This window comes from Arthrobacter sp. StoSoilA2 (assembly GCF_019977195.1).
Taxonomy (GTDB): domain Bacteria; phylum Actinomycetota; class Actinomycetes; order Actinomycetales; family Micrococcaceae; genus Arthrobacter.
Genome location: NZ_AP024643.1, coordinates 4,021,848 through 4,078,948, shown reverse-complemented (window position 1 = coordinate 4,078,948; position 57,101 = coordinate 4,021,848). Strand labels below are relative to the sequence as shown.

General features: G+C 62.5%; 48 protein-coding genes, 1 tRNA gene and 1 pseudogene (2 of these 50 cut by a window edge). 21 read left to right on the top strand and 29 right to left on the bottom strand.

The annotated features are described in order from the left end of the window. From LDN82_RS18505 to LDN82_RS18460, 10 genes are all read right to left on the bottom strand, one after another. Positions 1–949 carry the 5' portion of a carbohydrate-binding domain-containing protein gene (locus LDN82_RS18505; RefSeq protein ID WP_224165345.1) on the bottom strand. 659 nt of this gene lie to the left of the window's left edge, so only the first 949 of its 1,608 coding nucleotides appear in the window; its start codon is at positions 947–949; the stop codon falls past the left edge of the window. A 27-nt stretch (positions 950–976) separates the two neighbouring features. Continuing rightward, positions 977–1,771 (bottom strand): polyphosphate polymerase domain-containing protein, encoded by a 795-nt coding sequence (locus LDN82_RS18500; RefSeq protein WP_224165344.1) that lies wholly within the window; start codon positions 1,769–1,771, stop codon positions 977–979. Continuing rightward, a complete protein-coding gene (locus LDN82_RS18495; RefSeq protein ID WP_224165343.1) occupies positions 1,768–2,502 on the bottom strand; it encodes a DUF4956 domain-containing protein in 735 nt (244 codons plus the stop codon). Before LDN82_RS18495 ends, LDN82_RS18500 begins: the two co-directional genes overlap by 4 nt. After that, positions 2,499–3,656 (bottom strand): bifunctional glycosyltransferase family 2/GtrA family protein, encoded by a 1,158-nt coding sequence (locus tag LDN82_RS18490; RefSeq protein ID WP_224165342.1) that lies wholly within the window; start codon positions 3,654–3,656, stop codon positions 2,499–2,501. Before LDN82_RS18490 ends, LDN82_RS18495 begins: the two co-directional genes overlap by 4 nt. Next, positions 3,653–4,645, bottom strand: coding sequence for a phosphodiester glycosidase family protein (locus LDN82_RS18485; RefSeq protein WP_224165341.1), 993 nt, complete (start codon positions 4,643–4,645; stop codon positions 3,653–3,655). Before LDN82_RS18485 ends, LDN82_RS18490 begins: the two co-directional genes overlap by 4 nt. 67 nt (positions 4,646–4,712) lie before the next feature. Continuing rightward, on the bottom strand, positions 4,713–5,297 hold the full coding sequence (locus tag LDN82_RS18480; protein ID WP_224165340.1) for a DinB family protein: 585 nt from the start codon (positions 5,295–5,297) through the stop codon (positions 4,713–4,715). Positions 5,298–5,412: 115 nt separating this feature from the next. Further along, complete coding sequence (locus LDN82_RS18475; RefSeq protein ID WP_224088899.1) at positions 5,413–6,225, bottom strand: bifunctional allantoicase/(S)-ureidoglycine aminohydrolase; 813 nt, start codon at positions 6,223–6,225, stop codon at positions 5,413–5,415. A gap of 14 nt (positions 6,226–6,239) precedes the next feature. Beyond that, positions 6,240–7,502, bottom strand: a complete 1,263-nt coding sequence (locus LDN82_RS18470; RefSeq protein ID WP_224091159.1) for an aldolase — start codon at positions 7,500–7,502, stop codon at positions 6,240–6,242. Between the two features lies 1 nt (position 7,503). Continuing rightward, entirely contained in the window at positions 7,504–9,102 is a 1,599-nt protein-coding gene (gene aceB / locus LDN82_RS18465) for a malate synthase A (protein WP_224165339.1), read from the bottom strand. A gap of 16 nt (positions 9,103–9,118) precedes the next feature. Next, the gene (locus LDN82_RS18460; protein ID WP_224088897.1) at positions 9,119–10,519 is read right to left on the bottom strand and encodes an NAD-dependent malic enzyme; all 1,401 of its coding nucleotides are present in this window, start codon (positions 10,517–10,519) and stop codon (positions 9,119–9,121) included. A 221-nt stretch (positions 10,520–10,740) separates the two neighbouring features. Here LDN82_RS18460 and LDN82_RS18455 point away from each other — a divergent pair, with 221 nt between their 5' ends. Further along, positions 10,741–11,496, top strand: a complete 756-nt coding sequence (locus tag LDN82_RS18455; protein ID WP_224088895.1) for an IclR family transcriptional regulator — start codon at positions 10,741–10,743, stop codon at positions 11,494–11,496. Positions 11,497–11,557: 61 nt separating this feature from the next. On the opposite strand, the gene LDN82_RS18450 is transcribed toward LDN82_RS18455, so the two are convergent. The 3 genes from LDN82_RS18450 to pucL all read right to left on the bottom strand — a co-directional run bounded on the left by LDN82_RS18450 (position 11,558) and on the right by pucL (position 14,490). After that, on the bottom strand, positions 11,558–11,773 hold the full coding sequence (locus tag LDN82_RS18450; protein WP_224165338.1) for a hypothetical protein: 216 nt from the start codon (positions 11,771–11,773) through the stop codon (positions 11,558–11,560). A gap of 128 nt (positions 11,774–11,901) precedes the next feature. Then, positions 11,902–13,410 carry a nucleobase:cation symporter-2 family protein gene (locus LDN82_RS18445; RefSeq protein ID WP_224165337.1) on the bottom strand — a complete coding sequence of 503 codons (1,509 nt, stop codon included), beginning with the start codon at positions 13,408–13,410 and terminating at the stop codon, positions 11,902–11,904. A 165-nt stretch (positions 13,411–13,575) separates the two neighbouring features. Next, complete coding sequence (pucL, locus tag LDN82_RS18440) at positions 13,576–14,490, bottom strand: factor-independent urate hydroxylase (protein WP_224165336.1); 915 nt, start codon at positions 14,488–14,490, stop codon at positions 13,576–13,578. A 372-nt stretch (positions 14,491–14,862) separates the two neighbouring features. Here pucL and LDN82_RS18435 point away from each other — a divergent pair, with 372 nt between their 5' ends. Further along, positions 14,863–15,039, top strand: coding sequence for a hypothetical protein (locus LDN82_RS18435; RefSeq protein ID WP_224088889.1), 177 nt, complete (start codon positions 14,863–14,865; stop codon positions 15,037–15,039). Between the two features lie 171 nt (positions 15,040–15,210). Then, positions 15,211–16,146, top strand: coding sequence for a type IV toxin-antitoxin system AbiEi family antitoxin domain-containing protein (locus LDN82_RS18430; protein WP_224165335.1), 936 nt, complete (start codon positions 15,211–15,213; stop codon positions 16,144–16,146). A gap of 88 nt (positions 16,147–16,234) precedes the next feature. Here LDN82_RS18430 and LDN82_RS18425 read toward each other — a convergent pair whose 3' ends face one another. Continuing rightward, positions 16,235–17,578 carry an 8-oxoguanine deaminase gene (locus LDN82_RS18425; protein ID WP_224165334.1) on the bottom strand — a complete coding sequence of 448 codons (1,344 nt, stop codon included), beginning with the start codon at positions 17,576–17,578 and terminating at the stop codon, positions 16,235–16,237. Positions 17,579–17,978: 400 nt separating this feature from the next. Here LDN82_RS18425 and LDN82_RS18420 point away from each other — a divergent pair, with 400 nt between their 5' ends. The 5 genes from LDN82_RS18420 to LDN82_RS18400 all read left to right on the top strand — a co-directional run bounded on the left by LDN82_RS18420 (position 17,979) and on the right by LDN82_RS18400 (position 25,366). Further along, the gene (locus LDN82_RS18420) at positions 17,979–18,473 is read left to right on the top strand and encodes a nucleoside deaminase (RefSeq protein WP_224088887.1); all 495 of its coding nucleotides are present in this window, start codon (positions 17,979–17,981) and stop codon (positions 18,471–18,473) included. A gap of 15 nt (positions 18,474–18,488) precedes the next feature. Next, positions 18,489–20,057 carry an NCS2 family permease gene (locus tag LDN82_RS18415; protein ID WP_224165333.1) on the top strand — a complete coding sequence of 523 codons (1,569 nt, stop codon included), beginning with the start codon at positions 18,489–18,491 and terminating at the stop codon, positions 20,055–20,057. A 332-nt stretch (positions 20,058–20,389) separates the two neighbouring features. Further along, a complete protein-coding gene (locus LDN82_RS18410) occupies positions 20,390–21,628 on the top strand; it encodes an XdhC/CoxI family protein (RefSeq protein WP_224165332.1) in 1,239 nt (412 codons plus the stop codon). Next, complete coding sequence (locus LDN82_RS18405) at positions 21,619–22,554, top strand: FAD binding domain-containing protein (RefSeq protein ID WP_224165331.1); 936 nt, start codon at positions 21,619–21,621, stop codon at positions 22,552–22,554. The genes LDN82_RS18410 and LDN82_RS18405 overlap by 10 nt, the downstream gene beginning before the upstream one ends. Next, positions 22,544–25,366, top strand: coding sequence for a molybdopterin cofactor-binding domain-containing protein (locus LDN82_RS18400; protein WP_224165330.1), 2,823 nt, complete (start codon positions 22,544–22,546; stop codon positions 25,364–25,366). The genes LDN82_RS18405 and LDN82_RS18400 overlap by 11 nt, the downstream gene beginning before the upstream one ends. A 48-nt stretch (positions 25,367–25,414) precedes the next feature. Here LDN82_RS18400 and LDN82_RS18395 read toward each other — a convergent pair whose 3' ends face one another. Both LDN82_RS18395 and nboR read right to left on the bottom strand, forming a co-directional pair. Beyond that, positions 25,415–25,882, bottom strand: a complete 468-nt coding sequence (locus LDN82_RS18395) for a GNAT family N-acetyltransferase (protein ID WP_224165329.1) — start codon at positions 25,880–25,882, stop codon at positions 25,415–25,417. 52 nt (positions 25,883–25,934) lie between these two features. Continuing rightward, positions 25,935–26,546, bottom strand: coding sequence for a nicotine blue oxidoreductase (nboR, locus tag LDN82_RS18390; RefSeq protein ID WP_224088878.1), 612 nt, complete (start codon positions 26,544–26,546; stop codon positions 25,935–25,937). 185 nt (positions 26,547–26,731) lie between these two features. On the opposite strand from nboR, the gene LDN82_RS18385 reads away from it, so the two are divergent. Further along, the gene (locus LDN82_RS18385) at positions 26,732–26,923 is read left to right on the top strand and encodes a DUF1508 domain-containing protein (RefSeq protein ID WP_223934473.1); all 192 of its coding nucleotides are present in this window, start codon (positions 26,732–26,734) and stop codon (positions 26,921–26,923) included. Between the two features lie 94 nt (positions 26,924–27,017). On the opposite strand, the gene aceE is transcribed toward LDN82_RS18385, so the two are convergent. Beyond that, positions 27,018–29,804 (bottom strand): pyruvate dehydrogenase (acetyl-transferring), homodimeric type, encoded by a 2,787-nt coding sequence (aceE, locus tag LDN82_RS18380; RefSeq protein WP_224165328.1) that lies wholly within the window; start codon positions 29,802–29,804, stop codon positions 27,018–27,020. 291 nt (positions 29,805–30,095) lie between these two features. Between aceE and LDN82_RS18375 the strand changes: the two genes are divergently transcribed. The 4 genes from LDN82_RS18375 (at position 30,096) to LDN82_RS18360 (ending at position 34,997) form a co-directional block, all read left to right on the top strand. Further along, on the top strand, positions 30,096–31,661 hold the full coding sequence (locus tag LDN82_RS18375; protein WP_224165327.1) for an NCS1 family nucleobase:cation symporter-1: 1,566 nt from the start codon (positions 30,096–30,098) through the stop codon (positions 31,659–31,661). A gap of 13 nt (positions 31,662–31,674) precedes the next feature. Then, positions 31,675–32,436: an aspartate/glutamate racemase family protein gene (locus LDN82_RS18370; protein ID WP_224165326.1), complete on the top strand. Its 762-nt coding sequence runs from the start codon at positions 31,675–31,677 to the stop codon at positions 32,434–32,436. A gap of 49 nt (positions 32,437–32,485) precedes the next feature. Then, positions 32,486–33,253: an SDR family oxidoreductase gene (locus tag LDN82_RS18365; RefSeq protein WP_224165325.1), complete on the top strand. Its 768-nt coding sequence runs from the start codon at positions 32,486–32,488 to the stop codon at positions 33,251–33,253. Positions 33,254–33,509: 256 nt separating this feature from the next. Then, the gene (locus LDN82_RS18360; protein WP_224088871.1) at positions 33,510–34,997 is read left to right on the top strand and encodes a cation:dicarboxylase symporter family transporter; all 1,488 of its coding nucleotides are present in this window, start codon (positions 33,510–33,512) and stop codon (positions 34,995–34,997) included. A 70-nt stretch (positions 34,998–35,067) separates the two neighbouring features. Here LDN82_RS18360 and LDN82_RS18355 read toward each other — a convergent pair whose 3' ends face one another. Both LDN82_RS18355 and LDN82_RS18350 read right to left on the bottom strand, forming a co-directional pair. After that, positions 35,068–35,451, bottom strand: a complete 384-nt coding sequence (locus LDN82_RS18355) for a sterol carrier family protein (protein WP_224165324.1) — start codon at positions 35,449–35,451, stop codon at positions 35,068–35,070. Between the two features lie 27 nt (positions 35,452–35,478). Further along, positions 35,479–36,495 (bottom strand): asparaginase, encoded by a 1,017-nt coding sequence (locus LDN82_RS18350; RefSeq protein ID WP_224165323.1) that lies wholly within the window; start codon positions 36,493–36,495, stop codon positions 35,479–35,481. 136 nt (positions 36,496–36,631) lie between these two features. On the opposite strand from LDN82_RS18350, the gene purD reads away from it, so the two are divergent. Together purD and LDN82_RS18340 are read left to right on the top strand one after the other, a co-directional pair. Continuing rightward, entirely contained in the window at positions 36,632–37,942 is a 1,311-nt protein-coding gene (purD, locus tag LDN82_RS18345; RefSeq protein WP_224167573.1) for a phosphoribosylamine--glycine ligase, read from the top strand. A 2-nt stretch (positions 37,943–37,944) separates the two neighbouring features. Further along, on the top strand, positions 37,945–38,883 hold the full coding sequence (locus LDN82_RS18340; protein ID WP_224165322.1) for a phosphoribosylaminoimidazolesuccinocarboxamide synthase: 939 nt from the start codon (positions 37,945–37,947) through the stop codon (positions 38,881–38,883). 74 nt (positions 38,884–38,957) lie between these two features. Here the strand turns inward: LDN82_RS18340 and LDN82_RS18335 are convergent, their stop codons facing one another. Beyond that, a complete protein-coding gene (locus LDN82_RS18335) occupies positions 38,958–40,238 on the bottom strand; it encodes a helix-turn-helix transcriptional regulator (RefSeq protein WP_224165321.1) in 1,281 nt (426 codons plus the stop codon). Positions 40,239–40,362: 124 nt separating this feature from the next. Between LDN82_RS18335 and LDN82_RS18330 the strand changes: the two genes are divergently transcribed. Continuing rightward, positions 40,363–40,584 carry a hypothetical protein gene (locus LDN82_RS18330; protein ID WP_224165320.1) on the top strand — a complete coding sequence of 74 codons (222 nt, stop codon included), beginning with the start codon at positions 40,363–40,365 and terminating at the stop codon, positions 40,582–40,584. Positions 40,585–40,851: 267 nt separating this feature from the next. Here the strand turns inward: LDN82_RS18330 and LDN82_RS18325 are convergent. From LDN82_RS18325 to LDN82_RS18305, 5 genes are all read right to left on the bottom strand, one after another. Then, a tRNA-Pro gene (locus tag LDN82_RS18325) sits at positions 40,852–40,928 on the bottom strand. Between the two features lie 75 nt (positions 40,929–41,003). Continuing rightward, entirely contained in the window at positions 41,004–42,836 is a 1,833-nt protein-coding gene (locus LDN82_RS18320; protein WP_224165319.1) for an ABC transporter ATP-binding protein, read from the bottom strand. Beyond that, positions 42,833–44,632 carry an ABC transporter ATP-binding protein gene (locus LDN82_RS18315; protein ID WP_224165318.1) on the bottom strand — a complete coding sequence of 600 codons (1,800 nt, stop codon included), beginning with the start codon at positions 44,630–44,632 and terminating at the stop codon, positions 42,833–42,835. Before LDN82_RS18315 ends, LDN82_RS18320 begins: the two co-directional genes overlap by 4 nt. Positions 44,633–44,815: 183 nt before the next feature. Further along, complete coding sequence (locus tag LDN82_RS18310) at positions 44,816–45,763, bottom strand: metallophosphoesterase (RefSeq protein WP_224165317.1); 948 nt, start codon at positions 45,761–45,763, stop codon at positions 44,816–44,818. A gap of 2 nt (positions 45,764–45,765) precedes the next feature. Continuing rightward, positions 45,766–48,066, bottom strand: a complete 2,301-nt coding sequence (locus LDN82_RS18305; RefSeq protein WP_224165316.1) for a transglycosylase domain-containing protein — start codon at positions 48,064–48,066, stop codon at positions 45,766–45,768. Positions 48,067–48,103: 37 nt separating this feature from the next. On the opposite strand from LDN82_RS18305, the gene LDN82_RS18300 reads away from it, so the two are divergent. Genes LDN82_RS18300 through LDN82_RS18290 form a run of 3 tightly spaced genes read left to right on the top strand, consistent with a single transcriptional unit; the run spans position 48,104 to position 49,727 of the window. Then, positions 48,104–48,259 carry a DUF4177 domain-containing protein gene (locus tag LDN82_RS18300; RefSeq protein ID WP_011775990.1) on the top strand — a complete coding sequence of 52 codons (156 nt, stop codon included), beginning with the start codon at positions 48,104–48,106 and terminating at the stop codon, positions 48,257–48,259. Between the two features lie 2 nt (positions 48,260–48,261). Continuing rightward, positions 48,262–48,798, top strand: a complete 537-nt coding sequence (locus tag LDN82_RS18295; protein ID WP_224088861.1) for a RidA family protein — start codon at positions 48,262–48,264, stop codon at positions 48,796–48,798. Positions 48,799–48,815: 17 nt separating this feature from the next. Continuing rightward, positions 48,816–49,727 carry an NUDIX hydrolase gene (locus tag LDN82_RS18290; protein ID WP_224165315.1) on the top strand — a complete coding sequence of 304 codons (912 nt, stop codon included), beginning with the start codon at positions 48,816–48,818 and terminating at the stop codon, positions 49,725–49,727. A 181-nt stretch (positions 49,728–49,908) separates the two neighbouring features. Here LDN82_RS18290 and LDN82_RS18285 read toward each other — a convergent pair whose 3' ends face one another. Further along, positions 49,909–50,586, bottom strand: coding sequence for a Crp/Fnr family transcriptional regulator (locus tag LDN82_RS18285; protein ID WP_011775987.1), 678 nt, complete (start codon positions 50,584–50,586; stop codon positions 49,909–49,911). A gap of 235 nt (positions 50,587–50,821) precedes the next feature. Here LDN82_RS18285 and LDN82_RS18280 point away from each other — a divergent pair. Continuing rightward, a pseudogene (locus tag LDN82_RS18280) lies at positions 50,822–52,006 on the top strand (MarP family serine protease). 51 nt (positions 52,007–52,057) lie between these two features. After that, positions 52,058–52,522, top strand: coding sequence for a type II 3-dehydroquinate dehydratase (aroQ, locus tag LDN82_RS18275; protein ID WP_224088859.1), 465 nt, complete (start codon positions 52,058–52,060; stop codon positions 52,520–52,522). A gap of 51 nt (positions 52,523–52,573) precedes the next feature. Here aroQ and LDN82_RS18270 read toward each other — a convergent pair whose 3' ends face one another. From LDN82_RS18270 to LDN82_RS18260, 3 genes are all read right to left on the bottom strand, one after another. Next, positions 52,574–54,742 carry an alpha-galactosidase gene (locus LDN82_RS18270; protein WP_224165314.1) on the bottom strand — a complete coding sequence of 723 codons (2,169 nt, stop codon included), beginning with the start codon at positions 54,740–54,742 and terminating at the stop codon, positions 52,574–52,576. 102 nt (positions 54,743–54,844) lie between these two features. After that, positions 54,845–56,194 (bottom strand): sugar ABC transporter substrate-binding protein, encoded by a 1,350-nt coding sequence (locus tag LDN82_RS18265; RefSeq protein WP_224088857.1) that lies wholly within the window; start codon positions 56,192–56,194, stop codon positions 54,845–54,847. A gap of 72 nt (positions 56,195–56,266) precedes the next feature. Next, positions 56,267–57,101, bottom strand: the 3' portion of a protein-coding gene (locus tag LDN82_RS18260; RefSeq protein ID WP_224088856.1) for a carbohydrate ABC transporter permease. The gene runs 92 nt beyond the window's last position; 835 of the gene's 927 nt are visible here — the last part of the coding sequence; its start codon lies beyond the right edge, outside the window; the stop codon is at positions 56,267–56,269.

The window sequence follows — 57,101 nt, the reverse complement described above, 5'->3', positions numbered from 1 at the left end:
CGGTGACATCGCCACCGGAGACGGCGATGTGCTGGGCCTCAAGTCCTTCCTCCGACTCGGCCACAGTGACTGTTCCTCCCGTGATGGAGAGGGTGTTGAAGGCCTTGACGCCGTCGTCACCCGCGGTGACCGTCAAGGAGCCCCCGCTGACCAGCAGCCAGCCGCGGTTTGCGTCTGTTTCGTTGTCTGCTTTCACGCCATCTCCGCCGGCTGTCACTTGGTAGGCGCCGTCCAGCAGCACGGTGTAGTCCTTGCCGCGGATGCCATCGTCCTTGGCGTCCACCGTGACTTTGCCGGAGGCCATGACCAGGCCGTCCTTGGAGACGATGCCGTCGTTGTAGTTTCCGTTGACGGTCAACGAACCCGGCCCGGCGATGGTCAGGTCCGCCATTGAGAAAAGTGCCGCATTGGGTGCGTCCTCGCCCTGCTCGGCATAGCTCGTGGCGTCGGTCAACGTGTTCGAACTGCCGTCTTCCAAGTAGACGATCGCTTCGTCCGCGCTCTTGACGGAGAACGGCGAACCGGTCGAATTTCCCAGTTCCACACCATCCAGGATGATCCGGACGGTGTCGGAATCGCCTGCGGCCACCACGATCTGGCCGTCGCTCAGCGAGCCGCTCAGGCGGTAGGTTCCGGCCGCGCTGATGGTGACGGTATTGCCGTCCACCACCACGCCAGTGGAGGCCGACGACGTCACTTTGCTGCCGCCGTCGGCCAGGCTGACGGCCACTTCAGACGCAGGGTCCCAGGTGAGGTCATCGCTGTCGAAATGGGTATCTGCCTCGATCGTGGCAGCGGTGACGGTCTGGGCGGAGTCGGAGGTGGACCCGGCTGTGCTGGATGACGAGGTGCTGGAAGAAGTGGAACTGGTGGCGGCGCTTGAGCAGCCGGCCAGTGATACCGCCAAGGCGACGGCGGCAACGGAAAGGTAAGTGCGGAAGGAGCGCATGGTGGATTCCTTAGGGACGTCTGTGGGTTAGCTGATGGCGGCGGGACGCAGGGGCATCCGGCGTCGGAGGGTTTGATTCCAGCGGTTGGCGGGCAGCCCGGGGTGGAGCGCAGCCATGCCGGTGGCGAACTTGGAGATGCGGCAGGGGCGAACACCGTTCCTCCACAGGTGCTTGTCCAGCGGGCCGGGGGCAGATCCGGACTTCGTCTCAACCACGACGGCGTCGTCCAGGACCCAGGGCTGCCCGTCCGGGCGTTGCCAGGTGACCTCTGAATCGATCGTCGCGCGGCTCCCGGATTCCGGAAGGAAAAGCGTGGTGCGGCGGTAACGGGTGGAGAGAACAGGTTCCAGCGGACCGAAATTCACCCCACCAAGGGTGGCTGCAAGAGCCTCGTTCACGTAGGCCAGGCCTTCCCGCGTGAGCCGGTCGCGGTTGCACAGCTCATAGGGGATGCGCTCCTTGACGGTGGCCTCGCGGGCACCTTCGGTCTTGACCTCCAGGAAGCTCAGCGCGGTGTCCAGATAGGTCCGGGTGCGGATCTTGAAGCGGCGGCGACGACCATGCGCGGCAAGCATGTAGCTGTCCAGGTCCGGGGTATCGAAGTAGACGGAGTCGTAGGCGAACGTCCGATTTCCGTCCATTTCGAGGACCCGGGCCTCCGTGGTGAAGGTCGACAGGATCCGCCGGGCGGTTGCGGACGGCACCAGATACTTGCGGTCCACCCGCGTCAGCAGCGCCGCTTCGGTGGTGAGTTCTTCAAGCCCGACGGCGGGTAGCTGGTTCAGCTGGGGAATGACCGCTTCGGCGTCCACATGGCTCATGAGACACCTGCTGAGGTGGGCACGGGTTGCTGTGGCTGACTTGCCGACGGCTGGGTGGCGGGCAGTTCCTCGGGTGCCGGCGTGAGTGCGCCTGCAGGCTGGTCGAAGCCGAGCGGGCCCTGCGAAGCAGCGTGGTCGTGGGAAACAGCGTGGCCCTGCGAATCAGCGTGGGTCTGACTCACGCGGGAGGACCGTACGGCATACCGGACATCCACGATCGTTTTGTCGTTCACCAGGTCCAGCTCCTGGATGGTGGCCGAGTGGACCGTGCCATCGAGGACTTCCTCAAGCCGGGCATGGAGTTCGTGTTCGTTGTTGATGGCCCGGTCCAGGACCACGGTCTGGTGCCTGTAAGCGGGGAGGACCCTGGGATTGTCACCGACGAACATGACCAGGAGGACCATGCCCATGAGGGACAACGTCAGCCAAAGGGGTTCTACGCCGATGCCTGCGATCAGGCCCAGCGCCAGCGCTGAGAAGTAGTAGGCCACCTCGTGCTGCGCGAGTTCCGTGGATCGCAGGCGGATGATTGACAGAACACCGAACAGCCCCAAGCCGAGCCCGATCCCGGCTGCTGAGCCGGACAAGGCCGTCGCAACTGCCAGGACCCCAACGTTCATGCCCAGGTAGGAAACTACAAGGTCACGACGCCGGTGCCGGCGGAGGTAGAGGGCGAACGTGAGGACAGTGATGGCGGCGAGGTCCGCTGCTATAAGGATGATGGTGTTCATCGGATTCTCCGGAATCTGTTGGTTGGCTGGTCTCCACGATTCCCGGTCCTGCTGTGCTGAAACTGTGCCGGGACCAAGGCTGGGATATGCGTTTCGACGTCGGCTGGTTCCGGTGTGCCGGCCAAGGTTGTGCCGGCCTTGCGGGCGAAGAGGAATCGCTGCTGCACGGCGAAGCTCACGCCCAGCAAAGCCATCTCCGTGACGAGCTTGGCCAGCAAATCCGGAACAGCAACGGAGGTGAGGGCCCACATGATCGAGTAGTTGGCGGATAGCAAGATGACAACGAGCCCCATATATCCTGCGGCGGTGGAACGCAGTGATCTTTCCGTGCCGTGATCGAAGACCAGATGTCGGTTGACCAGGAAGTTCACAGCCGAGCTGATCACCCTGGCTCCGACCACTGCCAGAAGGAGCGAATCCGTGAGCGCGCTGAGGATCAGGAAGGCCACCGTATCCACCAGGAATGCCGAGAAGGACGAACCCAGGAACTTCAACAGCGGTGCGTAGATTCTGATGGAATCGGCCACAGGCCTGAAATGCGAGCCCGAGTTGTTATCCAGGTACACCGTTGCGATGTCCACGGAGTCAATGGCGTAGCCGGCCTGCTTCGCCTCCAGCAACAGGTTCAGCTCGTACTCGTACCGTTGGCCGCGGACAGTCAGCAACCAAGGGAGCATGTCCGCCCGGTAGCCACGAAGTCCCGTTTGCGTGTCGGCGATCCGTTGGCCGGTAGCGAGCCGGAACAGCCAGCGCGTCACTGTATTTCCGAACTTACTGCGTGCAGGAACGTCGCCTGAAAAGTTCCGGCAGCCCAGAACCATGGTGGCCGTAACGCGGCGCACCCTGTCCGCAACGGCCAGGATGTCCGCGACGCCGTGTTGGCCATCGCTGTCGGCACACACCACGTCGTTGCCAGGGAATTCAGCCGCAATGAAAGCGAAACCACTCTTGAGGGCATGCCCTTTGCCGCCGTTGACTGCGTAGCTGAGCACGTGGCACCCAAGCCGGGCGGCGTCGTCGAACACGTCTTTGAAGTCGGGTCCGGAACCGTCGTCCACCACCACGATCCTCAGCCACGGATCGGCTTCCTGGATGGTGCGGATGAGGTTGATGAGCTGGTGGTCCGGCTCGTAGGCCGGGATCAGGACAATCATGACGACTGGGCGATGTAGAGGATGTCGGAGGTGCCGCGCTCTTTGTTGTCGCCGAGCGGATTGTTTACCAGCGCACCCTTGAAGTACATGGTTGATGAGCCGCCGCCGTCGATGTTGTACGCAGTGGTGGCGCCCAGATCTTTCATGATCTGTGCGAGGCCGGTCATGGTGACGCCGGCGGAATAGCCCGGGCTGCGGCCATCCACCACCACAAACACGAGATGGTTCCCGTCGATGACTCCCACGGCCGTGCGCGGTTGCTCGTCCTGGATGGAGTGGTTGCCGAAATTCGTATCGACCTCAACATCCTCGATGCCCGAGGCGATCTCGCCATTGTCCAGCAAGGAAGGCCCAAACGAGAGCGTGTTCCACACACCATCCGCAAGGAGCTGATCAGCCGACGTGGTGGTCTCGTCGTATACCTTGACGGTGCCGTCCTTGTAGAACGCCAGACCCTGGCGTGCGCCCTCGTCCCGGTACACCACGCCGTTGCGGATCACGATGCCCGTATCCCGGAAACCGTAGTAGTCGCCGTTGATGGCGAAAATGGCGTTGTGGTCCTGCGCGATCGCGGACGTGGTCTCCGTGATGTTCTGGCCATAGGTGTCTTCCGCAAAGGCAGACTTCAGCGTCGTCGCGTCATCAAGCACGACGTCGGCCACGTAGTAGGTGACCGTGTTGTCGCCGCTGCCCGTGGTCACAGTCGAGATGGTGACGCCGGTGTCGCCGGACGTGTACGAGGTATCGGTGACCACCGCGCTCGCGGACGCTTCAGCGGAGGTGGAGTCCGGCGTCGTGCCTGTATCTGTTGTGCCCGCCTGGCTCGCTTCGTATTCCGAGACGTTGGTGATTTGGGCGTGGGGAATGACGAAACGGTCCAATGCCCAGGCCGTGGCACCCCCGGCAGAGAGAGTGACCGCCAGGACGGCGGAGACGACGGCGCGCCGGGTCCGGCTGCCCTTACGGTTTTCGGTCTGTTGAGGAGTCATGCCTCATTTCTACGGACCGGGCCTACGCCGGAGGTTTGCTCCACTTATGTTTGGGCTGTGAAGCTTTCTAGCGGTGGAGATCTGCCTCCAGGGCTGCTTCTTCAATGCGGAACCTGTGTGCTGCCCATTCTTCGGAGTTGCGGGACGGGATGTTGGGGTCGCCTGGTCTTTGGCCTGCGGTGGCGTCGATGAGCTCACGGATGATGTCCGCGTGCCCTGCATGCCGCGCGGTTTCCACGCACATGTGGACAAGGATCTGATGGAGCGTCACATTTCGCTTCTCTTCGGACCACCAGGGCACAACGCCGGGAGCATCCAAGGGGAGGGCTTCGATAGTGGCATCGCTGTGATTGGCCGAGAAGTGGTGCAACTCCAGAATTTCCGCGCGGCTTTCCGAAGCGGGCACCCACAGATCAGCATCCGGCTCGGCGTCCTCCGCGAACCAAGGCAACTCACGGCCGCTCGGACGCCCAAACGTCTCTCCGAAATAGCCCAACTCCACGCTCGCAACATGCTTCACGAGGCCCAGGAGATTGGTACCAGTGGGGGTCATGGGCCGGCGGGCATCGTATTCGCTGAGGCCATCCAGCTTGCCGAGCAGGTCCGCCCGGCGCAGGCGCAAATAACCGTGCAACGTCGCTTTGTCGTCCATGGGGAGCACTCTACCCAAGCGGGGCCGACACGAGTTCGCGGGAAACGCACGAAATCGCCGGAAAACTCCAGCGAACTGGCAGCTTTCCGGCGATCTCGGCGCAAGCAGGCAAGGACTAGGTGAGCTTCACCTGGCGGTTCATGTCCTTGTACAGCAGGTAACGGAACTCGCCGGGACCACCCGCGTAGCAGGCCTGCGGGCAGAAGGCACGCAGCCACATGAAGTCGCCGGCTTCCACTTCCACCCAGTCGTTGTTGAGCAGGTACATGGCCTTGCCCTCCAGGACGTACAGGCCGTGCTCCATGACGTGGGTTTCCGGGAAGGGGATCACACCGCCGGGCTGGAAGGTGACGATGTTGACCTGCATGTCGTGTGCGAGGTCGCTGGAGTCCGTGAAGCGCGTGGTTTTCCAGACGTCGTTGGTGTCCGGCATGGAGGTGGGCTCCACGTCCTTCTCGTTGGTGACGAAGGACTTGGCCTCGAATCCCTCAAGGCGTTCGTAGGCCTTGCGGATCCAGTGGAAGGAGACGATGTCGTCGGAGACGTTCTCCAGGCCCCACTCCGCGCCGGCAGCGAGGTAGGCGTAGCCACCCTCTTCGAGGTGGTGCAGTTCGCCGTCGAGGGTCAGGTTGACCTGGCCCTTGGTGACGAAGATGACGCCTTCAACGCCTGCCTCGAACTCGGCCTTGGGAGCCCCGCCGCCCGGTGCGATCTCCACGATCAGCTGGGAGAACGTGGTGGCAAAGCCTGAGATCGGCCGCGCGATGATCCACGAACGCGTGTTGGAGAAACCCGGCAGGTTGCTGGTGACGATGTCCGTCATCACGCCCTTGGGGATCACGGTGTAGGCCTCGGTGACGATCGCCCGTTCCGTGGTGAGGTGGGTCTGCGGCGGCAGGCCGCCCTGGGGGTAGTAGTACTTACCCATGGGAATGCTCCTTATCAGTGGGAAGTCGGTTGCGCGAGCCGCGGGTGCGCCAGTGCGGTCAGCTGTGAAAGTTCGACGCCGGCAAGCGCCTTGACCTCGTCGGTCCCCACTGCGCCGCACTGGACGCCACGGAGGACGAAGCCGGCAAGCGCGCGGGCGGTGGCGGGCTCGTCCATGACGCCGCCTTCGGTGCGTTCCACATAGTTGCGGAGGCGCAGTGCCGCGGCGGGCAGGCCCTCGCGGTAGAAAGCGTACGACGCCGAGAAGCGGCTGGGGAGCTGGGCGGCGTGGAGGTCCCATCCTTGGTAATAGCCGTTTTCAAGGGAGCGGCGGACCAGCCGGCCGTGAAGCTTCCAGGCGTCTTCAACGGCGTCGCCCACAGGAATGATGTTGGTGGAACCGTCAGAGAGGCGGATACCCGTTCCGGCGACAGCGAGCTGCATGACTTCCTTGGCGAAGTCGGCCACGGGATGCTCCATGGATTGGTATTCCGCTGAGATTCCCAGCGAAGCGCTGTAATCGTAGGTCCCGTAATGCAGGGCGCTGATACGGCCCGGAACAACGTGGGGGAGCTGTGCCACGGGAGACGTTCCATCGGCACCCAGAATGAGCTGCGGCGTTTCCACCTGTACCTCGAACCGGAGCCTCCCCGCGGGAAGCCCGTGGACTTCCTCGAGACGCGAGACTGCGAAGTCCATGGCCTGAACCTGGGCCACCGTGGTGACCTTGGGCAGGGTGAGGATCAGTCCTGCCGGGAGTTCGCCGGCCTCAGCAAGTGTGGAGACGAACAGATCCAGGGTCCGCAGGCCGCGGGCACGGGTGGCTGCTTCGAAGCACTTGAATCGGATGCCGATGAACGGCGGAGCAGTCCCAGCCGCAACCGCAGCAGCAACAGCGTTGGCGGCAGCAACGGCGTCGGCGTCTTCTGCCTCATCGCCGCGGTCCCCGTAGCCGTCCTCGAAGTCCAGGCGCAGGTCCTCGATCGGTTCGGAGGAGAGTTTCGCCGCCACACGGGAGGCAACAGCGGCAGCCAAATGAGGCTCCTGACCCAACAACTGGCCGAGCTTTTCCAGGCCTCCGTGGGCTTCCGCCGTCGCGAGCGCCTGGGCGCCCCACTCCGCCGCAAATGACGGCGTGAAGCGGTCCGCCGGGATGTAGACGGTATGAATGGGCTGGCGTGAGCCGTCGTCGCCGGGGTAGTTGCGGTCCAGGAGTTGGTCCGTCGCCTCAAGCCGGGACTCGATGTGAGCCAGATCAGAGGAAGAGAATGAACCCATCTCAGCCCACCAGCTCGTAAGCGGGTGTTGTCAGGAAATCGGTGTAATCGTCTGACAGACAGATGTCCTCGATCAGCTTGGACGCCGGCTCGTAGTACTTGGTGAAGTTCTCGTCGCCGAATTCGATGCGCAAGCGCTCGGTTTCTTCGCCGAGGATCCGGGTGACGAGTTCGCGGGTCACCGTGTTGCCCGTGTCCGCGAGGACGGACTTGTTGCGGATCTGCTGCCACACCTGCGAGCGGGAGATTTCCGCGGTCGCGGCATCTTCCATGAGGTTGTGGATGGCAACGGCACCGCTGCCGGAGATCCAAACGCCCGTGTACGCGACGGCGACGTAGAGGTTCAGCCGCAGGCCTGCCTCCGTCACGGTGCCGCCGGCGGAGGCGACGTCGATCAGCTGCTCAGCCGTGACGTTCACCTCGGGGCGCTGCTTGTCCAACTGGTTGGGGCGGTTGCCCAGTACCGAATCGAACACTTCGCGGCACGTGGAAACGAGGTCCGGGTGCGCAACCCAGGAACCGTCGAAGCCGTCGTTCGCCTCGCGCGTTTTGTCGGCACGGACCTTGTCGAAGGCCGCAGCAGTGACGTCGGGCTGCTTGCGGTTCGGGATGACAGCAGCCATGCCACCCATGGCGAAGGCGCCGCGCTTGTGGCAGGTCTTGACCAGGAGCTCGGTGTAGGCGCGCATGAACGGTGCGGTCATGGCAACGGTGGCGCGGTCCGGGAGGACGAACTCTTCGCCGGCATCACGGAAGTACTTGATGATGCTGAACAGGTAGTCCCAGCGGCCGGCGTTCAGGCCCGATGCGTGGTCGCGCAGCTCATAGAGGATCTCGTCCATTTCAAACGCGGCCGGGATGGTCTCAATGAGGACGGTGGCGCGGATGCTGCCCTGCGGGATGCCGAGGAAGTCCTGGGCAAAGACGAAAACGTCGTTCCAGAGGCGGGCCTCAAGGTGGCTCTCCATCTTGGGCAGGTAGTAGTAAGGGCCATGGCCGTTGAGGAGCAACTGCTTGGCGATGTGGAAGAAGTGCAGACCAAAGTCCACCAGCGCGCCCACCGCAGGTTCGCCGTCGATGAGCAGGTGGTTCTCCTCCATGTGCCAGCCGCGCGGACGGGCAACAACAACAGCCAAAGGAGCGTCCGTGCGCAGACGGTACTCCTTGCCTTCCGGCGAGGTGTAGCTCAGGGTTCCCTGGGCGGCGTCGCGGAGGTTGAGGATCGCGTCAATGACGTTGGGCCACGTGGGAGTGCTGGCGTCTTCGAGGTCCGCGAGCCACACCTTGGCACCGGAGTTGAGCGCGTTGATGGCCATCTTGGCCGGGGTTGCCGGACCGGTCATCTCCACGCGGCGGTCCTGCAGGGCCGCCGGTGCCTCAGCGACCTTCCAGTCGCCGTCGCGGATTTCCTGGGTCTCCGGGAGGAAGTCCAGGCGGCTGGTGTCCGCAACCTTCTGGCGCTTGGCCTTGCGGGCCTCCAGCAGCTCGGCACGGGTGCCGGCGAAGCGCTTGTGCAGTTCCTCGATGAAGGCCAATGCCTTGGGGGTGAGGATCTCCTCGGCGCGATCGATCGGCCGGGGATCAGTGACTGTGATAGCCATTTGGCGGTGTCCTTTTCTAGAGTGCGCTGGCGGCGTTGGCGTGCGCAGCTGCTGCTACGGCACTGGCCACATCGGCGGCAACATGGGGATCGAAGACGCTGGGGATAATGTAACTCGCGTTCAGCTCATCGTCAGCCACCCGGTTGGCAATTGCCTCCGCAGCGGCCACCAGCATGTCCGGAGTGATGTCAGATGCTCCAGCATCCAGCAGTCCGCGGAAGAAGCCGGGGAAGGCCAGCACGTTGTTGATCTGGTTGGGGAAGTCGCTGCGACCCGTGGCAACCACGGCTGCGTGCTTGGACGCGATGACGGGGTCGATTTCCGGCGTCGGGTTCGCCATGGCAAACACGATAGCGTTCTCGGCCATGGAAGCAACCTGCTCCTCGCCGATCACGTGCGGAGCGCTGACACCGATGAACACGTCCGCTCCCTTGAGGGCGTCATGCAGGGTTCCGGCGAAGCCTTCTTCGTTGGTGTTCGCGGCGATCCAGCTGCGGTGCTCGTCGTCGTACTTCTCGCCCGAGTGGATGGCGCCCGAGCGGCCGGCTGCGATGATGTGCTGCGCACCCTGGGCCTTGAGGAGCTGGATGATGGCCGAGCCGGCCGCGCCGACGCCCGAGACAACGATCTTGACCTCGGACAGCTTCTTGTCCACTACACGCAGGGCGTTGACCAATGCGGCGAGGGTGACGATTGCCGTGCCGTGCTGGTCGTCGTGGAACACCGGGATGTCGAGTTCTTCGCGGAGGCGGTTTTCGATCTCGAAGCAGCGCGGGGCGGCAATATCTTCAAGGTTGATGCCGCCGTAGACGGGGGCCATGGCCTTGGCGATCATGATGATTTCTTCGGTGTCCTGCGTGTCCAGGCAGACCGGCCAGGCGTCAACGTTGGCGAACTGCTTGAACAGTGCGGCCTTGCCTTCCATGACCGGGAGGGCCGCGGCGGGGCCGATGTTGCCCAGGCCCAGAACCGCTGAACCGTCGGTGAGGACTGCGATGGTGTTGCGCTTGACCGTCAGGTTGCGGGCGGCGGCGGGGTCTTCGGCGATCGCCAAGCAGACGCGCGCGACGCCGGGCGTGTAGGCGCGGGACAAATCGTCACGGTTGCGCAGGGCTACTTTGGGGACGACCTCGAGCTTGCCGCCCAGGTGCATGAGGAAGGTGCGGTCCGAGACGTGCTGGACGGTCACGCCGTCGAGGGCGTTAAGGGCATCCTTCACACGGGCTGCGTGGGCGTCGTCCGTGGTGTTGCAGGTGACGTCAACAACGATCGTCTCGTGGTGGGATTCCGTGACGTCCAGCGCGGTGATTGCTGCACCGGCTGCGCCGACGGCTGCTGCCAGTTCGCTCGTAGCTGTGAAGCTGGACGGTGCGGCGACGCGCAGGGTGATCGAGTTTCCGGGGCTCGGATTCGCCATTGAAATTCCTCCTGTTAGGCCCGTTCCCGGGCAGCCGTTCCAAACTAAATGTTTTCGTATTATGGATATTATTATCTACAAAGTGGAAATACAACCCCCTGCTCGGTCATCTTCGGTGTCATCGCGCATGGGGCCGGCGTGCTGTATCTTGGGTGTTCTAAGCAATTCTTTTCACGATGCGGATAAGAGTTGTCGGAATCTGAGTCATTGGAGACAAGGGAATGGCTGAAAAAGCCTCCGGAGGCGTGCAGTCCGTTGAGCGCGTCTTTGAACTGCTGGAACTGATCACGGATGCGGGTGGCGACGTCACTCTGAGCGAGCTGTCGTCGTCCACTGACCTGCCCTTGCCCACTATCCACCGCCTGCTGCGCACTTTGGTCTCCCTTGGCTACATTCGCCAACTGCCCAACCGGCGCTACGCTTTGGGTCCCCGGCTCATCCGGCTCGGCGAGGGTGCCAGCAAGCAGCTCGGCGCCGTGGCGCGTCCGCAGCTGAAGACCCTCGTTGAACGCCTTGGCGAGACTTCCAACATGGCGGTCCTGGATTCGGACATGGTTATCTACGTGGCCCAGGTCCCGTCCATGCACTCCATGCGCATGTTCACCGAGGTTGGCCGCCGCGCCCACACGCATGACACCGGCGTTGGCAAAGCGATCCTGGCGCAGCTCGACGACGAACAGGTCCGGGGCATCGTTGCCCGCACCGGCATGCCCACGCCCACGGCCAAGAGCATCGGCGATATCGACTCCCTGCTCGCGGACCTCAAGCTGATCCGTGAGCGCGGCTACTCCATTGACGAAGAAGAGCAGGAGCTCGGCGTACGCTGCTTCGCGATGGCAGTGCCCAATGCTCCCACTCCTACCGCGATCTCCGTTTCCGGGCCCATCACCCGTGTGGACCAGAGCTTTGCCGACCGCGCTGTGCCGATGCTGCGCGAGGCCGCCCTGGCGATCTCCGCGGAGCTCAACCAGAACTGACCCGCCTCCCGCCGAGTTGGCATTTGATGGCAATGTTTCCCGGAAACATTGCCATCTTTTGTCATCTCGGCGTGGGTTTTGAGCGGGTAGCTTTCCTCATCACCGGATCCACCCCGACGGCGGCAGCGAAGTTCAAGTGCTTGTCCCGGACGTAGATCAGGGCTTCTTCGCCCGACTGGTCCGTCACCTTGAACGTGTCCTGCGCGGCCTTGGGAATGCCGATCAAGGGGGCCAATGCCTGACGCAAACCAATCGCGGCGGCAACCCAACGGGGCATGGGCAGCCTGCGAAAGTGAGTGCCGGCGTCGTACATTCCCGTAGGCGATCAGACCCCGCTAGCCGACAAAAGGCGGCAGTGTCCCCCAAGGAAACACTGCCGCCTGTTGCTGTCTCTGCGACCGGGACCTAGTGCTCGGAGGCGCTGGAGGTCTTGAGCGGGACTTCCTTGCCGTCAGCGTCGATGAGCTTGCCGTTCTCGAAGCGGTCGCCTTCGCTGAGGCACTTGATGTCCTCTTCGCTGACGATCCGGTCCGTACCAGCGACGAACACTGACTGATTGTCTGTGTTGCCTGCCTTGAAGTGGTTGAACAGGATGTTCAGCAGGATCGCCATGACCGCGGCGGAGCTGATGCCGGAGTGGAAGATCGTGGAGAACCAGGACGGGAACTGGTCGTAGAACTTCGGGGCGGCAATGGGGATCATGCCGAAGCCGATCGAAGCCGCAACGATGATCAGGTTCATGTTGTTCTTGTACTCAACCTTGGCAAGCGTGCGGATACCGCTGGCTGCCACCGTGCCGAAAAGCACGACGCCGGCACCGCCCAGGACGGGCGTCGGAACCGCTGCGACCACTCGGCCGAGGATCGGCAGGAGGCCCAGGACCACCAGGATGAGGCCGCCGGCGCTGACCACGAACCGGCTCTTGATGCCTGTGATGGCCACGAGCCCAACGTTCTGGGCGAAGGCGCTCTGTGTGAAGGAGTTGAACAGCGGTGAGATGGCGCTGGAGAGCATGTCCGCGCGGAGGCCGTCGCCGATGCGGCGGGAGTCAACCTTGGTATCGACGATCTCGCCCACTGCAATGATGTCTGCGGAGGTCTCGGTAAGTGTTACCAGGATGACGATGAGCATCGAAATGATTGCTGCGATTTCGAAGGTTGGAGCGCCGAAGGCGAAGGGCGTGGGGAAAGCGACGACGTCGCCCTGGCCAACCTTGGAGAAGTCTGCCATTCCTGCGACGAACGCGATGATGGTGCCGATGACCATGGCCAGCAGGATGGAGAGCCGGGAGATGGCGGCGTTGCCCACCTTGCTCAGGAGCAGGACGACGCCCATGGTTGCTGCGGCGAGGCCAATGTTGGCCATGCTGCCGTAGTTGTCGGCCTTGGCGTTTCCACCCATGGCCCAGTTGGCTGCAACCGGCATCAGCGTCAGGCCAATGGTGGTGATGACTGTGCCCGTGACCACGGGCGGGAAGAACTTGATGATCTTGGAGAACAGGGGGGTGATGGCCAGGCCGATCAGGGAAGCCACGATGACCGAACCGAAGACGGCCTGGATGCCCCCGCCGCCTTGGACGATCGCAACCATCGTCGAGACGCCGGCGAAGGAGACGCCCTGAACAAGGGGTAGCTGTGAGCCGAAGAACGGGATGCCCACCGTCTGGAGGATGGTGGCCAGGCCGCCGACGAACAGGCAGGCTGCGATGAGGAGGCCGATATCCTGCGAGGACATGCCTGCGGCGGCGCCGATGATCAGCGGTGGGGCAATGATTCCGCCATACATGGTGAGGACGTGCTGGAAGCCGTAGGCGAACGTGCTTCCGATGGAGAGCCGCTTGTCCTCAGGACGTTCCGGCTTGTGCGGCTGCGAAGAGGTGGTATTCGCAGGGCGGGGTTTCTTCTTGATGTTCATGGCAGACTTTCTGGGTTCATGGCAGACGTCTTCGTCTGGCTAACTGTGTCTGGCTAACAAAATCTTGGGGTTTTTGGGGTTGGGGTTTGTGTGCAGGTCCGGCCTTGGGACGCGATGGGGGACCTGCACACAAACTCCGGGATGGTGCGTTGTTAGGGGTGGTGCTTAGCAGAAGCCGGCGATGCCGCTCCATGCAGCGGGCGCGGCTGTGGTGTTGTCGCGCTGGACGGTTGCTTCGATGAGGCCGTACGGGCGGTCCGCTGCGAAGAAAACCTCGTTCGGGTTGTCCAGGCCGAACGGGCTCAGGTCAACCAGGAAGTGGTGCTTGTTGGGCATGGAGAACTTGATCTCATCCACTTCGCTGTGTGCTTCCAGGACCTTCTTGCCCATGTCGAACAGGGTCTGCTGCAGGGCGTGCGAGTAGTTCTCGGTGAAGCCTTCCAGCAGCAGGGCCTTGATGTCCTCGTAGCTCTTGTTGAAGTCCGTGCCTGCCAGGTCCACGTTGGTGTTGTAACGCCAGCGGGCGGACACATCAGTGGCAAGAATGCGGTCCGTGGTTTCCGGCAGGGTGGTGTACTTGTCGCGCGGGTAGCCGACGAAGCCCGACTGGGTGGTCTTGAGGACGGTAAGGTCCTTGAGGCCGGAAATCACGTGGGTGGTTGCGCCATCACGGACGACGACGGCGGTACGCACCTCTTGTCCGTTGCGGACGAAGCTGTGGTCGTGTCCTGCGCCGTGTGCCTGGATGCGATCCCAGCTGTAGGCCTCGGCTTCCCAGCGGCCACCGGTTACCCATTCGAACCCGCCGGTGAAGTGATCGGCGAGACGCAGCAGGAAGGACTCCGGTGAGCCGATGCCGTCACGGGCAAATGCGTAGACAGTGTTCTTCTGGGTATCGGTGGCGACCACATGGCCGTTGTCGCCTTCGAGGTGCGCAGCCTGGAAATCGCCGCGGAGCTGCGAGGTGACATTCAGATCTTCGATGTGGTGGCGGTCAGTATCCCGAGTGACCTTGACGACGCGGACTTCCGCTTTGCCGTACTGGTTTTCGCCGAGGACGATGTTGTTGCTCATGGTCATATCCCAACTTCTGTGAGGTGGAACCTACGTTCCATCAATGAAATTAAGCGCGTGTTTCCACCGCGTTTCTGGTGGAGCCGACCCAACAAAAAAGAGCCGACATCCATTGATGCCAGCTCATTACGACCCTGCCTGCTGCTCTCAGGTTACGTGACGTACGCCACGAACTCATTCGAGAGTAGCGCATGATTTCGGCTTGTGTATATGGGTTTCCGGAGATCGTTATGAAGCAGCGAAATGTGACCGGAGCAACCCCATCCTCCCTTCTGGACGGGTCTTGACGCTTCGTTTGGGAGCTGCCTACACTTTCACATAGCAATAAATAACTTCCGAAATACGGAAAACTGCTTGCATGAGAAAGAGGAGGAACAGATGGACTCGAAGGATACGAACAAGGTCGTGGAATTCCCGGCACCGGGTCAGGAGCTGTACCTGCCTTTCGGTGCAACAGATCCGGACTTTTACATTCCGGCCGACTGCGACCGCAATGCCGGCGGATTCTCGCGCTGGCTCCGCGCGCTCCCGGTGTTCGGCCGGCAACGCCCCTAGGATCTTTCCCGCATCCACGGGCCGCCTTCCATGCCGCACCCCGTTTCGACGTGAAGCTGCGGGTTAGACGGTAGGATTCGTCTAACCCGCAGCAAGCCGTCTAGGCGGACTTTTCCACATAGGATCAAACCCTCCTGTCCCAGGATCACAGGGTCTGGCCAAGCTTGGTTCATGACTAAGACAGCCCTCGTGGAGCTCCCTCCCGGCATGAACCTATGGCGGACGAGCGAGCTCAATGCGGCGGGATTCAATGCCCGCGCCATAGCCACCCTCGTGCGAGGGGGTGTGCTGGTAAGGCTCCGCCGAGGTTGCTACATCCGCGGGAGCACCTGGACCGCGCAGAAGCCTTGGGTGCGAAGCCGACAACTGATCGCAGCACACGCTCATGGGACGCTCACGACGTCGGGTGGCGGCTTGGTCTACAGCCATACCTCCGCGGCGCGACTCCACCGGCTGTTCCTCTGGGACGTAGATGACCGGATACATGTCACTCAGGAGAAGACGCCGTCGCCTATCTCGCATGGCCGCGACGTAGTGGCCCATTCCAGGATTCTCGCCAAGGACGATGTGGTTCTTGTGGACGGTCTGCCGTGCACATCCCTGGAGCAGACGGTTGTGAACTGCTGCATGTTGTTGAACGTCCGGCAGGCCCTCATTTTGATGGACCATGCACTCCGCCGTGGCGCGGACGTGGGCAAGCTGAAGGTTATGTGTGCAGGCCTGGCGGGGCGGAACGGTGTCCTTTCGTTGCGGACGGCGCTGGCGAACGCAGATCCGAAGTCGGAGTCGCCCGGTGAAACCCTTACCCGCGAACTTCTTTTGCGGCTCGGGATTGGTCTACCCGAGCTGCAAGTGGAGGTTCAAACGTCCGAGGGGCGTCATCGCCTCGATTTTGCGTGGCGCAGTAAGAAAGTTGCCCTTGAGTTCGACGGGCGAATGAAGTACTTCGACTATGCGCCCACTGACGAGGTCATTTTTCAGGAACGATTACGTGAGAAGGCCCTAATGGAGCTCGGTTGGACCTTTGTTCGCATCCAATGGCGGGATCTCTTCCAGGAACAGGACTTCAAGATTCGGGTGCTTCGGGCTCTCCATGCAGCCGGATAGACGGGTTGCTGCGCATTAGACGACTCCTCCCGTCTAATGCGCAGCGAACCATCGAAACGGGCGGCCCGGCCGGCCCGGAAGAGCAGACCTACCCCGCCACCAGCTTCCGCGCCGCCGCAGAGTGCTCAGCGATGAGCCCGGCAACGTCCAAATCGGGAATTGCACCGTCCACCACGCGCCAGTGGCCACCCACCATCACCCGGTCCGCACGGTCCGCCCCGCACAGCAACAACGCAGCAATGGGGTCGTGGCTTCCGGAAAACCTCAACGAGTCGAGCTTGAACAGGGCAAGGTCGGCTTGAAGGCCAGGAGCCAACTGCCCGATGTCGGAGCGGCCGAGGACGGCAGCTGACCCACGTGTTGCCCAGCCAAGGGCCCGCTCCACAGGGACCGAAGCCCCGTACCGGAGCCGCTGCAAATACAGCGCTTGGCGGGCTTCGAGGATCATGTTGGAAGCATCGTTCGACGCCGATCCGTCTACTCCCAGCCCCACGGGCACGCCCGCCGCCTCGAGTTCCAGGACCCGTGCGGTACCGGATGCGAGCCTCATGTTGGAGGTTGGGCAATGCGCGACGGCGGTGCCGGCGGCTCCCAGCCTGGCGATCTCGTCGTCGTTGAAGTGGATGCCGTGTCCAAGCCAGGTGCGGGATCCCAACCAGCCAACTGACTCCAGGTAATCCACGGTTCGCAGCCCAAACATGGAGCGGCAGAAGTCTTCCTCGTCGATGGTCTCCGCAAGGTGCGTGTGCAGCCGGACATCGTAGCGCTCGGCCATGGCTGCGCTCTCAGCCATGATTTCTTTGGTGACGGAGAACGGTGAGCAGGGGGCAAGGGCTATCTGAACAGAAGCCCCATCGCCGGTCTCGTGGTACTCGCGAATCAGCCGTTCACTGTCCGCAAGGATCGTCCCGGGTGACTGGACAGTCGTCCGGGGCGGGAGCCCGCCGTCGTCCTCTCCCAACGTCATGGATCCGCGGGTCAGTGTTGCCCGCATCCCCATGGACCGGACCGCCGCGACCTCGATATCAATGGCATCTTCCATGCCGTCGGGGAAGAGGTAGTGGTGGTCTGCGGCGGTGGTGCAACCGGACAACAAAAGCTCGGCGAGGGCAACCTGCACCGCGAGCTCCAGGCTGCGCGGGGTCAGCCGTGCCCACACCGGGTACAGGTTTTGCAACCAGGGGAACAGCGGCGCGTTGGCCACCGGACCCCACGCGCGGGTCAGCGTTTGGTAGAAGTGGTGGTGGGTGTTGATGAGCCCGGGCAGAACCACGTGGGCAGAAGCATCAAAGACAGAACAAGGCATCGAAGGCTGCCCGCCCGTAGGTACGAGCTCCACGATCTTCCCGTCGGAAACAACCAGGCCGCCGCCGGCGTCGAGGTCGTTTGCGGTGAAGATACCCAGCGGGTTCTTGATCCAAAGTGGGGTCATGTCAGGTTCCTTGTCTGGTCTGCGTTTACGCGTTCCAGCTCAGTTAGGCCCTGTCTGCTGATCCAGGAGCCGGAAGCCAACAAGTGCGTCCGGTGCGAAAAGCGTAAGATGCACGACGGCGGCCGTCAACGTGCGCAGGAGTCCCTCGGTCACATACGGCTGCCAGCAGAAAATATCGTATGACGAAATTAAATTTTCAAAAACCTATGGCGCGGCTCACAAACCTGGTGCTACGCTCTAACTGCCAAAGGCGGGCACCCGGACTTCGGGAAGCTATCTACCAGGCGCAACTTAACCTTCATCGCACATGCTGAAGCCTGGTAACCAAGCTAACTGGAGCTCCGTTCCGTAGCGCCCCCAACAGGTCACCTGGCTTCCTCAGCACTAAGGAAGTCGCAACATGAGTACAACCGTCACGGCCGAGCAATTCCTGGCCACATCCATTGAGCTGGCAACAGCCAATGTCCTCAACAGTGGTGGCCCCTTCGGCGCCGTCATTGTTACCGCGGATGGACAAGCCTTCCAGGGCGTCAACCGCGTCACCGCCACGAACGATCCCACCGCCCACGCAGAAGTCACGGCCATCCGTAACGCCTGCCGCGAACTGGGGACCTTCGACCTGAGCGGAGCAACCCTCTACACCAGCTGCGAGCCATGCCCCATGTGCCTGGCCTCCGCACTGTGGGCACGCGTTGACCGCGTGTTCTTTGCCGCAGACCGTCACGATGCCGCATCCGTCGGCTTCGATGATGCCGTCTTCTACGAGTACTTCGAGAACGACAACCGGGACGCGCTGATGCCGGTAGCCAAGCTGGAACTGGGAGACCCCCAGGCTCCGGCGGCCCTCCAGCCGTTCACCACATGGAACACGCTTGATTCCAGGATCGACTACTAGGGCCCGGTAGCTGACATGACAATCCTGGATCCCGCAGAAATGCAGACCGCAGCTGAAAAGCAGGCTGCGCTCCTCCCCAACGGAGGCAAAAGCGCAGAGCCCACAGCGGCAAACGCAAAGCACACGGCAACCGGCAACAGCAAGCCGCCGGTGTCGAACTCCTTCCTGGATAAGTTTTTCCAGATCTCCAAGCGTGGTTCCACGTTGGCCCGCGAATTCCGCGGCGGCTTGGTCACGTTCTTCACCATGGCGTACATCGTCATCCTCAACCCGCTCATCCTGGGTGGCTTCTCGGCGGACAACGCACCGGTGGATGTGGCCGGCGGCTGGCTCTCGGCAGCACAGGTGGGCGCAGTGACCGGCCTGACAGCCGGTGTCATGACCATCGTCTTCGGACTGGTCGCCAACCTTCCTTTCGGCCTCGCAGCAGGCCTGGGTATCAATTCCTTCCTCGCCGTGGCTGTCATCCAGGAAGTCACATGGCCGGAAGCCATGGGCCTGGTGGTCATCAACGGCATCCTGATCGTCCTTTTCGGTGCCACCGGTGCGCGGACTGCGATCTTCAAGGCAGTCCCGAAGGAACTCAAGGCCGCCATCACCGTTGGCATCGGCCTGTTCATCGCCTTTATCGGCTTCGTCGACTCCGGCTTTGTTCGCCCCACAAAGGGCGGCCCTCCGGTCCAGCTCGGCACGGATGGTTCCATCACCTCCATCCCAACCCTCGTCTTCATCATCGGATTGCTGGTCATGGGTATCCTCGTGGCACGTAAGATCCAGGGCGGCCTGTTGATCGGCATCGTCGCCACAACAGTCCTCGCCGCTGTAGCCGAGGCCGTGTTCCACATTGGTCCCGGCACCGCGGACAACCCCGGCGGCTGGCACCTCAACGTGCCGATCCTGTCCAGCCAGTTGATGTCCGTCCCGGACCTCAGCCTGGTAGGCCAGTTCGATCTCTTCGGTTCGTTCGCCAGGATCGGCGGACTGGCTGCGACCATGCTGGTCTTCACCCTGGTGTTCACCAACTTCTTCGACGCCATGGGCACCATGACGGGCCTGGCCAAGAGCGCAGGCGTGGCACACAAGGACGGTACGTTCCCCAAACTGAAGTCCGCCTTCATCGTTGAAGGCATGGGTGCAGTGGTGGGCGGCGCAACGTCCGGCTCATCAAACACCGTGTACATCGACTCGGCTGCGGGCATCGGCGAAGGCGCACGGACCGGCCTTGCCTCGGTGGTCACCGGCTTGCTGTTCCTTGGTTCGATGTTCTTCACGCCGCTGACTTCGGTTGTCCCTCTGGAAGTGGCTGCCGCCGCGCTGGTGGTGGTGGGCGCGATGATGATGGCCCAGATCCGCGAGATCAAGTTCACCAAGTTCGCCATCGCGTTGCCGGCGTTCCTCACCATCGTGACCATGCCGCTGACCTACTCCATTGCCAACGGCATCGGCGTCGGGTTCATCTCCTTCGCGGTGATCAGCGCGGCATCGGGCAAGGCCAAGAAGGTCCATCCGCTCATGTGGGTGGTCACGGCGGGCTTCATCATCTACTTCGCCCGTGGCCCGATCAACGCCTTGATGGGCGTCTAACCCCGGAGCCACCCCCGCGCCGGCGGGCCCACACCCGGCACTTCGAACGGCGGTCCGTCCGCACCCACCGCACGAATAGGCGTCCGTCGTCGTGGTCCTTTGGGAACAGGCACGACGGCGGGCGGCGGCCCTGTTGATTCAGGAACGGGTGTTGATGCTCCGTCAGGGAACGGGGGCAGGGAGATGAAGCCCTTGCCCCCGTTCCTATGAACTCTTATTCAATAACCGCGACTACCCCTCAACACCTTCTGGAAATGAGATTATGAGGGCAAGATCGCGCACTTCTCCGGCCGGGCCACCTGGCCGGGACACCTGGAAAAGGACGTGTTGCCATGCTGGATCTGATGCCTTCCCTGGGCAGCTGGCGGCCTGCGGTCTCTGGCCAACGATGCGCTGTGGCCACGATTGTAGGGACCGGCGGCTCCGTGCCGCGCCCCATGGGGACTTCCATGATGGTCTCCGAACACGGCGAAATCCTGGGCAGCCTGTCCGGCGGTTGCGTAGAAGGGGCCGTCGTTGAGGCAGCCTTGGAAGCAATGCGCGACGGCGGCCCACGCGTTGAATCTTTTGGCTACAGTGCCGAGGACGCGTTCGCCGCAGGACTCACCTGTGGAGGGGAGCTGGAAGTCCATATCCAGCCGCTGGCTAGCGATTCCGGCGAAATGGCCCTGTTCGATATTGCTGTCTCAAACGAACCCACTGCCCTCGCGCTCATCCGCAGGCTCGGCGGCGGAGGGGGCGTTGTCGTCGTTGATGATCCCGTGCGCTTCCGTGCCATGGAATCAACGCAACTCGCCCGGTTGGTCGGCGATCATCCTGCCACCTTGATGGCTGCGGCGGCTCAGGTGGAGCCGCTGCTCCAAGGCGGCCGCACGGGGTTGGTCCGGCTGGCAGCACCAGAGGGCTGCATCGATGGCTGGGTGACCACTGAGAGGTTGGCATTGCCCCCACAAGAAGTAACCCAGCCCGAACCGATCACCCTGTTCGTGGAAAGCCGGTTGCCGGCAGCGCGGATGCTCATTTTCGGTGCCAACGACTTCGGAGCCGCTTTGCTCCCCGCCGGACAGTTACTTGGTTACAACGTCACCCTGTGTGATGCCCGCCCTGCGTTTGCCCAGCAGACCCGTTTCGCCGGAGCGGACCAAGTGGTCACCGACTGGCCTCACCGGTATCTGGAAGCCGAAGCAGCGGCCGGGCAGGTCGACGCCCGGACCGTGGTGTGCGTGCTGACCCACGATCCAAAATTCGACATCCCTTTGCTTGAAACAGCGCTTCGCTTGAACCTGGCTTACGTCGGCGCAATGGGCTCGCGGCGCAGCCACCGGCAACGGATTGACGCCCTGCTCGAAGCGGGCACGCCTGCCGAAGCGCTCGAACGCCTGCATTCCCCGATCGGATTGGACCTTGGTGCAGTGACACCAGCCGAAGTCGCCGTCTCCATCACGGCAGAAATCATCGCCGAGCGGGGAACTCCCAGCCACACAGCCACGGGCTTCCCCTCGCTCAAGGACAGCACCGGCCCGATTCACCCAGCACCTCAACACCTCATTCAGGAGGACCCATGGACATGAACACCATCGAGGCCGTGGTCCCCACCACGGATCCTTCGCAATGGCGCGACGGCGATGCCTGGCTCGCCGGGGGCACTGTCCTTTTCTCCTACGGCAGCACCGTCCTCAAGCGGCTCCTTGACCTCGGCCAAGCGGATTGGCCAGCGATCACTGTCACAGACCAAGGCATCGAACTTGCCGCCACCTGCACCGTCGCTGAGCTTTACGCCCTGCCGGCATCCGCGGAAATAGCCAACCGTGAGTGGCCGGGGCTGGCCCTGATCCGTCCGTGCTGCGACTCTTTCGTGGCATCGTTCAAGATCTGGAACATGTCCACGGTAGGCGGCAACCTCTGCACGTCTTTGCCGGCTGGCCCCATGATTTCCTTGTGCGCCGGACTCGACGGCATTGCATCCATCCAGAGCCCGGATGGCAGCAGCCGCAGCGTGCCTGTCACTGATTTCGTCACCGGGGATATGCAGAATGTGCTGGCCCCGGGGGAGTTGCTCCGCAGCATCCAGCTTCCGGCCGCGGCACTCTCGGCCAGGGTCGCCTTCCGGCGTCTGTCGCTCAGCAATCTGGGACGCTCCGGCGTGCTGGTCACCGGACGCCTCGACGCCGACGGCGGCATGGTCATCACCGTCACCGCCTCGACGAAAAGGCCGGTACAACTACGGTTCCCCGCCGGGCAGGTTCCCGACGCCGGGATGCTGGCTGACGCCGTCGGGGATTCCATTCCCTGGCCGCTGTACCACGATGACATCCATGGGCTTCCCGCGTGGCGCCGCGATATGACGTTCAAACTGGCCGAGGAAATCCGGGCCGAGCTACTGGGCGAGTCGATGGTCGTGTCAGGCGATTTCTGGCCGCCGCACGCCACATCACCGCAACCATCCACGCAACCCGCAAACAACAACCCGCAGAAGGAGGCCTCCCATGGCAATTGAGATCAACGGCGCTGCCTCCCAGGCCACACCCCGCCCCGGCCAATGCCTGCGCACTTTCCTACGGGAGCAGGGAAACTTCGGCGTTAAGAAGGGCTGCGACGGCGGTGACTGCGGCGCCTGCACTGTGCACGTCGATGGCACCCCCGTCCACAGCTGCATCTACCCGGCTGTTCGCGCCGATGGCAAAGCGGTCACCACGATCGAGGGCCTCTCCACAGGCCAAAACCTTCACCCGGTGCAGGAGCAGTTCCTTGAAGCGCAGGGTTTCCAATGCGGTTTCTGCACCGCTGGCATGGTCATGACGGCAGCAACTTTCGACGACGAGCAACGTGCCAACCTGCCCCGCAACCTCAAAGGCAATCTGTGCCGCTGCACCGGCTACCGTTCCATCGCTGACGCTGTGTGCGGTCATGGCGGCGGGCACGCGCACGACGCCGGAGCTGACGTTTCCGGGGCACAATCGCCTGGCGCCGGTCATCCTGCCGCTGTGGAAGCCACGCCCGGCCAGCTCGGGGACAATGTGCCAGCACCCGCCGGTCAAGCCGTGGTGACCGGAACTGCCCGGTACACCCTGGATGTCCCGGCCGAGCAGCTGCGCGGATTACTGCACCTCAAGCTTCTCCGTTCGCCGCATCCACACGCCCGGATCGTATCCATTGACAAGACCGCTGCACTGGCTGTTCCTGGCGTCGTCGCCGTGTTCACACACGAAGACGCGCCGGCGCAGTTGTTCTCCACTGCCCAGCACGAACACTTCACTGACGATCCCGATGACACCCGCGTGCTGGACAACGTAGTGCGGTTCATCGGGCAGCGCGTTGCCGCTGTCGTGGCGGAGTCCGTTGGTGCTGCCGAGGCCGGAACCCGGGCGCTTGTTGTGGAGTACGAGCTTCTGGAGCCAGTGTTTACGCCCCAAGAGGCAATTCTTCCCGGTGCCCCGGCAATCCATGGCGACAAGGACGGGGCCTACTCCAGAATCTCCCGGCCACTGGAGAACGTGGTGGCCGAAGTCCATGCCGAGCTGGGCAGCGTGGACGATGGCTTCGCGGCAGCCGACTTCATCCATGAGCACACGTACAAGACGCAAAGGGTTCAGCACGTTGCGATGGAAACGCACGCGTCCATTGCCTGGCTGGATGAGGAAGGCAGACTGGTTGTCCGTTCCTCCACGCAGGTTCCGTTCCTTGTGAAGCGCACCTTGATGCGCTTGTTTAACCTGCCGGAGGAGACGGTCCGCGTGGTGGCCGGCCGTGTTGGCGGAGGTTTTGGCGGGAAACAGGAGGTCCTCACCGAGGACCTTGTGGCCCTCGCGGCACTGGCTTTGCGTAGGCCGGTCCAGGTGGAGTTCACCCGGACTGAGCAGTTCATGGCCGCCACCACAAGGCACCCCTTCACCATTAATCTCAAAGCTGGAGCCAGCCGGGACGGATACCTGACCGCCCTTCAATTGGACGTCATCACCAACACCGGCGCTTACGGAAACCATGCGCCCGGCGTGATGTTCCACGGCTGTGGCGAATCGCTGGCGGTCTACAAGTGCGTGAACAAGAAAGTGGATGCGCAGGCCGTCTACACCAACACCGTTCCCGCCGGTGCCTTCCGGGGGTATGGGTTGAGCCAGATGATTTTCGCGATCGAGTCGGCAATTGACGAGCTTGCGATCGGAATCGGCATGGACCCCTTGGAGTTCCGGCTTAAGAACATGGTCCGGCCCGGCGATCACATGTTGTCCACCACGCCCGAGCCCGAGGAAGACGTCCACTACGGTAGTTACGGTCTGGACCAGTGCGTGGCCTTGGTCCGGGACGCCCTGGACCGTGGCAAGGAGCGTTACCGGGCCGCCGGACTCGACGACTTCGGTCCGGACTGGGTCATCGGCGAAGGTGCGGCCCTGTCCATGATCGATACCGTCCCGCCGCGCGGCCACTTCGCCCACACGAGGGTGAGCTTGGAAGCGGACGGAAGGTTCGCCGTCGACGTCGGTACTGCAGAGTTCGGGAACGGCACCACGACCGTCCATGCGCAACTGGCTGCGACTGCGTTGGCAACGGCCGCCTCAAAAATTACCGTCCGGCAGTCCGATACGGACCTCGTGGAGCACGATACCGGCGCATTTGGTTCGGCCGGGACGGTGGTGGCCGGCAAGGCGACGCTCGGTGCGGCCCTTGAACTCGCCAGGAGGATCCAGACCGTCGCGGCTTCGCTGACAGGGGCTGCATTAGCGGATTGCCGCTTGGTGGACGGGGCTGTCGAGTGCGGTGACCGTGTTGTTCCGCTCACGGAAATTTTCGACGCCGCCCGTCTGCAAGGCGTTCGCCTCGCCACGGATGGCAACTGGGGAGGAACGCCGCGGTCAGTGGCCTTCAATGTCCACGGTTTCCGGGTTGCCGTTAATACGGGAACGGGTGAGCTGCGGATCCTGCAGAGCGTGCAAGCCGCAGATGCCGGCGTTGTGGTGAACCCTCGTCAGTGCCGTGGGCAGATCGAAGGCGGCATCGCGCAGGCACTTGGTGCGGTGCTGTATGAGGAAGTGAAAGTGGACGACGCCGGACACGTCACCACCGATATCCTCCGGCAGTATCACATTCCCTCATTCGCGGACGTGCCGCGGAGCGAGGTCTATTTCGCAACAACCAACGACACCACCGGGCCCCTCGGCGCCAAGTCCATGAGCGAGAGCCCGTTCAACCCCGTGGCACCCGCGCTGGCCAATGCGATCCGCAACGCCACCGGGGTCCGTTTCGGCGAATTGCCCATCGCCCGGGACAAAATCTACCTGGCCCTCCGTGACCGCACCCTGATCCCCAACTGAGTCGCATTTGTGCGCGTTTTGAGCCGTCTAAACGCGCACAAATGCTACCTACTTGGGCGAGAGGGTGAGCTCCATGAACACGCTGTTCGGGTCCAGGGTGTAGTCGGCGAAGGGCGGGCATTCGGTGAATCCATGCCTGGCATACAAGCGACGCGCGGGCGCAAAGTACTCTTCGGTTCCCGTTTCCAAGCTCACACGTTCGTATCCCCGCCGGCCGGCTTCGGCCACGATATGTTCGAGCATGCGGGTGGCCACTCCCCGCCCACGGGCAGCGGTGGTGGTGCGCATCGACTTGATCTCAGCATGCCCCGCGGCCAGTTCCTTCAGCGCCCCGCATCCAAGCAACACGCCGTCCTCGCGGGCTGTCCAGAACGTGATCGTTTCATGCGACAACGCCGAATGGTCCAACGCGTGCACGCTTTCTGCCGGCGACGTCGCAAACATATCCGCCAGATGCTCGCTGAGGAGCTGATGAACATCCGGGCGCGTGGGATCGTCAGGTGCAATCTGGATCATGGATTCAAACTTACCGGCTCAGGATGGGTCAGCCCTACGCTCAGCTCCGCAGTCAGTCCTCCAGCAAGTGCAACTGGTCCTTCGTATCCAGGTCCTCGCCCGAGCAGAGATCGCTGCAATCCACCAGGTCCACCAGGCCCGGATGCGCCTTGAGGAAGGATCGCGCCCCCGTGTCACCATTCGCGGCTTCCGCCGCTTGGGATCGGAGCCCGACGTCGATAATCACCGGGTGCCGACGCTTAAGGCGGCCTGACTCGTCAGGATAGGCGGCTGCCGTGACCCGACCGGGACGGTGGCTGCCCAGCAATCTGCTGACCGCCGTCGGGGTTAATCCGGGCTGGTCCACCAACGCCACCATGATGCTGTGTCCGGGTGACGCGGCCTCGATTCCTGCGCGGAAAGAACCCGCCATGCCTTTGGCCCAGTTCTTGTTCTCCACCACCGTATACGTCCGTAGGTCGGTGGTGCTTCGAACGCGGTCCGCCTCGGCCCCAACAACCACAACGACCTCCCGGCAGCCGCCGTCGAACAGCGTATCGGCGAGCACCTCAACCAGCGTTCGGCCGCGGTAGGGGAGCAGCGCCTTGGGTCCGCGGCCCAAGCGCGTACCGGCCCCCGCAGCAAGCAAGACGCCCGTAGTGGGCGCCACGCCGGATTCAGTCATATCCTCACGATACGCGCGGGCATCCGTGAGGTCTGTAGCTCCTTCGGGGCTTTCCACGACATCTACCAAAATCGGTTGCAAACTACTCCTCAGTAGGTCTGTTGGTAGGTTCCGACGGCCATTATTGTCTGTAGGGAATTGTTCAAATCGCTCTAATGCAATGATGCGTGGAGGAAAAGGGGAAGATGGCGGGCAGTTTCGAAATACTCAAGGCCGGGACGAACACGTTCAGGTTCCGACTCACAGCCGATGACGGCACAGTTGTGGCAGTGTCGCCACAGTTTCCCAATTTGAAGGCTGTCGTGGCCGGTATCAACGCGGTCCGCGAAAACGCGGCAACCGGATTCGTCGTAGACCGGAGGAATCTGGGCACCTGAGCCTCCCCGCAGTACAACCAAAAATACAGTTGGCGGCAGAGTTCTTCGTGAACACTGCCGCCAACTGTCTTATTGCCTTGTCATGCTTCGGCTGTTAGGCGTCGCCGCCCGCTCCGCCGGTGGTGCCGGCGTTCACATCGAGCAGCTTGTAACGGTCAATGGCGTACGACGGCGCACCCTCCTCGACTTCGCCCCTCGCCGCCAGCAACTGGAGGGTTTTGGCGACGATGGAGTGGGTGTCGTTTTTGAAGTAGCGGCGGGCGGCTTGGCGGGTGTCGGAGAAGCCGAAGCCGTCTGCTCCGAGGGAGGCGAAGTCGTTGGGGATGAATTGGCGGATTTGGTCGGGGACGGCTTTCATGTAGTCGGACACGGCGATGACGGGTCCGGTGGTGCCGGCGAGTTGTTCGGTGATGAACGGGGTGCGGGCGGGTTGGCCGGGGTTGAGGAAGGCGTGTTCTTCGGCGGCGAGTCCGTCGCGTCGGAGTTCGTTCCAGGACGTCACGGACCAGACTTCGGCGGCGACGCCCCAGTCCTGGGCGAGGATCCGGGCGGCTTCCAGGGCCCAGGGTACGGAGACTCCGGAGGCGAGGATGTTCGCGGTGGGCCGGTTGGTACCTGTGTTGGCGGCGCCATTGGTGTTTTCCGGGGCGGGGGCGAGGCGGTAGATGCCCTTGATCAGGCCGTTGATGTCCAGGTTTTCCGGTTCGGCGGGTTGGGTGATGGGTTCGTTGTAGACGGTGAGGTAGTACATCACGTTGCGGTCTTCACCGGTGCGGTCTGTACTGTCCTCGCCGTACATTTCTTCGAGGCCGTGGCGGATGATGTGGCCGATTTCGTAGCCGTAGGCGGGGTCGTAGGTTTTCACGGCGGGGTTGGTGGAGGCCAGGAGGGGGGAGTGCCCGTCGGCGTGTTGGAGTCCTTCGCCGGTGAGGGTGGTTCGTCCTGCGGTGGCGCCGATGATGAAGCCGCGGGTCATTTGGTCCGCGGCGGCCCAGAAGGAATCTCCGGTGCGTTGGAAGCCGAACATGGAGTAGAAGACGTAGATCGGGACCAGGGGTTCGCCGTGGGTGGCGTACGCGGTGCCGGCGGCGGTGAATGCTGCGACGGCGCCGGCTTCGTTGATGCCGGGGTGGATCAGTTGCCCGGCGGGGGATTCCTTGTAGGCCAGGACGAGGTCCCGGTCCACGGAGAGGTAGTTCTGGCCCTTGGGGTTGTAGATTTTCGCGGTCGGGAAGAACGCGTCCATGCCGAAGGTGCGTGATTCGTCCGGGACGACGGGCACGAACCGGGCCCCGAAGTTCTTGTCCCGCATGAGGTCTTTCAGGAGCCGGACGAAGGCCATGGTGGTCGCGGCTTGTTGTTTGCCGGAGCCGCGTTTGGCGACCTCGTAGGATTTGGCTTCGGGCAGGGTCACGGGGGTGTGGGTGCGGCGGCGTTCGGGGACGAAACCGCCCAGTTCTGCCCGGCGTTCCATGAGGTATTTGATTTCCGGGGCGTCCATGCCGGGGTGGTAGTACGGGGGCCGGTAGAGGTCCGCGTCGAGCTGGTCATCGCTGATGGGGATGCGCAGGTGGTCACGGAAGGCCTTCAGGTCTTCCATGGTCAGCTTCTTCATCTGGTGGGTGGCGTTGCGGCCTTCGAAGTGCGGGCCCAGGCCGTAGCCCTTGACGGTTTTGGCCAGGATCACGGTGGGTTTGCCCTTGAACTCGACCGCTGCCTTGTACGCGGCGTAGACCTTGCGGTAATCGTGCCCGCCGCGTTTGAGGCCCCAGATCTGGTCATCGGTCAGGTCAGCGACCAGGTCCTTGGTCTGCGGGGACTTGCCGAAGAAGTGGTCCCGGACGAACCCGCCGGACTCGGCCTTGTAGGTCTGGTAGTCACCATCGGGGGTTTCGTTCATGATTTTCACCAACGCCCCGTCCTGGTCCGCTTCCAGCAGGGAGTCCCATTCCCGGCCCCAGACGACCTTGATCACGTTCCAGCCCGCGCCGCGGAAGAACGCCTCCAACTCCTGCATGATCTTGCCGTTGCCGCGGACGGGGCCGTCCAGGCGCTGGAGGTTGCAGTTGATCACGAAGTTCAGGTTGTCCAGGTTCTCGTTCGCCGCGAGCTGGAGCAGGCCGCGGGATTCGGGCTCGTCCATTTCCCCGTCGCCCAGGAACGCCCAGACCTGCTGGTCGGAGGTGTCCTTGATGCCGCGGTTGTGCAGGTACCGGTTGGACTGGGCCTGGTAGATCGCGTTCATCGGCCCGATACCCATCGACACGGTCGGGAATTCCCAGAAGTCCGGCATCAGGCGCGGGTGCGGGTACGAGGACAGGGCATGGCCTTCCCGGGACTTTTCCTGGCGGAACCCGTCCAGGTCCTCCTCCGAGAGCCGGCCTTCCATGAACGCCCTGGCGTACATGCCCGGGGACGCGTGTCCCTGGAAGAACACCTGGTCCCCGCCCGAGGGGTGGTCCTTGCCGCGGAAGAAATGGTTGAACCCGACCTCGTACAGGGTCGCCGCGCCGGCATAGGTGGAAATATGCCCGCCCACCCCGATATCGGCCCGCTGCGCACGATGGACCATGACCGCGGCGTTCCAGCGCATGTACGCACGGTACCGGCGCTCGAACTCCTCGTTCCCGGGGAATTCTGCTTCCTGGTCCACCGGGATCGTGTTCACATAATCAGTGGTCGTCACCATCGGCACACCCACCGACCGGGCACCGGCACGCTGCAACAACGAACGCATAATGTACTGGGCACGCTCCGTGCCCTGCTCCGCGATCAACGCATCAAGGGACTCAATCCACTCCGCGGTCTCTTCCGGATCACGATCAGGCAGCTGGGCAGTCAACCCGCTGAGGATGTGTGAGGTCTCTTCTCCTGCAGCCACGTCCAACCTCTCTTCATTGAATGTCTGGGCGCTTGCTCTGTGGGGGCGCTCAAGGAATTTCGTATTGTGAGAATAAAATTCTGCAATTCGAGATTACGTCTGCCGATGGGCAGCGTCAACACGGATTACGTAACCGCAACAGTCAACTGGGAAAGGCCGGGTCATTCAACCAAATGTGACCCTCCATACACTTGTGACGCCTTGACGTGACGTGACCTGGGTCATAGAGTACTTTCACTATTCAATAACTTGTTTCCGCTTTGTGGAAACAGTACGAAGTGGAGATCCACGATGCAGACGACTTCATCAGTCGGCGTCACTGAGACTCCGGAAGACAAAACAGCAGGTGGGCCCAACCACCCGGCCGTGGGCAACACGGACCTTTGCGCTATTGCTTCCGAAGCCGCAGGCCGTACCATCAGCCCCAGTCTTTACAACACTGACCTCGCACCCACCAAGGCTGCAGGCCGTAAGTGGACCAGCTACAGCATCTTTACCCTCTGGGCCAATGACGTCCACAGCCTGGGTAACTATGCCTTCGCCATTGGTTTGTTCTCACTCGGACTGGGCGGCTGGCAGATCCTGGTGGCACTGGGAATCGGGGCTATCCTGCTCTTCGCCCTCTTGAACTTCTCCGGATTCATGGGCCAGAAGACCGGCGTCCCCTTCCCCGTCATGAGCCGGATCAGCTTCGGCATCCGGGGCGCCCAAATCGCCAGCCTGGTCCGTGGCGCCGTGGCTGTCGCCTGGTTCGGTATCCAGACATACCTGGCATCGGTGGTACTTCGCGTGATGCTCGTCGCCATGGCCCCGGGCCTGAAGGACCTGGACAGCAACTCCATCCTTGGCCTTTCGACGCTGGGCTGGCTCTCCTTCGTGGCGCTCTGGATCGTCCAGTTGGTCATCGTCAGCTTCGGCATGGAAATGATCCGGAAATACGAGGCCTTCGCGGGTCCCATCATCCTGGTGACCATGGCTGCGATTGCCGTCTGGGTCTTCATTGAGGCCGGGGGCGCCATCCAGTGGAGCGGCATCAAGGGACTCGAGGGCGCCGACATGTGGCTCACCATCTTCGCCGGCGGGGCATTGTGGGTTTCCATCTACGGAACGTTCGTCCTGAACTTCTGCGATTTCACCCGGTCCTCTGTTTCCAGGAAGTCCATCGTTAAGGGCAACTTCTGGGGCATCCCCATCAACATGCTGGTATTCGGTGCAATCGTGGTGGTGATGGCCGGTGGACAGTACAAGATCAATGGCACAGTCATCGAGAGCCCGTCGGATATCGTCCAGAGCATCCCCAATACTCTTTTGCTGGTCCTCGCTTGCCTTGCCTTGCTGATCCTGACCATCGCCGTGAACCTGATGGCCAACTTCGTGGCACCCGTCTACGCACTGACCAACCTTTTCCCGCGGCACCTGAATTTCCGTAAAGCGGCGTGGGTCAGCGGCATCATCGGCCTCATCATCCTGCCGTGGAACCTCTACAACAACCCGATCGTCATCGTGTACTTCCTCGGCGGCCTGGGCGCACTGCTCGGCCCGCTGTTCGGAGTGGTCATGGCTGACTACTGGCTCGTCCGCCGTGGCAAGGTCAACGTCCCGGAGCTCTACTCCGACGATCCCAAGGGCGCGTACTTCTACAAGCGGGGCGTGAACCCCAAGGCCATTGTTGCCATGCTCCCCGCGGCCGCCCTGGCTATTGCAATCGCCTTCATCCCGGGATTGGCTGCAGCGGCGCCGTTCGCCTGGTTCATCGGAGCCGGGGTAGCCGCGCTTACGTACTTTGCCGTGGCTGACAAGAAGCAGGCCCACGACGACGTCTCCGGCGAACCGATCGCCGTCGCCAGCACCCACTGATATAGAGGAAACCATGCGCATCCTTGTCGCAAACGTGAACACTACGCAGTCCATGACCGATTCCATCGCCGCCCAGGCCAGGGCTGTTGCGGCCCCCGGCACTGAGATCGTTGGCATCACTCCGCGCTTTGGCGCCGACTCCTGCGAGGGCAACTTCGAGAGCTACCTTGCCGCGATCGCCGTCATGGATGCAGTGGTCAACTATCCCGAACCGTTCGACGCCGTTATCCAGGCAGGCTACGGCGAGCACGGCCGCGAGGGGTTGCAGGAGCTCCTCGATGTCCCGGTGGTGGATATCACCGAGGCCGCTGCCAGTACGGCAATGTTCCTTGGCCACAAGTACTCCGTGGTTACCACGTTGGACCGTGCCGTCCCCTTGATTGAGGACCGCCTCAAACTTGCCGGGTTGGAGGCACGATGCGCTTCCGTCCGCGCCAGCGGTATGGCTGTACTGGAACTTGAGGAACATCCGGACCGCGCGGTCGAAGCGATTGTGGGCCAGGCCGAGCAAGCTGTCCTCCAGGACAAGGCCGAGGTGATTGTCCTGGGCTGCGGCGGCATGGCCGGCCTCGACGAGCAGGTCCGACAGCGGACCGGCGTGCCCGTTGTTGATGGAGTGGCGGCCGCCGTCACCATCGCTGAGTCCTTGGTTAGGCTCGGCCTCACCACCTCCAAAGTCCGTACCTATGCCACGCCGCGTCCGAAGACTGTCATAGGCTGGCCGATAACAGCAGCCCAGACGGCTGCGGGGCAGCCCGTAGAAGCAGCGCACTGACGCTGCTTGCAGCAGCTGTTTTGAAGGCGATTCCCCGAAAGGCCACCACATGACTGACCCACGCCCGCCCGCAGACCCGAGGGTCGCCGTCGTGACCGGTGCCGGTTCCGGCATTGGGAGGGCCGTTGCGCGGCTCATGCTTGCGGAGGGTTACCGCGTGGCGTTGGCGGGGCGTCGCGAAGCGCAGCTGCTGGAAACCGCGGACAACCATCCGGATGCCCTGGTGGTGCCGTGCGATGTGACAGAGCCCGACGCCGTCGCCCGCCTTTTCGCTGAGGTTCGCCAGCGCTGGGGCCGCGTTGACGTGCTGTTCAATAACGCAGGCATCTTCGGGCCAGCCGGCGATGTTGGCGAGATCGACGTCGATGGGTGGGAGGCCACGCTGCGCGTCAATGTCACGGGCTCCATGCTGTGCGCCGCTGAAGCCGTGAGGACCATGAAGGCCCAGGAGCCGCAGGGTGGCCGCATCATTAACAACGGCTCCATTTCTGCGCATTCACCCAGGCCCAGGTCTGTTGCGTACACGGTGACGAAGCATGCGATGACGGGCCTGACCAAGAGCATTGAGCTGGATGGCCGGAACTTTGGCATCACGTGCGGGCAGATCGATATTGGAAATACCCGTACCGAAATCATGGATACCATCGGCGTTGGCTCAGGTGCTTTGCAAGCCGATGGCAGCCGGCGCGTGGAGCCGATGTTCCCCGTGGAGGATGCCGCGCGTGCGGTGCTCATGATGGCCAATATGCCTGCATCGGCCAGCGTTGGTTCCCTGGTGGTGACAGCCGCTGGCATGCCGTTCATAGGCCGGGGCTAAGTACCCGCCACGCCTGAGTGTGTTGTCCTGACGCTCTTTGCGTCAACCGTGCCCACGGCGCGCCCATATCCTGGGCGTGCCGTGGGTTTTTCCTTGTCAACAGAGGTCAGGAAGCCACGACGCCGCGGCTTGGCAACCAATTGTGACTTTCCGCAATATGGAAATTCAATTTCCCCTTGCGGAATGATGTGAGCGGGCTTACATTTGAAAACAACCCCCAAGTGTGGGGCTGTTCCCAACTGATTGGTTCAGATCAATGAAGATCCCAGACTCTGCGGCGCTGAAGGCGAGTTCGGCCCCGCTGAAGAAGAAGCCACTGTACAAGTCGCTCTTTTTTCAAATCCTGATCGCCGTCGTCGCAGGTGTGCTCATCGGTCATTTCTGGCCGAACCTCGGGTCCACCCTCCGGCCGCTGGGTGATGGATTCATTCAACTCATCAAGATGATCATCGCCCCGCTGATTTTCCTCGTGATCGTCACGGGCATCTCGGCAGTCGGCGACGTCAAGGCGGTCGGAAGGGTCGGGGTCAAAGCACTCCTCTACTTCACCTGCGCCACCCTCTTTGCCCTGGTCTTCGGACTCATCGTGGGCAACATCGTTCAGCCCGGCGCCGGCCTGAACATCGATCCCTCCACGCTTTCCCAGGAAGCCGTGGACGCAAAGACCGGCCACGCCGTTCCCAAGGACGCCGCTGCCTTCCTGCTGGACGTCATCCCCACCAGTGTGATCGGCGCCTTCGCCAACAACAGCCTGCTCCAGGTGCTTTTCTTCTCCGTCTTCTTCGGCGCCGCGATCGTGGTCATTGGCCGCCAGCGCTGCCTGCCCGTGATCAGCCTCATGGAGACCGTCCTGGAGCTGATCTTCAAGATCATGTCCTGGATCATGAAGGTCGCTCCGATCGGTGCCTTCGGCGCCATGGCCTTCATCATTGGCCAGTACGGGCTTGGCACACTCGGCACGTATGCGCTGCTGATCGCATCCTGCTACGGAGCCGCGATCGTCTTTATCGGCCTGCTGTTCCTGGTGGCCTGGGGCTTCGCCCGTGTTCCGCTGTGGCACTTCCTGAAATACACCCGCGAGGAATTCCTGCTTGCACTCGGCACGGCCTCCACTGAAGCGGTCATGCCGCGCATCATGACCAAGTTGACCAACGCCGGCTGCTCCCGGGCAACCACCGGCCTGGTGGTTCCCACCGGCTACTCCTTCAACCTTGACGGCGCAGCGATCTACCTTTCCATCTCCCTGCTGTTCCTTGCCCAGGCGTTCGGCCATCAACTGGACCTCGGTCAGCAGCTGGCCGCGCTGGGTGTGCTGCTCCTGACCTCCAAAGGCATGGCGGGCGTCCCGGGCTCATCGTTCCTGGCCCTCTCGGCCACGGCTGCCGCCCTTGGCATCTTCCCGGTTGCCGGCGTAGCACTCCTCCTCGGTGCCGACCGCCTCATGGACTCCATGCGCGTCGTCGTCAACCTGCTGGGCAACTGCGTAGCCACCTTCGTTGTAGCCAAGTGGGAAGGCCAGTTCGACCGCAGCGTCATGGTCCGTGCCTTCAACGGCGAGATTACCAACGAGGATTCAGCCATCATGCTGGGCCAGGAGGAAGTGTTCGAGGAGCAGGAGCTTGAGCGCCTCAGCGAGGGCCACCACCCCTCACCGAAATTCCGTGGAGGTCCCACAGCGGACGAAATCCCGCAATTCGAGATGAGCAAGCCAGGCCAACCAACCACCCCGGTTTGCCCCGACTAACTCCATGGTTTGTGTACGGCCAATGCCCTTAAGACACGGTCTTGAGGGCATTGGCCGTACACAAGACCCGTCAGAGGGGAAGCAGTTCCGAGAGGTCCGCGCGCAGTCCGGACGCGGCAACGCGGCCAGCCGAAACGGCGTCTCCCCACGAGATCCGGCCGGTAACCAACTCAAGCCAGGTGGCGGCGTCGCACTCTATGACGTTCGGGGGAGTGCCGCGGGTGTGGCGGGGCCCCTCCACGCACTGCGTGACGCCGAACGGGGGCACGCGGACCTCCACCGAATTGCCGGGCGCTCGGGCGGTGACTTCCTCAAGTGAGTAGCGGACCGCCGTCGCAATCAAAGAGCGCGACGGCGGGGTCGCGTCTTCACCCGAGGGCCCGACGGCGGACTGCCAGGCTGCCAGCGCAGCGCGGCCCTCGTCGACGTCAATACGGCGTCGTGCAACTGCCATGGATTCTTTCCTTATTAAATAGGTGACTCAGTCGAGCATCGCGGATACGGCGTGGCCCAGGCGGATCTTGCCCACCGGACGTCCGCCGCCCAGCACGGGTTCCACGACGCGTTCCAGGACGTTGGAAACCGCGGGAATGTCCACCGCGCCACTCACGGCAAGAAGGGTCAAGCCCACCAAGGAAGTAGCGCGGAGGTTGCCGTCCAGCATCTTGACCGCCACGGTTGCGCCGGTGGACGTGGCGAGGACCAGGATGCCTTCGGCGCCGATCTTGGCCAGGACGTCCAGCTCTTCCATGACGATCGTGTTTGATTCGCCCTTCCCCTGGACCGCCCACGGGTAGTCCAGCATGGAGGTGGCGATGGTGGCGGCGCGTGCGTTCGAGGAAGAATCGCCCGGTGACTTCGCCAACCGCGAATACGCCCGCGCCAGTCCTGTGAGCGAAATCGCCGCAACGGGTGCCCCGCAGCCATCAATGCCCAAGTGCGAGATCGTTTCGCCGCTGTATTCCTCGATCACGGACCGCACACGCTGCTGCAACGGATGATTCGGCTCAAGGTAACTGCGAAGGTCCCAGCCGTTTTCCGTGCAGGCCCAGAGGAAAGCCGCGTGCTTCCCGGAACAATTGAAGGCAAGCCTGGTCTGGCCGCGCTCGGAACGGACCAGCCAATTGCGGGCGGTTTCGTCCTGCGGCCAGGCTGTGGGGCACTGAAGCTGATCCTCGCGGACGCCTGCGGCTTTGAGCATTCCCTCCACCACGTCCATGTGGTCCAGTGAACCGGTGTGGCTTCCGCAGGCGACAGCCACCTGCGCGCCCCTGAGCGGGACGCCGGACTGCATGGCAGCGAGGGTTTGGAATGGTTTCAGGGTGGAGCGGGCCAGGATGGGAGCATCGATGTCACCCAGCCGGGTGACCACGCTTCCGTCGCCGGCAAGGACAACGGCAGCACCGATGTGCCGGGACTCTATGAAGCCACTGCGTTCGATGACTGCCAGTTCGACGGCGGACTCAACGTTGAACGTTTCATGCGAACTCATGGGCATGAGCCAAGTCTAGGGCGCGAGCACTGTGTTCCCCGGTCACATGCCCGGTCCGGGCGCGGTCCCGGATCCGGTCATCCATTGCCGGGAGACGACACAGCTTAGGCCCCGCGCCCTACACAAAGTACCCTTGAAGACTGTGAAGGTACTCGTCATTGGCCCAGGCGGCCGCGAACACGCCATTGTCCGCTCTCTGCTTGAAGATCCCAACGTTTCCGAGGTCCACGCGGCTCCGGGCAACGCGGGCATCAGCAAACTCGTTCCCACGCACGCAATTGACGGGAACAGCCCGGAAGCGGTGACCGCGCTCGCCACCAAGCTGGCCGTGGACCTGGTTGTCGTCGGTCCGGAGGCTCCCCTGGCCGCCGGTGTGTCCGACGCCGTTCGTGCCGCCGGGATTCCGGTCTTCGGACCCAGCAAGGAAGCAGCCCAGCTCGAAGCGTCCAAGGCCTTCGCCAAGCAGATCATGGCTGAAGCCGGCGTTCCCACGGCCATGGCCCGCGTTGCCACCAATGCAGAGGAAGCCGCCGATGCCCTGGCTACGTTCGGCGCTCCGCACGTTGTCAAGGACGACGGCCTCGCCGCAGGCAAGGGCGTTGTGGTCACCAACGACCGCGAGGAAGCACTCGCGCACGCGCAGGCTTGCTTCGACGCCGGTGGAACAGTTGTCATCGAAGAGTTCCTCGACGGCCCCGAAGTTTCCCTGTTCGTCCTCTGCGACGGCCGCACTACCGTTCCCTTGTCTCCGGCGCAGGACTTCAAACGCATCTTCGATAACGACGAAGGCCCCAACACCGGCGGCATGGGTGCCTACACGCCACTCGAGTGGGCTCCCGAAGGCCTGGTCCAGGAAGTTATCGACCGCGTCGCCCAGCCCACCGTGGATGAGATGGCACGCCGGGGCACACCCTTCATCGGTGTCCTCTACTGCGGCCTTGCACTCACTTCGCGCGGCACCCGCGTCATCGAGTTCAACGTTCGCTTCGGAGACCCCGAAACGCAGGCAGTGCTCGCCCGGCTCAAAACTCCGCTCGGTGCGCTGCTGCTGGCAGCTGCCAAGGGCGAACTGGACACCGCTGAGGAGCTGCGCTGGTCCAAGGACACGGCAGTCGCCGTCGTCGTGGCCGCCGAAAACTATCCTGATACTCCCCGCACAGGCGATCGCATCCGTGGCCTGAAGAAGGTGGATGAGCTCGAAGGCGTCCACGTTGTCCACGCCGGCACCAAGCTGGATGAGGAAGGCAAAGTGGTTTCGGCCGGCGGCCGCGTCCTCGCAGTGGTCGCGCTCGGTTCCGATCTGGTGGAGGCCCGCGAAAAAGCGTACGACGGCGTGGAGTTGGTTCAGCTTGAAGGCTCACAGTTCCGCACGGATATCGGAGGCAAAGCCGCCCGCGGCGAAATCCGGGTGCCCTACGCAGCAACCGGAACCATCCCGAAAGTACAGGCCTGAGCATGACTGACTCGCTCCCCACGGGCGGTTTCAAAACCGAGACCCTGCAGCTTCCCGGATGGACGCACGTCTATTCCGGCAAGGTTCGCGACCTCTACGTTCCCACCGATGAATCCATCACCGAAAAGGTCGGCCAGGAATGCGTACTGGTGGTTGCCAGCGACCGCATCAGTGCTTACGACCATGTCCTGAGCAGCGAAATTCCTGACAAAGGCCGCATCCTGACGCAGCTCAGCCTGTGGTGGTTCGACCAGCTGGATGTTGAGCACCACGTGCTGGCGTCAACCGTTGAGGGTGGCGTTCCCGCGGAGGTTGAGGGCCGGGCCATGATCTGCAAGAAGCTGGAGATGTTCCCGGTGGAGTGCATCGCCCGTGGCTACCTCACCGGTTCCGGGCTGGAGGAGTACAAGCACTCCCGCACCGTCTGCAACATCCCGCTTCCCGAGGGGCTTGTTGACGGTTCCCGCTTGGAGAAGGCACTGTTTACGCCATCTGCCAAGGCCGACGTCGGCGAGCACGACGTCAACATCACCTATGACGACGTCGTTGCCATAGTCGGGGACGATATCGCCGCCCGCCTCAGCGAACTCACGCTGAAGATCTACACCCGCGCCGAGGAGATCGCCCGCGAACGCGGCATCATCCTCGCCGATACCAAGGTGGAGTTCGGCCTCGACACGTACACGGGCATCATCACACTCGGCGATGAAGTCCTCACCCCGGACTCCTCCCGCTTTTGGGACGCCTCCACTTATTCGCCGGGCAAGTCGCAGCCCTCCTATGACAAGCAGTATGTCCGTGACTGGCTGACCTCGGCCGAGTCCGGCTGGGACAAGTCCTCGGACACGCCTCCGCCGGCCTTGCCCGCTGAAGTCGTGGAGCGCACCCGTGCCCGCTACGTGGAAGCGTACGAGAAACTCACCGGGCGGACGTTCGCCTAAGCTTCCCCCCAACTGGGTAGCAGATAAGGCCGTTTTGAGCACTCAAAACGGCTTTATCTGCTACTTACTTGGGTTTAGCTGGCTTCGGAGTGCGCTTCGGGGTGTGATGCAGCGGCGCGGCGTTCCGCCAGACGGATCTCCAGGACAGCATCCATGGCTTGCTGGACCCGGTCCGAGGCGCCGGCTGCACTGAAGTCGTGCTGGGCCTCTTCCAGGTAGTGCAGGGCCTCCGTGGTTTCACCTGCTGCCTTCAAGGACTTTCCCAGCAACAGGGAGACCTCTCCAGCCGTGTGGCGAGCCAACACCTTGCGGTCCTTGTAGATCTCGCGAAGCTTGTCCACCGCGGCCGGAATATCGCCCGTCAGGTACAGCCAGCGGGCGCGGATAAACGCTACTTCAAGCTGGTCCGTCTTGTTTCCCCCGACGATGGACAATGCCAGCTCAGCACGTTCAATCGCGGATAGGGTTTCGGGCTCAACAATGCCGGAGGACAACCTGACGGCCGCCGATGCCTTGTTGAAACGGGCCCACAGTTCGATGTCGTTGGCCGGGGAGAGCAGCTTCGCCGCGCGCTCGTGGTGCTTGATGCCCTCCACGTAGTCGTGTCGCATGAAAGCAACGTTGCCCACTACCCACGCGACCTCGCCGGCCAGTTGGGACATGGAGTGCTCGTCCATGTGCTCGATCATGGTCAGGCAGTACTGCCATGCTTCATCCAGCTTGCCGCTCTCCGCGAGGGCGCCGATCAGCGCGCGGTGCGCGCCGATGATCAGCGTGGATCCCTTGGGCAGCTGTTCGGACAGTTGCACGGCCTTCTTTGCATGCTCGACGGCGGTGGCCAGCTGACCCTGTCCGTGACAGACTGCGGCAAGCATCTGCCATGCCCGCACGCCAAGGCCCGCGGATTCCGTGGCCATGGGATGTTCCAGCAAGTGCTCAACAATTTGTTGGCATTCCTTGAGCTGGCCTTGCTTCATCACACACTCGGCTTGCATGTAGGTCATGTTCCACCAGGCGCTGTTGTTCTTCGCCTCGAGGGCGATCTGCGCCGCAGTGGCTGCGTGGCTTGCTGCGAGTTGGTAGTCGCGCAGGTCCCACGCCTGCCGGGCATACAAGCCGGCGAGCACGTACTCTGCATCGCTCACCGAAACGGGTTGGCTCCAGGCTTCCAACGCCTTGGGTGCCAGCTCAAGCCTGCGTGCCAGCTCCTCGATGACCTCGGCAGTCGGCTCGCGTCGACCTGTTTCAAGCAGCGAAATGTAGCTCGGGGAATACAGGTTTTTGCCCAGTTCTGCCTGCGTCAACCCGCGTTCGAGCCGTTCGGCACGTAGCTTCTCGCCGAATCCGTTTCCCACGGGGCCCTCCTACAGGTGTCTTTTGACCTAAACCTTGACAGTCTCTGTGGAAAACATTTTACAATGTATGTCAACAGGGACCGTGCAATTTCCGTAACGAATCCGACTCGCATTGGGGAACAATATGTTCAAGAAAATGGCTGCTTCTGTGGCCTTGGCAGGCGCTCTCGCTTTTACGGTTGCGGCTCCCGCAGTCGTCTCTGCTGCTGCAGCGGCAGATTCCGGCTCGGTAAGTGCTATTGGTAACTGGCCCGATCCTATGAGGTCCACCACCACGGTACCTACCAAGTCAGGTGACACGACGTACACGACGTCGTCCATCGGCAACTGGCCGGATCCTATGTAAAACAGTAACTACTGAGGAAACCCCGGAGCGTGACGAGCGATGCTCCGGGGTTTTCTTTTGCCCGGGAGTGCTCCGGCGACACCCACATTCGCCCAGGAGCCGGCAACGGGCAGGCGACACCCGGATTTGGGAGTCGCCATCGGGGACGCGTGGCGCGGGTGAAGATGCGTAACGTGGTGGAAGCGCGTCGTGGGTGGCGGCTCCAGGGTTAGCAGCGGATCCGGGCAAACAAAAATGGCGCCGATTTCTCGACGCCATTTTCGTATTTGGTCGGGATGACAGGATTTGAACCTGCGACCTCTTCGTCCCGAACGAAGCGCGCTACCAAGCTGCGCTACATCCCGATCCGCTGCGAAAGCAACTGTTCAAGGATAGCTGAATCGCTGCGGGATGCGAAATCGAGAAGGCGGTGTCGCTCCTCACACGAGCGAGTCCCTCCATGCACCATGAAGCCGCGCAAACCGGCCGCCACCAGTGATCAGCTCGGCCGGTGTTCCGTCCTCGACAATCCGGCCGTCGTGGACCACCAGCACCCTGTCTGCTGTCTCCACAGTGGAGAGACGGTGGGCGATGATGATGGCAGTGCGGGCAGCATTCTGGCCGGCGACACCCTCCAGAAGATGCGCAAGCCCTGCCTGGACCATCCGCTCCGAAGGAATATCCAGCGACGACGTTGCTTCGTCGAGAATCAGGACGGCCGGCGCGGCGAGGAAAGCCCTGGCGAAGCCGATAAGTTGGCGCTGCCCCGATGAGACCCGCCCACCACGCTTATTGACATCCGTGTCATATCCTTCGGGCAAGCTCAGGATGAATTCATGGGCGCCCACTGCTTTAGCGGCAGCCTCTATTTCGGCTCGGGAAGCTTCAGGTCGTCCCAATGCGATGTTCTCCGCCACGGAGCCACTGAAGAGGAAGGCTTCCTGGGTCACCATGACCACTGCGCGGCGTAGGTCGGTGGTAGCGAGGTCGCGAAGGTCAACTCCGTCCAAAGTGATGGCGCCGGACGTGACGTCGTAGAAGCGCGCAACGAGTTTGGCCAAGGTGGACTTACCCGCGCCTGTCTGCCCGACCAGGGCAACGGTTTGGCCAGCCGGAATGTGGAGGTCCAGTTTGGGCACAACCACCTTGCCATCGCTGTACCCGAACTGCACACCCTTGAAGTCGATCTCTCCGCGTGAACTGTTCAGCGGCACAGGGTTCTTCGGAGGCCGGACGGTAGGCACTTCCTCCAGGAGCCCGGATACTTTTTCCAATGCCGCCTGTGCGCTCTGGAAGGAGTTGTAGAACATGGCCATCTGGTCCACCGGCTGGAAGAAGCGCTTGGTGGACAGGATGAGGGCCAGGAGGACGCCCACGGCGAGGTCTCCGCTGAGCACCCTGAACCCGCCGAACAACAGGACTGCAGCCACACACACGTTGCCGATCAGAACCAGTCCCGGCTGGAAGATGCCGTTCAGGTTGATGGAGCGCACGGTGTTCTTGCGGTAGTCCTCAGCCAACGCACCATAGCGGTCAGCGTTCTCACGCTCCTTGCGGAAGGCCTTCACGGCACGGATACCGGTCATGGTTTCCACGAAGTGCACGATCAACCGGGCCGAAACCACGCGGGATTCCCGGAAAGCAATCTGCGAATGCTTTTGGTACCAGCGCGCGAGGAAGAACATGGGCACACCCGCCGCAAGCATGATCAATCCACTGCGCCAGTCCAAGGCAAATACCGTGAAGGCCGTGAAGAGCATGAACAGCATGCCCGACGCGAGGGAGCTTACGCCGGAGTCCAGCAATTCCCGCAGCGCTTCGAGGTCCGAGGTTTGACGGGCGATGATGCGGCCGGACGTGTACTTCTCATGGAATTCAAGGCTCAACCGCTGGGTATGCCTGAAGACGCGGACCCGGAGGTCCAGCAGCATGGCCTGGCTTAATTGGGCTGTGGACGTTACGTAGAGGGCGGTCATAGCAGCAGTGGCGACGGCCGCAGCCAGGTACAAAGCACCGGCGAGCACCAACGGTCCATTGTCACCGGCTTGCAATGCGGGCAAGGCGGTGTCGATCCCAAAGGCGATCAGGGCCGGCCCCGCAACGCGGGTGAGCTGCGAAACCACCACCATCACGATCGTCATCCAGAAACGCAACCGCACCGGGCGGATCAGCGAGCCCAGCAAGGCGAGTGACCGGCGTCGTACTGCTTTGCTGTCTGCTTTGCTCAGGAGCGTGTTGTCCTCGTTGGCGGTTCCAAAGGTTGTGGCGCTCACCGGCGGGCCTCCTCGGCGTCTTCGAGCTCGTCCAGTTCGCTGTCCAGATCTCTCGGACCGGTATCCAGGCTTGCGATGACGTAGCGGTAGTGGGCGTTTTCGGTCAACAGTTCCGTGTGGGTTCCGACTGCGGTGATGGTTCCGTTCTCAAGCAATGCCACGCGGTCCGCCAATGCCACGGTCGAAGGCCGGTGTGCGACGATCAGCGTGGTTGTCTCGTGAAGTACCTCGCGCAGCCTTGCTTCCACGCGTTCCTCAGTGTTGACGTCCAAAGCCGAGAGAGGGTCGTCCAGGACCAGGACTTTCGGCTTCGCAGCGATGGCCCTGGCGAGGGCAATGCGCTGCCGCTGGCCACCTGAAAGGCTCAATCCTTCCTCACCAATCAGGGTGTCGACACCGTCCGGCAAAGAGTACGCGAAGTGGGCTTGGGCGACGTCCAAAGCTTCGTCAAGGGCGGCCTCGCTGGGCTCAGCGGCGCCGAGCAGGACGTTGTCCCGTACCGAGCTTGAGAACAATGTGGTGTCCTCGAAAGCCACCGCCACGATCCGCCGGAGTTCCTCGATGTCGTAGTCGCGGACGTCCACGCCGTCAATCGTCACGGAGCCTTCCTTGACGTCGTACAGGCGGGGGACCAGTTGCAGCAGGGAGCTCTTGCCACTGCCGGTGATGCCCACCAGTGCCATGGTTTCGCCCGGACGAATGTCCAGGGTGATGTCGTGCAGGAGCATCCCGCCGTCGTCGAATCCGAAGCCCGCGTGCTCAAAGCGCAAGGCTCCCCTCACCGTTGCCGGCACCTCGGCATGATCCGGCGAAGTGATGGTGTTCTCGGTATCCATGACTTCGAAGTGGCGGTCCAGTGCAGTCTTGGCAGTCAGTGCCATGGCCAGGAGCATGCCGGAAAATTCCACGGGAGTGGCCACCACGGCGGCGGTGGCGAAGAACGCAACCAGCGAGCCGATACTCAACTGTCCGCTTGCTGCGAGCATGATGCCCACCACCAGTCCGACGCCCAGTGCCAACTCAGGCAGCAACGTGACCACCAGCGTGAAGCCGGCTTGCTGCTTCGCCTTGGCAATCTCCGTCTGCCGCAGCTCTTCTGCCTGGCCGTTGAAATTCTCCAGCGCTTCGCGGCTGCGGCCGAAAGCCTTCAGGACGCGGATGCCGTGGACGGACTCTTCCACGGTGGTAGCAAGATCGCCCGCCTGATCCTGGCTGAGGCGTGTGGCCCGGCTGAAGCGACGGCGGAAGCGGAACGAATTGACCATGATCGGCACAGCCGCGCCGAGGAAGATCAACGCCAGTTGCCAACTCATGGAGAACATGACTCCGACGCCAATAATCACTGTCAACGTGGTGACCACCAGCATGATCGCGCCGAACGCCATCCAGCGGCGCAGAAAACTCAAGTCCGTCATGGCGCGGGACAGCAACTGGCCGGAGCCCCAGCGATCATGGAAAGACACTGTGAGCTGCTGGAGGTGACCGTACAGCGATACGCGCATCCTCGTCTCAACCGTCGTAGCCGGGTTGATCACGAACTGCCTGCGCAAGGCCACCAGTCCGGCTTCAGCCACACCAAGCGCAAGAATCACGACGGCGGCAATCCAGACAGCGCCTGGGTCACCGCCGGGTTGAAGCGACGTGTTGACCAATACACGCAGCACCTGGGGAATCGTCAGCGCGACGATGCTGGCGAGCAGTGCGCAGAGGAGGCCCATAAAAAGCCGGGGGAGGATGGGCCGCACATGAGGGTACAGGCGGCCGACGGATGTGAAGAATGACGTTTGTTTGGACATGCCCGCTCTCAACAGCTGGATCTTCAGATGGTGCGGAGGTAGTTTCCCGTAGCAACTACCCTATGCCATGCCGTGATTCGTTTCACAGGACCACACTTTGCTATGTGGAAAGTTCCCCAGTTATTGGGATTCGTAATGGTCCATGCGTTGAGATGCGCGCGGCGTTTTAGCTGCGCGCGGCGATTAGCTGCGGGCCGTGAGCGTCAGCAGGACCGCTTCCGGGCGGCACGCGATCCGGACCGGGGCGTAGCGCGAGGTGCCAATGCCGCCTGAGACGTTCACCGGCGTCGTGAACCCGTCGCTTTCCCAATCGTGGAGGCCCTTGGCCCGCCATGTCGGCAGGTCGCAGTTGGAGACGAGAGCGCCGTAACCTGGGATGCAGATCTGGCCACCATGAGTATGTCCGGCGAGGATCAGGTTTGCCTCGGCTTCGGTGAAGTGGTCCAGGACGCGCTGGTACGGCGCATGGATGACGGCGACCCTCAAATGAGGGCGGGCATCCTGGTTCACGGTGCCGCGGGGCCAACCGGCATAGCGTTCGCGCTTCAAGTGGGGATCGTCTACGCCCGAGAAATCGAAACGCAGGCCGTTCAACACCACCGACTGCGCACGGTTGGTGAGGTCGATCCAGCCTCCCATGCCGAAAGCAGACCGCAATCTGGGCCAGTCGAGCTTGATGGGATCGGTCCTGAGCTTCGACGGTCCGCGGAAGTAGCCCGCAGGGTTCTTGATCCTGGGTGCGTAGTAGTCGTTGGAGCCCGGGACGAAGACGCCGGGAAATTCCATGAGAGGCCGGAGGGCGCTGATCAGCGGATCCACGGCCTGTTCATGGCTGAGGTTGTCTCCGGTGTTGACTACAAGATCGGGCTTCAAATCCACCAAAGACTGCAGCCACCGGGTTTTCTTGTACTGTCCGGGAACGAAATGGATATCGCTCAGGTGCAGTACGCGGAACGGCTCAGACCCTTCGGGGAGGATGGGGAGAGTCTCACGACGGACCCCGAACTGGTCCTTTTCCCACCAACCGTAGGCAGCAGCTGCCGCGCCGGCAGTGGCGCCGAGGGCAGTGGTGACGGCGAAACCGCGCCCGATAGTGCGGACGCGGTTTGCCAGGGAATCAGGGAACTGCACGGTTAGTCCTTGCCAGGGCCGTTGCCGTTGCCGCCGTTGCCGCTATTGCCGCCAGTGTTGGTAGGGGGTGCCGGCGGGGCGGGATTGTTTTGCGTAGGTGCCGGGGCGGTACTGCGCTGCGGAGTTGAACCTCCGAGGAGGTTGGACGGGGGCGCCTGGAACGGGTTGGTGCCATATGCAGGGGCAACGGCCAGCATGTAGTTGGTGAACTGCGGACCAGCAATCATGTAACCATCGATCGACTGGTAGAACTTGCCGTTGACGGTCAGGTTCCGGCCCGGTCGCTTCTGGTCACCCAAAGGGTCACCGAACCAGGAAGCCGTTGCCAACCCGGTGGTGTAGCCGACAACCCACGTGGAACCGTTGGTGTCGTTGGTACCGGTCTTGGCGGCTACGGGGAAGTTGTTACGCGTGGAAAGGGCAGGGCGGATCAGCGAACCCGAACCGGCGTTCAAGACTTCCTGCATGGCATACGCCACGCCCCGGGCAACTTCAGGTTTGACGGCATCCTTGCAGTTGGAGGATTGCGCCGGGAGATCGGCGCCGGACTGGTCCTTCACCGAAGTAATCGCGATTGGCGCACAGTACTTGCCATCGGCAGCGAACGTGGCGAACGCCGTTGCCATGGTGAGAGGTGCAGTCTGGGTGGAACCAATGAGGTTACCCAGAGTGGTCATGGGCACCTTGGGGTTGGGATCCGTGATCTTACCGGTGTCATCCCGTGCAGGCAGGCCGCCGTGGATGCCCGTGGCATCGACAATGCCCTGGATGCCACACAGGTCCAGCTGGGAAGCAGAAGCAAAGGTGGCTGTGTTGATCGAGTTCATGAGGCCGTACAGGACCGTCATGTTTCTGTAGTAACCCTCATCCGAGTTCTGCAGGTCGAAAGTGCCGTTCGTGGCGTCGTACCAGCCAACAGTGGGTGCAGGACAGGTATTCCGCCACCGGAAGTTCTGGGGGTACCTGCGAACCGAAGCATTAATCGTCGTATTCATCGACTTGCCCTCGTTCAGCCATTCAGCGAACGTAAACGGCTTCATCGTAGAACCGGGCTGGAAACCGCCGATGCCATTGAGGTCGTTGCCCTCGGCATCGAGGACGTCCACATTGAAGTTCTGGGTCTGATCGAACTTGCCCTCTTGGGGGAGCCAGACAGTGTTCTGGGCCATGCTGACGATCTGGCCGGTACCCGGTTGGACCGAGACGATCGAGGCACCCCACTTGTCCGGGTTGGCGCCGGCTGTCCCATCAACCTGCTGCTGGGCAACGGTCTGCGCAGTGGGATCAAGGGTGGTCCGGATGGTCAGGCCGCCGCGCATCACCCGCTTTTCGCGCTCGTCCGAGGTCTCGCCGTACGCCGGGTTGTTCAAAAGCAAGTGGAGCACGTAGTCGCAGAAATACGGAGCCATGGTGGCGTAAGCGCAACCCTGGCGTGCGGGAGTGACCTTGGTGGTGACAGGGGTGGCTACCGCTTCGTCGTACTCAGCCTGGGAGATCTTGCCCTGGTTCACCATGGCAGCCAGCACAAGGTCGCGCCGCTTCTTGGAGTTATCCGGGTTGGTGATCGGATCGAAGGCGGACGGGCTGTTCACCAAACCAGCGAGCAAGGCTGCCTGCGGAAGTGTCAGATCCTTCGCAGTAGTGCTGAAGAAGAACTTGGAGGCAGCTTCAATGCCATACGCGTCACGGTTGAAGAAGACGATGTTGAGGTAGCCCTCAAGGATCTGCTCCTTGGAGAACTTCTTCTCCAGGGCGATAGCAAGCTTCATCTCGCGGAGCTTATCTCCGACGCCCTTGTTCAGGCCGTTCAGCTTGACGTCTTCGTCCTTGCCGGAGGCCACCAGCGACTCATTGATGACGTTGTTAACGTATTGCTGCGTAATGGTGGACGCGCCCTGCTTGTTGCCGCGGGCGGTGCTCACGATGGCTCGCATGATGCCGGTGGTATCGATGCCGCCGTGCTCATAAAAACGGCTGTCCTCGATGGCGATGACAGCGTCCTTGATGAACGGGCTCATTTGGTCCAGCGGAACCTTGGTACGGTTCTCCGCGTAGATGGAGGCGATCGGCGTACCGTCCTTCGCCAGAATCGTCGTGTTCTGGCTGGGCGGATCCACCTGCAGCTCCGCCGGCAGAGTGTCAAAGAACTGGATGGAACCACTTGCGGCACTGCCCGAAACGGCGGCTGCGGGGACCAACAGGCCCGCCACCAGGACGCCACAAATCGCGCTCACGCCAAGGAAACCTAGAATCTTTCCGAGGGTGGTGGCAGTGTCGAATATGGGGTTCTTGCGAGTCACCATGTTTTCCACTTTACCGGCAAGGGCTAGGCTTTCTGTCATGACCAAATGGGAGTACGCCACGATTCCGCTCATTATTCACGCCACGAAGCAGATTCTGGACCAATGGGGCGAGGACGGCTGGGAGCTTGTCCAGGTCGTCGGTGGACCCGATGGCAAAGGCCTTGTTGCATACCTGAAGAGGGAGAAGCAGTAATCATGACAACCCCCGCAGAAACCACGTCTGCCGCGGAATCCGGCGCTCCGACGTCGGCTGTTGAGCAGCGTCTCGCCGAGCTCGGCTTGACCCTTCCCGAGGTCGCCACGCCGGTTGCCGACTACGTGCCGGCGGTCGTCTCCGGCAACTACGTTTACACGTCAGGCCAGCTGCCCTTTATTAATGGCAAACTCGAAGCTACGGGCAAGGTCTCGCTCGGCGAGTTGGGTACCTCCGATGAACCAACAGTCGATCCTGAGGATGCCAAGCGCTACGCCGCTGTTTGTGCCATCAACGCCCTCGCTGCCGTCAAGAGCGTCATCGGCGACCTCGACCGCATCACCCGCATCGTCAAAGTAGTTGGCTTTGTTGCATCCGAACCCACGTTTACCGGCCAGCCCGGAGTCATCAATGGTGCCTCCGAACTTCTCGGCCAGGTATTGGGCGACGCCGGCAAGCACGCACGCTCCGCCGTCGGCGTTTCCGTCCTGCCGCTCGACTCTCCCGTCGAAGTCGAGCTCATCGCTGAATTCAGCTAAGGAACCGGTTCACCCAATTGCCGCAGCTTGCCCGCCGCCTGTTCGCACTCCCCCCGGCACTCGAAGGGGCGGCACGAAACTGGCTTGAGCTCGGCGAGCGGACCCCCAGGGCCGCCCGCTACGCATCATCCGTCGTTCTCTTGCGGGACTCACCCACCGGCCTGGAGACCTGGCTTGGTTACAGGCCAGGCTCCTCGCCGCTGGGTGTCGTTGCCTTCCCCGGCGGATCCCTGGACCCGTCCGACGACGACCCCATCGATTGGTTGGGTCCCTCACCGCAGTCCTGGGCTGAGCATATGGGAACGGACGACGTCGGACTCGCCCGCCGCCACGTGGTGGGCGCAATCCGCGAACTCTTCGAGGAAACCGGCGTCCTCCTTGCCGGCCCCGACGCTTCCTCCACCGTGGAGGCCAACTCCACGGTGGAATGGATGAAAGCCAGGGAAGCCGTATCCAGCCAGGAGAAGTCCTTCAGCGAAGTGCTCGCCAAGCGTGGCCTTTCACTGCGCACGGACCTGCTGAAGCCCCTGGTCAACTGGCTCAGCCCCGACTTCGCGCATACCCGTTTCAACACGCGCTATTTTGCCGCCACGGTCCCCGTGAACCAGCAGCCGAGCATCCTGGGCAGCAAGGGAGTCTGGGGCCGTTGGGTGTGCGCCGCGGAAGCCATCGCCCTCCGCGACACCACGGCCCTCGGTGACGAAATAGCCCAGGAAAACACGGTCGGACTCACCCTCGGCCAGCTCCTGGTCCCAGGGTCCGAAATCATGCTCGAAAAAATGGCCCACGCCAACGGCTGCATCGCCTACCTGAGCTACAAGCGCAAAGCCCACGTGTACCAACCCAAACTGGTGGACGAGGGCGGAATTCTCATGCTCGAGGTCGAAGCCGCCAGGACTGTAGCCGGAGAGCCGCAGCGGGAGCGCTAACGGATCTTCTCTCACTTCCCGACGGGTTTTGACAGACGCTCTCTCACATCCCGACGTCTCACTTCCCGACGGGTTTTGGCGGATCTTCTCTCACATCCCGACGGGTTTTGACGGATCTTCTCTCACTTCCCGACGAAAAAAGCCGCCCCGGTTCATCACCGGAGCGGCTTTTTTGTAAGGGCTAGCGCGAACGCTGGCGGAGTCGCTGCATGTCCAGAATGACGACGGCGCGCGCTTCCAGACGCAGCCAACCGCGCTGGACGAACTCGGCCAGTGCCTTGTTGACGGTTTCGCGGGAAGCGCCCACCAGTTGGGCGAGTTCTTCCTGCGTCAGTTCATGGGCAACCAGGACGCCGTCGGTGGCCGGACGGCCGAAGCGGTCAGCCAGATCCAGGAGCGCCTTGGCGACGCGGCCCGGGACGTCCGAGAAGACGAGGTCGGACAGGGAATCGTTGGTGCGGCGGAGCCTGCGGGCGAGGGCCTGCAACAACTGCGCGGAAACCTCGGGACGTGTGCGGAGCAGCGCGTTGAGGCTTTCGTTCTTCAATCCTGCCAGGCGCGTTTCGGAGACGGCGGTGGCCGTGGCGGTGCGGGGGCTGGGGTCGAACAACGCCATTTCGCCGAAGAGTTCTCCCGGGCCGAGGATGGCCAACAGGGACTCGCGGCCATCGGGGGAGGTGCGGCCGAGCTTTACCTTGCCGGAAACGATGAAGTACAGCTGGTCACCCTGGTCGCCTTCGCGGAATACCGAAGCCCCGCGTGAGAGGTCCACCTCGGTGAGTTCGTCCGTCAGCAAGCGGAATGCGTCGTCGTCAAGGGTGGCGAAGAGGGGTGCGCGGCGCAATACCTCGATGTCCATGAAATCTCCTGAATATAAGTTTCGGTCGTGGCGCTCCAGCCATTGTTTCAGAATTTTTAAGCTTCTGTGACGTACTTGGCAGGCGAAACGCTGAAACGGCGCGGTTTTTGCCCCTATCGGGCCTTGTTTGCCGTGCCTTTGAACGCTCGGAGCGACCCCTTATCGTGATGGGACTAACGGTTCCCTGTCAGGGTGCCCATCTACAATTGGCGCTACCCGGTTACGAGGAGCATTGGTGTTTGGCTTGACGATTTTGGATTTGGCATTGATCTTGATGCTGCTGTCCTACCTGATCTATGGCCTGCGAAATGGCTTCCTGGTGACACTGGGCGGAATTGCCGGTTTTGTGGTCGGCGCGATTGCTGCGTTCATGGCTGTTCCACTGGTGAGCGGCTGGGTGAGCGACAGCGGTTGGAGGCTGACCGCAACGGTGGGTGCCGCTGTCGTGCTCATTGCTTTAGGCCACGGGCTGGGGACCATGATCGGCCGAAAAGTCCGCCATGCTGTGCGGATCAAGCCGTTGCACGCCGCTGACCGGTTGATTGGCGGCGTTGTCAGCGTGGTGGTTGCCGCTCTGGTGATGTCCATGCTGGCGTTCAGCATCAGTTCGCTTGGTGTGCCGTTCGTCTCACAGCAGTTGGCCCAGTCCCGCGTCATCCGATACATCGATTCGTTGACGCCGACGCCGGTGAAAACCACGATGGCACAACTGCGATCAACGGTGATCGGCGACGGTATTCCCAAGCTGATTGAGGGCTTCGGCCCAGCGACGCCGGTTCCGGTTCCCAACGAGTCCACTGACACTCCAGCCCTGAACCAGGCCGCCGAGTCCGTCCTGAAGATCGCGGGCACGGCTTTTTAATGCGGCCAGAACCAGACGGGATCCGGATTTGTGGTGGCGCCCGGGCGCGTCGTGACCAATGCACACGTTGTGGCGGGCGTGTCGCAGCCGGTGGTCGAGATTCCCGACGGCGGCGCGTTGCCGGGTCGGGTGGTCTACTTCGACCCCCAGCGGGATATCGCGGTTTTGGCCGTGGACGGACTTTCATCGGATCCGCTTCAGCTGAGTCCAGACCTGGCCGCCGGCAGCCCGGCAGCTTTTGCCGGCTACCCGCATGGAGGTCCGTTCCAGTCCAAACCGGCAACCATCCAAGGAATTTCGACCATTCTTGTTCCTGATATTTATGGCGGCAACCCCTCTCCGGAGTTGGTCTACAAGCTTGCGGGCGACGTTCAACCCGGTAACTCCGGAGGGCCGCTGCTCACCATGCAGGGGCAGGTAGCCGGCTTGATCTTTGCCAAGACCACTACTGATGCTGCGGTTGGCTTCGCACTCACCATGGAGGACATCCAGCCGGTGGCTGCCCAAGCTCCAGGTCTTAGTGCGCCGGTTTCGCCCGGGCAGTGCACACGCAAGTAACTTTGAGGGCAATTCCCGGACATTCTCCCGTCGCCTAATAGATTGGGAGTCATGACTGAAGCCACCCCCGCCACCGAAGCTGGTCGCGCCACCATTCTTGTGATCAACGGACCGAACCTTAACCTTTTGGGCACCAGGGAGCCCGAGAAGTACGGCACTTCCACGCTCGCCGACGTCGAGCAGCTGGCAATGTCAGCGGCGGCTGCACATGGCTTCACGGTGGACTGCGTTCAGTCCAACCACGAAGGGGACCTCCTCGACGCCATCCATGCAGCACGCGGAACGGCGTCGGGAATCGTCATCAATGCCGGTGCCTTCACCCACACGTCAGTGGCACTTCGTGACGCCCTGGCCGCAGTTCAGCTGCCCGCCGTTGAAGTACACATCACCAACGTTCATCAGCGCGAAGAGTTCCGGCACCACTCCTACTTATCCGGCGTGTGTAACGCGATCATCGTGGGCGCGGGCGTGCTCGGGTACAAGCTGGCCATTGATTACCTGGCTGAAACGGTATAGCCGGGCGGATGTGAGAGGGTTCCCGGGGAGCCGTCAGGACGTGAGAGAGGGCTACAGGGCAGTGAACCGCAGCAAAAGCGCGTGCTCCGGGTTCAAGACGGGCATCGGAAGGCCCACCTCGCCCAGGAAGCGTCCCGAAGCTTCAGCCCCGGACGCCACCCACGGCGCCGGCTTTGCCTCAGTGAACGTGTGCCCGTAGTCGGCATCCCCGGGTGCTGGGAAGATCGCTTCTACCCGGTATGAGCGGGCAGGATCCAACCCTGGAATGGTCACCCGTCCGGGCAGTTCGCTAAAGCCTGTCCGGGTCTTGACCACGGCGAACAGAGCAGCCGTGGCACCGGACGTCGGAGCGTCAGCCACCACGCCGTGCAGCATCATGGACTCGTCCGGCACATCGGCCCGCACCATCCGTCCACTGTGGATCAATCCGCGGTGCTCTTTGTACAGGGTGATGAACCGCTTGAGTTCCTCACGCTCAGCCCCCTGGACTTCCCGGATGTCCCATTCCATGCCGAAATGGCCAAAAAGCGCCGTGATGGCCCGGAACGACAAGTCATGCGTCCGGGCCGTGGTGTGTGAGGTGGTCGGTCCGATGTGTCCGCCCACCAGCTCCGGGGGAACCATCAAACCGGTCCAGCGCTGGATGGTTTGCCGCTCCAACGCGTCATTGCAATCCGAAGCCCAGATCCGGTCGGTGCGTTCCAGGATCCCAAGGTCCACGCGGGCGCCACCGGAGGAGCAACTTTCGATCTCGACACCCGGATGTGCTGCACGGAGGGCATCGAACAGCCGGTAAGCGGCGAGGGTCTGTTCATGGACGGAGGAACGGCCCGCATGGCCGTGCTCCACGAGGTCCCGGTTTTGGTCCCACTTGAGGTAACTGATGTTGTTTTCCCGCAGCAGGCTGTCAATCCGATCAAAAACGTAATGCCACGCCTCGGGGTTCACGAGGTCAATGATGTGCTGGTGTCGCCATTCGAGAGGCAGCCGGCCACCGTCCTTGAAGGACAGGGCAGAAGGTCCAACGATCCACTCGGGGTGGGCGCGGGCGATGTCGGAGTCAAGGTTCACCATCTCCGGTTCAACCCAGAGGCCAAACTCCATCCCGCGCGAAGTCACTGCATCAATCAATGGCGTCAGGCCGCTTGGCCAAAGGGTCTCGTCGACGTACCAGTCACCCAGCCCGGCGTGGTCGTCCCGGCGTCCGCGGAACCACCCGTCGTCGAGCACGAAACGCTCAACGCCAAGGTCTGCAGCCGATTCCGCCAGCTCGATCAGGGTGTCCAGTTTGTGGTCGAAGTACACCGCTTCCCAGGTGTTGAGGACCACTGGCCTTGGTTTTGCAGCGACGTCCACGTGGTGCGGGCGTGACCGGAACCAGCTGTAGAAGGCTTCACTGATGCCGTCCAAACCGTGGTCGGAGTAGGCGGCAAACAACGCCGGCGTCGTGTAGCTTTCACCGGGTTGCAGCACTACTTCTGCGGGACCAAGGAGCTCGGAACCGCCGATCATGGTGCGGCCATCGGCTACGCTGTCAGCAAATTGCTCGTGATTTCCGCTCCACGCCAAATGCGTGGCCCAGACTTTGCCGTGCCGGTTGCCGAAGCCTGCGGTTCCTGCCGCGAGCAGCAGCGAGGAATCGTGCCCAGTGCGGCCGTGACGGCCAGTGCGGACCCAGGTTCCTTGCTGGATGGCCCTGCGCTGTGGGTGCCGTTCGCGGCACCAACGGCCGGTAAGGTCCAAAAGCTCGACGGCGTCCGGTGCCACCGGGAGCATCGTTGCCAATTCGTCCACCTGGAAAGGCGACGTGCCATCGTTGGTGACGGTGTGCCGCAGTTCCAAAAGCCCACCCGGGTGCAAGGTGAGGTTGCTCGTGACGGTGATGCCGGCGTCGGGATCTGATTGAACGATCACCGCCGACCCCCCGTCCCCGGTGGCGCTCACCGCCCGCAGGCGTACGGAGAAGTCGTGCCCGGGAACTCCATCCGTGAACCGGTGTCCGCGCAATCCCGTCCGGCCCTGCCACGAGGAGGAAGCCTGGGGAAGGAGCCCGGCCGGCACGTTGGCGTCGATCGAGGAAGGAGGGATGGGCTCACTGAGGATGGAAAGGTCCGGAAGGGCGTCGCCCAGGTCTGCTCCCCAGTGGGATATTTCGGCCTCTCCTCGGTGAGTGCTGATCACCAGGCTGGTACCTGCGGAACGGAGATGGAGCGGGTGCATGGGTATGAGTCGCTTTCAAAAGATGGTGCTGGACTTGTGAGGCCTGCTCTGCGTCCCAACGGGGCGTCAAAGAGCGCAGAGCAGGCCTCACAACGGGAGGTTTTACTTGAAGAGGGCGTTGACCTGTTCGTTGGCGGCCGTAAGGGAACTGGCCGGGGACTTGCCGGCGATCACCGCGTCCATGGCCGGCTTCATGATTCCCGCAACCTTGGCGGCGTTGTCCGTGATGGGGAGCATGAAGGTGGTCTTGTCCTTCACATGCTGGGTGAAGGCGCTGACGTCCACGTTCTTGGCCTTGAAGGCGTCAGCGGCCTTCTCGGAAGAGGTGGTGATGGCCGGGAACACGACGGCCTTGGAAGCGACGACGTCCTGGCACGCGGCAGAGCCGAGGTACTCGACCCACTTGATGGAAGCATCCTTTTTCTTCGTGCCGGCCCAGATGGAATCGGCCAGGCCGTTGAACATGGAGGCGCGCTTGCCGTCGGGGCCCTGAGGGGTGGGGGCGATGCCGACGTCGATGCCCTTGTAGCCGGTGTATTGGCCGATCATCCAGGAACCATTGCTGTTGATGGCAGCCTTCCCCGCGCCGAAGCTATCGGCAGCGTTGGCGCCCACGGTGGTTTCAAGCTTGGGCATGTAGCCCTTCGCAGCGAGTGAGGCCCACCAGTCAATGGTGTCCTGGAGTTTCTCGTCGTCGTAGTTGAAGTGGGTGCCCCAGGGGTTCTTGTCCGTGGTGGTCCAGCCCGTGGTGGCGGACAGATAGCTCCACTGCGTCTGGCCGGCGTTCTCGGCGTCGGAACCTGGCAGCCCCAATCCGTAGACGGCAACGTTGTTCTTGTCGAAGCCTGCTTCGTCGCCGCGCTTGCCGTTCTTGTCCACGGTGAGGCGGGCGATCGCCTTCTCGTACGTTCCGCCGTCCTGCGGGTTCCAGTTCAGGGAGCCCATCTGTTCCGGGGTGATGCCGGCGTCCGTGGCCATCTTCTGGTTGTAGAACAGTGCGATGGTGTCCCAGTCCTTGGGCAGGCCGTAGCGCTTGCCGTCCTGGCCCACCCAGAGGTCGGCGAGGCCCTCGTTGTACTGCGAAAGCTCTACCTTGTCCTTGGTGACGGCGTCGTCAAGTGCCACGAGCTGCTTGGTCTTGAGGAAGTCCGGGTACTTGGACAGGTGGTCGGTAAAGACGTCCGGCGCGGTGCCGGAGGCCATGCCGTTGGTGATCTTGGACCAGTAGTCATCCCAGCCGGTCTGGGTGATCTTGACGGTGATGTCCGGGTTGGCCTTGGTGAAGTCCGCGGCGCACTGTTGGTAGGCGGGGAGCTGGTTGGCGTCCCAGAGCCAGTAGCTGATTTCGCCCTTGGCAGCATCTCCTCCGGCGCTTCCGCCCGAACAGGCGGACAGGGCGAGAGCGGCGGCTGCTGCTACGGCGACAGCGCCGAATGCCTTCTTGTTCATCATGGTGTGTCCTTTCAGGACGGGATGGGGTGCGGTCCGGCCCATGCCGGTGCCGCGGGAGTGCGGTGGAGAAAGCTATTTGGTGCCGTTGAAGCCGATGGAGTTGACAATCCGTTTGCCGAAGATGGCGAAGAGGATCAGCACGGGCGTGGCGGACACGAGCGTTGCGGCCATGAGCCCGGACCAGTCCGGTGCGCCTTGCGGGGACTGGGATTTGAAGACTCCCAGACCCACGGTGAGCACCCGGGATTCTTCGGAGGTGCCCACGAGCAGGGGCCAGAAGTATTCATTCCACTGGCCCATGAAGGTCAGCAGTGCCAGGGTCGCGATCGGTGCGGCCGCGTTGGGCATGATGATCTGGAAGAAGATCCGCCAGTGCTTGGCGCCGTCGAGCATGGCCGCCTCTTCGACTTCCCGGGACATGTTCAGGAAGAACTGGCGCATGAAGAAGATCGCGAACGGGGTCATGAACAGGTAAGGCAGCACGAGCCCGAGCATGGAATTCAACAGGCCCAGGTTCTTGATGAGCAGGAAGTTGGGCAGGGCGGTAAAGATCGGCGGGACGAGCATGGTCGCAAGGAACAGGGAGAAGACGGCGTCGCGGCCCTTCCATCGCAGCCGGGAGAAGGCATAGGCGGCCATCGAGCTGAAGAACACGGCGCAGGCTGTGGTGATGCCGGAGAAGAGCAACGAATTCCACAGGTACTGCCAGAAGTTGATCGAGGCACCGGAGCCGCCTTCTGCGATGGCTTCGGAGGCACTTTGGAGGCCGAAGACCCGCTTGAACGCGCCTAGGTTGAAGTCGGCCGGCAACAAGTTGCCGGAGTTCGCTGCGAGGGATCCATTGGAGGACAGGGCCGTGCGAAGCACCCAGTAGAAGGGCAGGATGCTCACGGCGATGGCAACGGCG

What these genes read in the sequence shown, in the direction of transcription:
- LDN82_RS18500 (WP_224165344.1), bottom strand. Translation starts at nt 1,771, where the DNA reads ATGAGCCATGTGGACGCCGAAGCGGTCATTCCCCAGCTGAACCAGCTA.
- LDN82_RS18495 (WP_224165343.1), bottom strand. Translation starts at nt 2,502, where the DNA reads ATGAACACCATCATCCTTATAGCAGCGGACCTCGCCGCCATCACTGTC.
- LDN82_RS18490 (WP_224165342.1), bottom strand. Translation starts at nt 3,656, where the DNA reads ATGATTGTCCTGATCCCGGCCTACGAGCCGGACCACCAGCTCATCAAC.
- LDN82_RS18485 (WP_224165341.1), bottom strand. Translation starts at nt 4,645, where the DNA reads ATGACTCCTCAACAGACCGAAAACCGTAAGGGCAGCCGGACCCGGCGC.
- LDN82_RS18480 (WP_224165340.1), bottom strand. Translation starts at nt 5,297, where the DNA reads ATGGACGACAAAGCGACGTTGCACGGTTATTTGCGCCTGCGCCGGGCG.
- LDN82_RS18475 (WP_224088899.1), bottom strand. Translation starts at nt 6,225, where the DNA reads ATGGGTAAGTACTACTACCCCCAGGGCGGCCTGCCGCCGCAGACCCAC.
- LDN82_RS18470 (WP_224091159.1), bottom strand. Translation starts at nt 7,502, where the DNA reads ATGGGTTCATTCTCTTCCTCTGATCTGGCTCACATCGAGTCCCGGCTT.
- aceB (WP_224165339.1), bottom strand. Translation starts at nt 9,102, where the DNA reads ATGGCTATCACAGTCACTGATCCCCGGCCGATCGATCGCGCCGAGGAG.
- LDN82_RS18460 (WP_224088897.1), bottom strand. Translation starts at nt 10,519, where the DNA reads ATGGCGAATCCGAGCCCCGGAAACTCGATCACCCTGCGCGTCGCCGCA.
- LDN82_RS18455 (WP_224088895.1), top strand. Translation starts at nt 10,741, where the DNA reads ATGGCTGAAAAAGCCTCCGGAGGCGTGCAGTCCGTTGAGCGCGTCTTT.
- LDN82_RS18450 (WP_224165338.1), bottom strand. Translation starts at nt 11,773, where the DNA reads ATGCCCCGTTGGGTTGCCGCCGCGATTGGTTTGCGTCAGGCATTGGCC.
- LDN82_RS18445 (WP_224165337.1), bottom strand. Translation starts at nt 13,410, where the DNA reads ATGAACATCAAGAAGAAACCCCGCCCTGCGAATACCACCTCTTCGCAG.
- pucL (WP_224165336.1), bottom strand. Translation starts at nt 14,490, where the DNA reads ATGACCATGAGCAACAACATCGTCCTCGGCGAAAACCAGTACGGCAAA.
- LDN82_RS18435 (WP_224088889.1), top strand. Translation starts at nt 14,863, where the DNA reads ATGGACTCGAAGGATACGAACAAGGTCGTGGAATTCCCGGCACCGGGT.
- LDN82_RS18430 (WP_224165335.1), top strand. Translation starts at nt 15,211, where the DNA reads ATGACTAAGACAGCCCTCGTGGAGCTCCCTCCCGGCATGAACCTATGG.
- LDN82_RS18425 (WP_224165334.1), bottom strand. Translation starts at nt 17,578, where the DNA reads ATGACCCCACTTTGGATCAAGAACCCGCTGGGTATCTTCACCGCAAAC.
- LDN82_RS18420 (WP_224088887.1), top strand. Translation starts at nt 17,979, where the DNA reads ATGAGTACAACCGTCACGGCCGAGCAATTCCTGGCCACATCCATTGAG.
- LDN82_RS18415 (WP_224165333.1), top strand. Translation starts at nt 18,489, where the DNA reads ATGACAATCCTGGATCCCGCAGAAATGCAGACCGCAGCTGAAAAGCAG.
- LDN82_RS18410 (WP_224165332.1), top strand. Translation starts at nt 20,390, where the DNA reads ATGCTGGATCTGATGCCTTCCCTGGGCAGCTGGCGGCCTGCGGTCTCT.
- LDN82_RS18405 (WP_224165331.1), top strand. Translation starts at nt 21,619, where the DNA reads ATGGACATGAACACCATCGAGGCCGTGGTCCCCACCACGGATCCTTCG.
- LDN82_RS18400 (WP_224165330.1), top strand. Translation starts at nt 22,544, where the DNA reads ATGGCAATTGAGATCAACGGCGCTGCCTCCCAGGCCACACCCCGCCCC.
- LDN82_RS18395 (WP_224165329.1), bottom strand. Translation starts at nt 25,882, where the DNA reads ATGATCCAGATTGCACCTGACGATCCCACGCGCCCGGATGTTCATCAG.
- nboR (WP_224088878.1), bottom strand. Translation starts at nt 26,546, where the DNA reads ATGACTGAATCCGGCGTGGCGCCCACTACGGGCGTCTTGCTTGCTGCG.
- LDN82_RS18385 (WP_223934473.1), top strand. Translation starts at nt 26,732, where the DNA reads ATGGCGGGCAGTTTCGAAATACTCAAGGCCGGGACGAACACGTTCAGG.
- LDN82_RS18375 (WP_224165327.1), top strand. Translation starts at nt 30,096, where the DNA reads ATGCAGACGACTTCATCAGTCGGCGTCACTGAGACTCCGGAAGACAAA.
- LDN82_RS18370 (WP_224165326.1), top strand. Translation starts at nt 31,675, where the DNA reads ATGCGCATCCTTGTCGCAAACGTGAACACTACGCAGTCCATGACCGAT.
- LDN82_RS18365 (WP_224165325.1), top strand. Translation starts at nt 32,486, where the DNA reads ATGACTGACCCACGCCCGCCCGCAGACCCGAGGGTCGCCGTCGTGACC.
- LDN82_RS18360 (WP_224088871.1), top strand. Translation starts at nt 33,510, where the DNA reads ATGAAGATCCCAGACTCTGCGGCGCTGAAGGCGAGTTCGGCCCCGCTG.
- LDN82_RS18355 (WP_224165324.1), bottom strand. Translation starts at nt 35,451, where the DNA reads ATGGCAGTTGCACGACGCCGTATTGACGTCGACGAGGGCCGCGCTGCG.
- LDN82_RS18350 (WP_224165323.1), bottom strand. Translation starts at nt 36,495, where the DNA reads ATGCCCATGAGTTCGCATGAAACGTTCAACGTTGAGTCCGCCGTCGAA.
- LDN82_RS18340 (WP_224165322.1), top strand. Translation starts at nt 37,945, where the DNA reads ATGACTGACTCGCTCCCCACGGGCGGTTTCAAAACCGAGACCCTGCAG.
- LDN82_RS18330 (WP_224165320.1), top strand. Translation starts at nt 40,363, where the DNA reads ATGTTCAAGAAAATGGCTGCTTCTGTGGCCTTGGCAGGCGCTCTCGCT.
- LDN82_RS18315 (WP_224165318.1), bottom strand. Translation starts at nt 44,632, where the DNA reads ATGTCCAAACAAACGTCATTCTTCACATCCGTCGGCCGCCTGTACCCT.
- LDN82_RS18305 (WP_224165316.1), bottom strand. Translation starts at nt 48,066, where the DNA reads ATGGTGACTCGCAAGAACCCCATATTCGACACTGCCACCACCCTCGGA.
- LDN82_RS18300 (WP_011775990.1), top strand. Translation starts at nt 48,104, where the DNA reads ATGACCAAATGGGAGTACGCCACGATTCCGCTCATTATTCACGCCACG.
- LDN82_RS18295 (WP_224088861.1), top strand. Translation starts at nt 48,262, where the DNA reads ATGACAACCCCCGCAGAAACCACGTCTGCCGCGGAATCCGGCGCTCCG.
- LDN82_RS18285 (WP_011775987.1), bottom strand. Translation starts at nt 50,586, where the DNA reads ATGGACATCGAGGTATTGCGCCGCGCACCCCTCTTCGCCACCCTTGAC.
- aroQ (WP_224088859.1), top strand. Translation starts at nt 52,058, where the DNA reads ATGACTGAAGCCACCCCCGCCACCGAAGCTGGTCGCGCCACCATTCTT.
- LDN82_RS18270 (WP_224165314.1), bottom strand. Translation starts at nt 54,742, where the DNA reads ATGCACCCGCTCCATCTCCGTTCCGCAGGTACCAGCCTGGTGATCAGC.
- LDN82_RS18265 (WP_224088857.1), bottom strand. Translation starts at nt 56,194, where the DNA reads ATGATGAACAAGAAGGCATTCGGCGCTGTCGCCGTAGCAGCAGCCGCC.